This window comes from Salipiger sp. PrR003, from assembly GCF_010500785.1.
GTDB lineage: Bacteria > Pseudomonadota > Alphaproteobacteria > Rhodobacterales > Rhodobacteraceae > Salipiger > Salipiger pacificus_A.
The window spans coordinates 53,502-103,608 of record NZ_JAAGOV010000038.1; the positions used below are offsets into that span (position 1 = coordinate 53,502).

The window sequence follows — 50,107 nt, forward strand, 5'->3', positions numbered from 1 at the left end:
TGCCAAGAGCTCGTCGTCAGCGTCCGGGAACTTCCCCCGGAGGATAGCGACAACTTCCATCGGGTGCAGGACATAGGGAGCGCCACCGCGATCCGTCTGTCCATGGTGGGCTTCCACCGCGATGGTCAGCATCTTCGCAAGGTAGGGCTCGGATGGCATCGCGTAGTCGAGCTTTTTCAGGTAGAGCGCTGCGTCCTCGTCATTGAGGTCCGCCACGAAGTTCTGAAGCTCAAACCAGGTGACTTCATCGACCCCTGTGCCCTTGGAGGGCACAAGAGGACGCAGCCGTGCAATTTCAGAGTCTACCTCGGCGCGGGTCCAGGTCTCGAACGGCCGCTGCGTGCTTGACTTTGCTGGAGCGCCGTCGAACATCCTGTCCACCTGCTCAAGAAAGCGGTTTGCGAAGCTCTGTCTTTGCTCTTTCATCACCTTCGCCTCTTTCCATGCGTCTTTCAACTCAGCGAGCCGTCTCCCCTGTAGTCGTGTGAAGCGGCGGTCCCTCCAGTTGGATATCCTCACCCGAGCCACCTCGTAACCTTTTTCAGGGCTCACTGCGGCAAAAATATTCCGTCGACCGTCCTCGAGCCTGAAGAGGGTATATTCCCGGTCATTTGTAAACCGCATGGGCTCGTCAAGCTCAATCAGTTCTCCCTTTGCCAGACGGTTCTGCTCACGGCGCTCAATGCGGGCCCAGCAGTCAGCCCGCCAGTTTTGAGCATTCTCGTTATCTGTTGGGGTGAGCAGCTCTAGAATCTTGCGGGGCGCACGGCGAATGATCGGGCCGCTTGTCTCGTCGACGCACTTGTAGCCGAACTGCTCGTAGGAATCCCGAGTGAAGCGGAGTTGCATGGTGGAAGCACGGACCTCTCGCGCGCCGGTCACTTTATCAACGATCTCCACCGCGATATAGGCCTCAGTCAAGGCGATCACGGCCGTTTCGAGCGGCCGATAGAACTGGTCGTCCGTCTCCCAGGTATACAGCTGGCGCAGCCATTCCGTGATATTCCGCGGGCGCGGTCCTGTGGTCCAACCCATCCGATCTCCACTCCAGAGCCCAGCTTCGCCCCCCATCCGATTGAGGCGCAGGCCCCCAGGTGCACATGCTCTACGAGCTGGCTCAGCCGACCAATGCTGGCATAGTCGCCGAGCCAGCAGCAGTCGCCAATGAGCGCATCGTCAGCGACCCTGATGAAGTGACCATAGCGGATGTCGATACCAAACCGGGCTCTGGGGTGGAGCTCATCATAGATACTCCGCACGTCACGTTCGTTCTCATTGTCGGCGAGGCCTACGCAGATGTACGAATTCAACAGGTGGTGGAATGCTCTGGAAAGGGAAATCATGCCCCCGCTTAGCGCAGGATGCTTTCACAACGATTTAGGGAGGCCACAGACTCTGAAAATGCGCACGATGCCCAGTCGGCCTGGGCCCATGTTGTCGAGGGACATGTATACTCTCATCTTGGAGTTCACCACTATCTCATGTAGAAGCACCAAGGTTCTACAATTCCCAGGCATTTGGTCTGGCCGTCAACGCCGAGGACAAGTCTACCGATGAGTGATCCAGTAAAGAAATATCCTCTTGGCGGCGCCCTGGAGCGGCATTACGCGGCGATCGTCGAGGGCTCAAACGATGCGATCATCACCAAGGATCTGACCGGGCGCATTCTGAGCTGGAACGCTAGCGCCACCCGACTATTTGGCTATTCCGCCCACGAGGCAATCGGGCGTTCGATCACAATGCTCATCCCAGACGATCGGATGGATGAGGAGCCTGAGATCATCCGCCGCCTGAAACTCGGGGAACGCATCGAGCACTTCGAGACGGTGCGAAAGCGCAAGGATGGCAGTGAGGTGCCGATCTCACTGACGATCTCACCGGTTCGAGACGATGCTGGTGTCATCGTAGCTGCATCGAAGATCGCACGCGACATCACGCTCCAGAAAGAATTCGAACAGCAGAGAGACTTGATCCTCTCCGAGATGCGTCATCGAGTTGGCAACTGCTTTGCGGTTGCGGGCAGCCTGTTGAGCATGTGCGCGCGTGAGGTGGAAACCGCTCAGGAACTCGCCGATCTCATGAAGGATCGCTTCATTTCCCTTTCAGCCGCGCAGTCGATGATTGTCGGAGGGATTACTGGTCAAACTGATGCTGGAGTTCGGTTCTCGAAGTTGCTGGAAACCATCTGTCGGCCCTTCACCAGCATGTCCATACCGCTTGATGGGGATGACTTCATGCTTGCCCCGGGGGCTGTCACCACATTTGCTCTCGTTCTCAACGAGCTGTGCACGAACTCTGTAAAGTACGGAGCCATGAGCCAAAGTGATGGCGTGATTGTGTGCAAGTCCAGCCACAGTGAGGATCGCATCAGGATCATTTGGGAGGAAAGGGGCGTGTTCGAGGCGCCTCCTCCTGCCATGCTTGGAAATGGCTTTGGCACCAGCATGAGTGAAAGGATACTCCGCGGAACACTCTCGGGCACCTTCAAGCGCGTAGTGAGCAAAGGGAATTTGAGTGTTGAGATCGAAGTCGACCGCAGAGCCACGCTCGAGAACGAAACCTGAGGTTCTGATTTCTGAAGTGGGACAGCAGCAGTGCTGTCCCACGAAGTCACTTAGATCGAGAAGCCCGGCGCTGGGGCATCCGCTTGGATCTCGAGCTTGTGCTCCCGTAGATAGTCACCGTTGCCGTCCTGGAGGGTGAAGGCGACGATGTCCTCGCGGGTGATTTCTGAGGCCCGGTTCGCAAGCGCCCGCGCGTAGCTCATGTCTTCGCGAGAGAGTTCTTCGCCAGCGCGGTGGGCGATAGCCAAATCGAAGTCGCGTTCGGCCTCGACCATCTCGTCGCGATACTCGACCACATGATCGTGTTCATGCTCGTCTGTCGCGATGACAAATATCCCTGGGAGCGGCTCGCGATCGTCTTTTTCGGCCCGGTTCGGGTAGCTTCCTGGCTTCACTGTATCGACGGCAATACTGAGCGCGTTCGGCCGGGGCCGGATGAGGATATCGCACGCGCGGCGAATGTCATCGGGAACACCCGGTTTTGCTGCGCGCATGAGACTGTAGTTCCTCATGATAGACTTTGCGGCCTCTGCCATCTTGTCGGTGTCTCCATCTGCGATGAAGGTCACATGGTCCTCTTCCGCCTCTTCCAGTGTCGCGATCTCTTCCTGCCGTAGCTCGATCTCAGGATTGAGGCACTTGGCGATCGCCGGCGCGACACGAAGAAGAAGCCATTCGTCGTAAGACCGTTTGTGGTCGATCTCGAAAAGACCGCTGTCGATCAGAGTGCGCGTGAGCCGAAGAAGCTCTTCAGCCATCGCTTCCTTGGACTGTTCCTGAAAGGTAATCAGTACGTCGGATGTGTCGGCCATCTCCCTGTGTGTCTTTGGCGAAATCACCTTGCGGAGCGCCAGGTGAGCCCTTCGCGCTGGGCGGATAGCGTACAGGTCTCGCGCGACGCCCTTCATGTGCTGCGTCAGGTACACGTGCTCTCCGTGATGCCTGATGATCTCTCCATTCTTGACCATAGTGACCGGGTTCGTCCCGCGCTTGCCCGGAAGGGACTTCCTGCGGATCTCCAGGTCGAGGTCTTGAAAGTCCCGCCGGATGAGCATGCGCTCGTCCTCGAACTCTCTTTCGCCGTCGAGAATATCACGCGCAAGGGTAACAAACTTCTCGGGCTCCAGGTACTCTGTTGGAATGTCTTTCATGAAAACTCTCTGAAACTGAAACTCTGAAATCGTCAAGTGGGAGTGACCGAGCATCCGACCAGACCGCGGTCAGCCTTCTGGGAACCTCATCTTCTGGAGGCGAGTACCGCCGTTGTTATGCCCACAGCATTGGCATATATTGCCAATGCAAGTGTGAGGGAATTCTCATGACCACCCGGAATGTCGTTCTAACAGAAGAACAAGACGCCTTCCTGAAGAAGCTCGTCGCTTCGGGCCATTATCAGAACAGCAGTGAGGCGGTTCGCGCTGGGCTCCGACTTCTTGAGAGTGAAGAGGCCGAGCTCGAAGCCTTGCGCGAACGTCTGTCGCTGGGGCTTGAGCAGGCGATTAGAGGCGAGCGCGCTCCCGGCACTGGGCGGGAGGCTGTTCACAGTGCCTTCGCGGAGGCACGGCGGCGGCGCGGAATCGCGTGAGAGATTGGCATCTCACGCCTCTCGCACAAGCCAGTCTCGTCGATATCGCGCTCTGGACAATCGACACGTTCGGCGAGCATCAGGCCAATCTGTACGAGGCAGAGCTCATCGATCGATGTGAAGCGATCGGCGCTGGACGTGTCATGCTTAGGGACTGTTCGATCCTTTTACATTCCGCGAACGCAACCGGACATAGCTATGCACGCGCTGGAGAGCACTTTGTCATCGTTGTCGACGACCCCATGACCTTGCGATAGTCGATTTTCTGCATTCGCGAAGTGACTTGCCGAGGCACATTGCTTCGCTCGTCGCACTCACGCGTTCGCTTGAGTAGAGCGATTGTTACCCATCCGGGAACCTCATATCTTTCGGGATCGAGGCTCGCCCGAGGGCGATGTCGAGGGCGTCGAGCCGGGCACGGGAATGGCGTGCCACCTCATCGCGATCCGCGAGTAGCTCCCGCAGGTACACAGCCTCTTGGGGTGTAATTTGTCTGCGGCCAGCGGCGGCCTCGTTTAGGAGGTCGAACGCCTCTTTCATGGCCTTCTGCGTCATGCGATCTTTTCCTTCCGTTTTGGTTCGAGGCGACTTAGCTCGAGCATTCGCACGCGTTCTCTGAGGCGCTCGATCTCCCGAGCTGCCTCTCTCGCAGTCATCTCCGCGGTATACCTTTCGAACACACACATGGTGCGGCCAATGGGGATCATGCGTTTGAGCCGGATCACGATATCCGTCATTTTTCAGAGTCTTCGATTTGCACGAGGATTTTCAGAGTGGCCACGAACCACGCACGCGCATCGTCGTCCTCTGACCAGGACTCGGCAAACAGATTGCGGTCGCCTGACAGGCCGTCCGGCCAGCAGGTAACCCTGACCCGAAGGCATGTTGGGTCCGTCTCGATGCTGTACTGCTTGGCGCCAGGCAGGACCACTTGGTAGAAGGCCTTGGCCGCACCGAGCTTACCGTTGAAGGCGTGCCACGCGAGCACGAGGGTGGCATCGTCCGAGAAGCATTTCTTCACCAGAGTGGCGCCGGGCCACTCTCCGGCATCCGCGTGCGCGGCAATGAGATTCAGGGCCTGCTGGCGAGACATGTCGTCTGCTTTCTCGAAGGCCTTGTCGGGTGGGCCAGCCATGCCGACATCTTGGGCGCGGACCATGTCGACCCAGTGCTGCAGGTCGTCGGCCAGCTTTTCAGGATAGTCCCCAACCCATCCGCGGCTTTCCGGCAAAAGAAGCTCGTGAAGGGCACGGCCCGTTACGGCAGACAGACCCGCGAGCGCAAAGGCCAGGTGATCACCTTTGTCCCAGCCATCGAGGGGACGGGGAGTGAGCTTTGTGTAGTTACCCATGGGTCACCTTCGGCGCCACGGCAGCCTTGTTAGCGGCCTCGATGAGGTTGGAGATCTTCTGCGAGAACGGGCTGTGGCGATCCAGAAGTTCGGTGGCGGTATCGAGGCGAAGCTGCTCGCAGACGTGCGCCACGCAATGCTCACCGGAAGAGCGCGAGCGGTTCGAGCGGATGTCTCGCGTGACATGTTGGGAGAGCTCGGCCCAGACGTGGTCGCTGAAGGCTTCCTCGTCTTCGGCGTGCTCCGAGAAATGGTGGGTCTGTCAGGCGACACAGCAAACTGACCCCCTGTCGACATGAGGAACTGCCCCCTCCTGTGGATAGGAGGTTTCAAGATGACCGAGTTGAGGAATGGTCTTTCACCGACGGTGGTGTCGGGGAGGATCGAGATGCGGACGCCGGACGAAGTGTCGGCCATGCTTGCGTTGAAGGCGTGCGGTTGGGGGAGCAAGCGGATCGCGGCCGAGCTTGGGTGCTCCCGGAACACGGTGAAGCGATGGCTGGCGGAGGGCGGCTGGTGCGCCGCGAAGGCCCAGCGTCGGCCCCGGGCGCTCGATGGTCATGAGGCGTGGCTGGGCGAACGGTTCCGCCGCCATGCCGGCAATGCCGACGTGGTCCGTCAGGAACTCGCGGCGGAGCTCGGGATCGCGGTGAGCCTGCGCACGGTCGAGCGCGCGGTCGCCCACCTGCGACAGGAGTTGCGCGCCGAGGCTCGTGCGACGGTGCGCTTTGAGACGCGGCCCGGTCAGCAGTTGCAGATCGACTTCGGCGAGCGGCGTGTCGCGATCGGGGAACAGATGGAGAAGGTATTCTTTTTCGTCGCCACGCTCGGCTATTCCCGCAGGCTTCACGCCCGGGCTTACCGGGGTGAACGCCAGGAGCACTGGTTCGATGGCATGGAGAGCTGCTTCCGGGCCTTTGGCGGTGTGCCCGAGGAGGTGCTGCTCGACAATGCCCGGGCGCTGATCCAGCACCATGACCCGGTCTCACGCGAGGTGGTCGTGAATCCGAAGCTGCATGCTTTCGCCCGGCACTGGGGCTTCAAGGTGAAGGCCTGCGCGCCCTACCGAGCCCGGACGAAGGGCAAGGACGAGCGTGGCGTCGGCTACGTGAAGAAGAACGCAGTCGCCGGTCGGCAGTTCGAGAGCTTCGCCGCGCTCGAAGCGCACCTGGATGCCTGGACACGCGATGTGGCGGACGTCCGGATCCACGGCACGACCGGCGAGGCGCCACGGCTGCGGTTTGATCGGGACGAGGCGCGTGTCCTGCGGCCCATTGCGGGGATCCCACCCTTCCTGGCGAGCCGGGACCTGGTTCGGAAAGTGACCTCCGACTGCTCGGTCGAGGTCGACGGCAATGCCTATTCCGTGCCTTGGAGGCTGATCGGCGAGCGGGTGACTGTCATCGTGGCGGGCCCGGACCTGCGCGTCCAGCATGCCGGGCAGGATGTCGCGCGCCATGCGGTGCGCAGCGGTCGCCATGGACGCGTCGCCGATCCGGCCCATTTTGCCGATATCGGACGCCGCAGGGCAGTTTGTCCGACACCGGAGGCGCCAACGCTACTTCGGCCGCTGAGCGAGTATGACGCTGTCGCGGGAGGGGCTTGGTGATGCTGCCCGATCTGCCCGACCATCTGGACCGGATGCTGACGCGCCTGAAGCTGACAGCCATACGGGATCAGCTCGACAGCTTGCTCGACGAAGCCGGGCGCCGCGAGCTCACGATCCGCGAGGCGCTGACCATGCTGTGTGAACGCGAGATCGCGCGCAAGGACCAGCGCCGGATCGAGATGAGCTTCGGCCTGGCCCGCTTCCCGTTCCACCGCGATCTCACCGGGTTCGACTACGCCGCGCAGCCCTCCATCGACCGCGGCCAGATCCGGGACCTCGCCACGGGGCGCTTCATCGCCAATGGCGAGGCGGTGCTACTTCTCGGGCCGCCCGGTGTCGGCAAGACGCATCTGGCCGTTGCCATCGGCCGTGAGGCCATCGTCGCTGGCTACACCGTGCTGTTCGTGCCGGCGACGACGCTGGTCGCGACGCTGGCCAAGGCCCACACCGAGGGGCGGCTGGAAGAAAAGCTCACCCATTACGCCAAGCCGAAGCTGCTGATCGTCGATGAGCTCGGCTACCTCCCGTTCGAGCCAGATGCCGCCCACCTGTTCTTCCAGCTCGTCAGTCGCCGGTATGAACGTGGCGCCTTGCTGGTGACCTCGAACCGGGCGGTGGGAGAATGGGGCACCGTCTTCGGCGACCCCGTGGTTGCCACCGCGATCCTCGATCGGATGCTGCACCACAGCCATGTGGTCACCATCCGCGGCGAAAGCTACCGACTACGCGAAAAGCGGCGGAGCGGCCTTCTGCAGAAGGCCGCTCCGCCGCAAGACAACACCAATGTTCAGCCCAAAATGGAGGGGGGCAGTTCTTCGTGACGCCGAGGGGTCAGTTCCTGATGTCGCTTGACAGGGTCAGGGCGGTTGCAAGGTCGAGCCACTCTTGGTGAAGGGCTGCATTGTATTCCTCTGCCAAGCTCTTCATCTCGAGCATAATCTGCAGGGATGATTTCGGCTCGGAAGTCTCGGCGGGATTTTCTGCGGTAGTCGTATTGGCCAGGGCTCTCTTCTGCAAGTCTGTCCAGATAAGCGCACAGTGCCTCTCGACCGGGTTTTGTCGCGGTGTAGACCGAGCGATCCTGACCGCTTTGACCGGACTTCTTCCAATTCGGGGACAGCGACAGAGCGATGTCCTGCGGCGTATGGCGAACCACTTGGCAATAGTTCATCGACGCCCGCATTGGGTCAGCCGGCCGTCCAAGGGCAGAATGCAGGAGGTCCATTTCGGGGTCGGGAAGGGATTTTCCCTCAAAACTCTTGGGGCGTGCTTCCTGCAATCTAACGGAGGGCACCATGTTCGCCGGTCGCGCTTGCTGCCAACGGAGAATTGCTTGCTGCCTGCGAAGTTCAGGCGTGTTCCCCTCGACGAACACCTGATAGACGTGATTGCATCCCCGGCAGTTGAACCTCATCTCGTATCGATGGCGAGGAACCAAGCTATCACGCTTCCGGCGCCACGAGGTCGGACCGGCCACGTCGGCGCTTCCGCAAAGAGGGCACATATCGATCTCAGGCATCTGAAGCATTCGGTCCCTCTTTGGGCTCGAACTTGGCCTTCAGTTCTCGGAACTTGGCCAGCTCCTCAGCATGCTTGCGCTTCTCGAGTTCCTCGCGCTTGCGTTCCGCTGCGGCCTCTTCCTCCTTCTTGCGCTCTGCTTCAGCCTTACGGTGGGCCTCGAGCCGTTCTTGCATGTTGGCCTCGGCCATCGCTTCCACATTGCGCTCATGGTCTTCGACGCCATCGATGAGGAACGTCAGCTCGTAGCAGTCGACTTCCAGCTCCGTCTTCAGCTGGTCATGGAAAAGGAATTCTCCTGCGTATCGGGCTGCCTCTTCGGCGCTTTCGAAGGCTTCGAATTCAAAGTCACTGTCGGAGGTGCCCATCAGGCATCCCTTGCAGTAGTCAGCTCCATTCGGGCGGTAGGCGAGGACGGTGTAGGTGGTCATCAGGCATGTACCTCTCGAGCCTTTCGCCCGGTTTGCATACATTCCGCCAGGCTGCGGAAATGCGCGGCCTGCCTTTCGTAGTGCTTTTGCAGCTTACGAAGTGCCCGTGCCAAGGTGTGGTCCTCTTCGACGTGTTCCCACGGAGACTTGGTGCCGTGAGGCGCTGACTTCACGCTGTAAGAAATCTCGCCATCCCTCTCAGTCCTGATTACGGACAAGGTCGAGAGCCGGTTGAAGCCGCTCGATAGCGTTCCAGTTGCAGACTGGTAGCTCTCCGGACGGGACGTTTGGTGGACTGTCCACTGGTAACCAGGCATGACTTTTAGAAGCTCGCAGCGAAATCTGAGACTGTTCATGGTTCTCTCCGTAAGATCAGGGTTTGGGCGTTGCGGCGCTGGCAGCTAATCAACGGCCTGCTGGAAACAGGCCGCTCACTTGAATGGGTCGATAGCTGTGGTCGACCTATGCGCTGTCTCAGGCGGCGACTGCGGCCTTGGGCTTGTAGCGTGCGCGGCGCATGGCATTGTCGGCATTCTGGAGCTTTTCGCGATCAGCCCAGACAGCATCGAGGTCGACCACGCCGTCAATGTCGATGTACTGGGTCGCGAATTCGCGGCAAGCGCCCACTTGTGCAAGGCGCCCGATGTTCTCCGGGCGCACCGATGCGAGAACGCTTGCGATGACGGCTTCGTCAGCGGGAGTGAGGGCGAGATCTTCAACAGGGTGGGGCACTGGTCTATCCTTAGTAACTTAATGAATAGATACCACGGTGCCGCTCGGCGTGTCAACAATTTATCCTTTAGAAGTCGTCATCATCCGGGAGTTGGATTTTGAAGCCCATGTCGATCGCTGCAGCCGTGTGGAGCTTTCTTGAGTTGGCCTCAGACAAACCAATGGACTTGGCTATCTCATCGATCCTTGCGGGGGAGGCGTTCTTTTTGCCGCTGGTCAGAGAGGACACATATGCGCGCGACACCCCGAGCTGCGCGGCCAGGTGTGACTGGCTGATATTCTGTTCCTCGAGATGGCGGCGAAGAGACTCTGAAAATCGCTTCTTGATCTTGTCGCCCATTGGATCTTCCTCACATTCAGATTGAGGCCGCGGGTCTGGCCCTGTGTTCCTCAACCCGCGGCTCGGAAGTCACGCCGGTCACGCCGACGACTTTTCGGCGTCACTCAAGTAGGCGTCGCCGGCCGACAGTTTGGCTGCCACGCTGTAGTTCATCTCGGAGACGTCTCCACATGCAAAGGCGATCGTGGATCTTGCGGTCTCGGCGAATGCGGCACGAGTACCTTCCTTGCCGGAGTAAGACATCGTCTTCGAGGCACTGAGCCCCATTGAAGCGCCCTGCTGGTAGGCGTTGATGTCAGCGCCCAAGAAGACGATCTGCCAGCCTTGCGCCACCTTGGCGGCCAGCAGTTCCTTCAGGTAGCTCCACGTGTATTGCTTCGAGGTGTTCTCGTCCCCGTCGGTCTGCACGGCTAGGACGACTTTGACATCGCGGCCAGCGACTGCCTCCTCGATCGACTTGATCGTCGTGACGGTGGCATCGATAAGCGGCGTTCCACCGCGAGGCGTGAACTGTTCGTCAGTGATCAGGTCCACGTCCTTGATCTTCGCGGCCTCGATGATCGGCGCAATCTCCATTTTGTCAGCGTTCAAGGACCCAACACTGTCGAACTGCAGAAGCGTGAAACGGTACTTCCCCGGGGCCTGCTTGAGGCCTGCAATGTATGCGTTGACGCCCTCTACGGTGTCGGTTCGGCGATCCATCATGCTGTAGCTGCGGTCCAGCAGCAGGGTCACAAATGTCTTCTGATCGTCGGCTTTGGTCTTCGTCATCAAAATCTACTCCTGTTAACCAATTAGGTTAACATTGGGCAAGTCTGATTAGATTTCAAGCCCTGATGATTTCGGTCTCGTAAATCCCTAAAGGGCGACGGTTACCCGAGGGTCTTCCCAGGCAGCGTCGGATCAAGGTCCGGAGGGACCAACGGTATTCCGCTCAGCCATTTCAAGGACGTGCGGCCTGTGACGTTCCAGCCAGTCTCTGAATTCATCACTATTCGGAGTGACCCCGATTTCATCACTCAGATAGGTAACCACCTTCCAATGGTCCTGCAGCTTCATGGTGTCCATCGTCTGTGACTGGAGGAAGCGGCTCAGTTCCCTGGTCATGGGAAGCCTTGTCTCTGCATAAGCCGAAACGAGTTCTTCGTCGCTGGCGGCCTCGAGGTAGGGGCGCAGATCCAGCCGATCGTAGAAGGCAATGAAGCCGTCATCGTCGTCCTCGTAGTCGATATCCAGGGAAGCAGTCACCAAGTCGTCGGTCAGCCTGTTTTCGTGAACGAAGACGTCATATTCGGCATCATCGAGATGGCACATCAGCGAGGGGACTGACGTGATCCAGGTCTGTTGATCTCCCTGAGGCAATTTCAGAAAGTCTTGGTAGCTGATCCGCGTCTCCCGTGAATTGAACTGGGTGCCGTACACATAGAGGCCATCGTCGCCCAGCGCCCGCGTCAGGCGAAGGTACCCATATTCGGGTTTGACCTCGTGGATGGCCGCGGCAATCTGCTCGTCGGTCATGGCGTCGAGTGCAGCTTGCAACCGGGCGCGAACATCCTGAACGCTAGGCTTGTCGTCGTATTGCAGATTGAGGTGTGGGTTCACCACGTAGGTCGTTTTCTTCTTTGGCATGTTGCCTCCTGCTATCTGAACACCGGGCCCGTTGCTGGCATGATGTCGCGGAGCCCCTTGGTGGCCGCGATGTGTTCATCGAGGTCGGAAACGTGTGCGGGGTCATGCTCGTCGGCATAGGTGCGCACTTCTTCAGCAGCGGCTTCGCGCATCTCCTGACCCGCGCATTCGCGCCCACGATGCCACTGCACCTGATCGAGGTCGGTGGAGCCGCGGGCGTCGTAAGCAACTTCCTCATCGAAGTCGGCCACAAAAGCGTGGTGCAGTGCCCCGACCTCATCGTAGAGCCCCATGAGCGGCAATCCCGTGGCCTCGTGAAGGTGCAGGGCGAGCGCATAGCGGCCGCCCCGCATGAACCGTGATGTGTCTGGATCAGCCAATGCGCGGCGCCTCGGGATAAGGAATGGCGACATCGCTGCGGTTTTCAGAGATCCATTCAAGCACCGCGTCATCAGGCAAGTCCACAGTCATGCCTCGCCACACCGGATGGCGAGATTGGAGTAGCTTGGCATGTTCGCATTGCAGGTCACCCATGGCAGCACTGTCGCGCACTGCAATATCTAGGATCACTTGATCATCGAAGTCGGCATCCACCAGACCTACCAGGTCATCGGCCGCAGCGGCTGACAGCCAAGGCCGGATGTCAAACGCGAGATCGATACCCATCTCCTCCGAGTGGAGGTGCGAAATAAGAGGCGCGCCAGTTGCCCACTCGTCCTTGATGAAGACGTCGTTCAGAGCGGCGTCGCCATCTTCTGCCATCATGTGAAGGATGGCCCGGGCGTCCGCTCTCGTGTGAAGATAACGCTCCTGGTGTTCAGCAGGGAGCTGCCCATACACCTCGAGGTCCGTCGACGGCTCCAGCAGGTTCGTAGGGACAATCTCCTTGCCGGATGAGCAGTGCAAGAATGGGCTCTGAACCCTGACGTAGTATTGCAGGGACTGCGCGCCTTCAGCAATTTTCAGAATGTCTGCATCAGAGAGGCTGTTGAGACGGTTCAGCAGAGCTTCGCGAATTTCGGTTGGGTCCGCCGGAGCGTCCTTCGGGGGCTCTTCGATGATGAGGTCCAGGTGGGCTTTCATGTAGCTGGGCTCGGTCACAGTGCTTCTCCTCAGCGGGGGGCTTGATTGATCAGTGTCCAGCCAACGTCGGGACGGTTGGTTGTCGCCCACTCGCGAACCCGGTCTTCATCGACGATCTCGACCTCGAAGCCATTGGGATCCCGGGAGATCGGGATCACAGGGTTGGACGTTAGGTGAGCACTCATCGCTGTCGCACTGGGGTCGCCATACTTCTCCAGGAAGTGGTAGATTTCGTCACGCCTGTATGCGTCTGCGAAGTCATCTCGGATCATCTCGGCAAGCTGGGAGGCATCCACGCTCCGCAGCCAAGGGCGAATGTCCACGTAGGCAATGAATCCGGAGTCGTCACTTCGGATTTCGGCAACAACGGGGTGTTCTCCGATGTCCCCTTCAGCCACCCATAGGTCATTCGTGCGAAGAAGAGCAACGCTAAGCGTTGTGTCCGGAACGACAGCGAACTCGCTTTGGAGCTCCGGGGCCAGATTCATGAACTGCTCATACGTGAAACTCTCCACCCCATCGCTCACATGGGCAATCTTGGATTTATCGTCCGCGGAAAGCCCGACAATGAAATACGGGGCGACCTGTGCTGAGGAGGAAACCTTCTGTGCGATATCTTCGTCAAGCATGGCGTCGACCTGCTTCTTGAGTTCCTCCCTGATCGCGACAGGGTCGGTGATGTCGCTATCGACCTCGAGTGCCAAGTGAACAGTTCTCTTCATGACGGGGGCTCCGGTTTTCGTCTTGGCTCCTACCTATCCATAAACTAAGAATAGATAAAACCAAAGGATACCCTATGAGCCAGCCAAAGCAGATGCGTACACGCATTCTGGGAACGACCACTTCGGACACCAGCATTCAGGTGGAGATGATCTCCGATGATCTTGCTGTATTTCGGCGCATGACCCAGTTCGCAAAGAAGTCCTCGGCCACGCCGGACGTGAAAACCTGGGCCGAGACGCAGGAGGGCTTCGTCGACTCTGAAAACCTCGCGCTGATGATGGCGGGCGAGGACTTCGAGAAGGTGGACGGGCTCGCGATCATGCCCGATCACCTTTTTCAGGAACTTTCCGAGCGTCCTTTCCATCAGGTGATCATGAGCGGAGAACGGAATGCCCTAGAGGAGGTCATCTCGCCAGCCATGGCATGGGAGGCTTTGCACTCGGGAACGTTCACCTACGACAACATCGTACGTATTCGGACCTATGATCACACGGTCACACGACATGATGGCACCCCCATTCCGATCGCCCAACAAGGCTCGCGTCGAGGAACCCTTGGAGAGCACGTTGAGGACGAGGTTGACCTTCTGGAAGTGGCGGACCTCTACGCCCAGCGCGATGACGTCTTCTTCCGTCCCTACAGGTCGCGTGACGGAGCGCCAATGCTGCCTGCCAACCGCGATAGTTTAAAGGAGTTCGCTGAAAAGCTTCCCAGATACGAGATGGATGAGCACAATCCAGAGGCCTACTATAAGATGGTGCAGGTCGACGTTCTCTGGCAGCCGAGCGCGGAGGACTTCGCTGAGCTCTACGCGTTGGCGGAGTCGAAGGAGATGAAGAAGAAGATGGGTGGAATTAGTTCCCTATGGATGAAGCTCATCGAGTCCGGACCCAGAGATCCATCGCGATCAGTGGCGGAGCGGATCGAGGAGGTTCTCGCGCGCCAAGACGAAGAGATGGAGTCTCAGAGAGGCATGAAACTGTAGTCGGGGGCCGGCTAGTTGGACAGCCGCTCGTCGACGTCCCAGGACTGCATATCTTCGGCAACCAGTTCTCGCGCTCCCGAGCTCGTCCAGTCGAGATCGTTGGAGCCGAAGGGGTCTCCGAGCACTCGCAAGATGTCCACCGCGTAGTCTAGCGCGTCATGTTTGTGGAAACCCCCGCGGGTCACCGCGATGAGGCGCAGAGCCATAGCGGTGACAAACTGTCCAAGGGTGATGCCGTGCGCCTTAGCTATCGGCGCGTTGATGATTTCCTGCCGAGCCGGCACATCGCCACCTTCAATTCCGCCTGTGGTGATATAGCGGTGGGGCCGGTGAGGGAGCTTGGCGTAACACCTAGCGCACAGCCAGTAGCCGTTCACCATGTCTCCCTCCCAGTGCTTACAAACTGACATTCGGTCCTCTCTCATATTTGGGGATTCAGGTCTCAACTGCGGCGATGATCTCTTGTACCGCCTTCTTGTTCCAGCCTTGGCCAGCGCAATCTTGGCAGGGCCAAGAGTTGAAAGACATGTCGCCGGGAGCTGCGTCGTCGCGTTCTCCGGTGCCGTTGCAGGAGGAGCATTGCGCTCGTGAAAGAAGGCCAAGAACGACTTTGGGGTTACCTCCCACTATAAAGTCAAAAGCGTCCATGTCGTACTCCTCTGGGTTAGCTGGTCTTCAGATCGATGCTGAATTTCAGCGTGGTGATGTCGTATCCGCGCCGCTCGAGTTCCTCGCGCAGGGATCGTCCCTCAAAGACAGGTAGTTCCTCCAACGCCCTGGAGAGCAAGCGTCCTTCTGATCCCTCCGCGCCGCTTCCGCCCCAGGCGTAGCAAAGGTCAGAGGGGCAACCTGGTTCTGGGCGCGACCATCCTGCCCGAAGCTGTCCGGGCTTGGCAGTCAGAGGCCGAATGCGCTTAGGCATGATGGGTCTCCTGAATTTCCGGTACCGAAAACGGTGCGTAAAGTGCGAACACCCGTCTACAGTGCCGAAAACGGAACGCTGAAGTCGGGTGTGCGAGGACGTCCGGCGTCAGTGCATGCGGAAGTGGGAGACGATTTCAGAGTCTCCCATGATTGCCAGCATCCCAAAGGGGGTCTTCTGACGGGCATTGTACCAAGCACCGTCATTCAGACAGCAGACCTGTGCCAGGTGATCCGGGTCCATGTTGCCGTAGAGCTCCATGACTTCTGAGATGATCTCATTCACCACGGGGCAGCGATAGCCGAGCATCTCTACCTCGCCGAACTCGTCCTCGATCGGCTTCTTGATGGGCAAGTGACCGTATGAGGAGAGAGCCCGGTAGATTGTCAGGAAACCTGGCCCGCTCTCGAAGGAGATCGGCTTCTCGTCACACAGGCTCTTGCCGGTCACTGCCATGTATCGGCCGTAGGCAATATAGGAAAGCCTCTGGACACGTAGATGGGACATCTGCTCAATGCTCAGAAAGCGGTTGGCGATCGCTATGGCCGTCATCACACGGCCTCCGCGCCGGCGGTAAAGTCGGCATCTTTCAGAGCGAAGGTGCGCTGGGCGCCCTTGTCCCAGTCGTAGGCATCGAAGAGCCACTGGTGAGCCGGATGCCACTCAGTTGCCCCGAGGTAGAAGGGGCCCATAGGGGTTGCGGTCCGCATGGAGGTCTCGCCGCGCCAGTTGGTGTACTGAAAGCTGACGGCGTGCTCACGCGAGGGGACGGAGGCGTTCTCAGACATCAGCTTCCTCCTCGCGCACGACATCATCGATCAGGAAGTAGCCAATCAGTTGCCGCAGGACTTCGACCGCCTTGTCCATAGCGTCCTCGACGCCGCCACAGGCGATCGGCGCCACGAGGCTCGGTACCGGTGTGTCGAGATACGTGGTCTGATCAATGAAGCTGCGCCGAATGACGAACTCACCTACCGGCGTCCGGGAAACCAGGGTGCCGAAGCTTCTGGTATCATCCTGGTGCCACTCTAGAGGCCGGAACGTCAGTGCGGGGAGGATGGATGTCCCGACCGGTGCGAGATCGACAGTGCCAGAAGATGGAGTGAGTGCCTTGTCAGTCATGCGTCACCTCCGGGGAAGGGATGGATGCCCCACAGTTTGGGCAGCCACAGTTTGGGCAGCTCTTCGACGTTGAGGAATGCCCAGCACCCGGTTGTGGCCGGAACCGAATGGGTAGTGCTGCCATCCTTGAGCCGATAGGTCGGGTCCTTGATGAGGGCACAGGGGATGTTTTGACTGGAAAGGCGGTCCACGAGGAGTTCCAATGCCGAAATCTGATCAACTCCCTTGATCGTGATCTCGGCCGGGGTGCCTTCTTCAGCGGCCAGGGCCACTGTTTCAGCCCAGCGCTGGGCTTCCGACTGGACACCGATGTCGGACAGGTTGACTGAATTCAGAAGCTGCATGAATCGTATGGTGGCGATGGACGCCTGCTTGGCAGCCTGCTCGGGCTCCCTAAGCGAAGCGAGATCATCCCGAAAGAAAAGGACGAGTGTCTTGTCCATAAATGAAAGACTCCGAATAGAATGGGTGCTGGATACAAGGATAGATCGGAGGAAGTCAACCTTTTATTCTTGTAGCCGCCACAATGGTAGGTCGACCTTGTGAAAACCCACTCAGTCGTAGGCGGGACCTTCGCTGAGGGCGAAATGTCGCCGCCACGCTCTATCGGATAGGAGGCTCTCTGCACAGAGAGGGTGGGGGGCTTGTGTGGCAGCTATAATAAGAATAGAATTCTGGCACAATGAAAGGACACCCCATGGCGACGGCCAAAATCATCCCCGAACTCATCGTTCTCCTGCTGGAGCACGAGATCCCGGTCTCCCTGCACCTGAACAAGGAAGGAGACGTCGTCTTCCATGTCGACGGCTTCGGGAAGTGTGGTCGATTGACACTCTCGCTCGATCCGGAAGGCGACGAGGAAACAATGATTGCGACCGATAGGTATAAAGCCGAGGAAGGCGTCGCCTCTCTGACCGACATGGTTTACCTCAACATGCGGTGGGCCGAGATCACCGCCGAGAGGATGAACAGGAAGACCTCGGATTTCGGTGAATTCATGACCTCGGAGTGGAAGAAATTGGCGGTCACTTGCGGCCTGGCCAAGGAAGAGAACCGCACGGTTACCACCTTCGGCCGCACCTGAACGCAACTTGGGCTGCCCAGGCTCACCGCGGTCAGCTCATTTCTCCTTTCGTCGGGCGGCCCATATCTTTGAAATCAGTAGGGAGCCGACACATGACGAAGAACGTCTTCTTCGATTGCACAATTCAGAAGGACTGCGGAAGCGTAGAGGGTTACGTCTGTGGGCGGGATGACGAGAATTGGGGCAACTACCTTGCTGACGTTCATGTTGGCAACGATCTGATCGAGGTGATCGAAGCCGCTCCTATCGAGAGGGTGGCTATCCTCAAAGACCTCTATGTCGAGGGAACGGCGAGAGGCTTTGGCCTCGGAACCGGACTCGTCACGCAAATTCTTCAAGAATTCGAAGGGCATGGCGCCGAATTGACGCTCCTTGTGGCCGATATGTACGAGGCCAACGAATTCAGCCTTGTCGAGTGGTACCAAGACTGGGGGTTTGAGCGCGTGGATTGCAGCGACAGCGGCCCCTTGATGGTGATCGCGAGTGACGAGCTGGTGGCCCGTCTCCGAGAGAGCTCTGGATATGAGCCGCCGGCTGAAACCCCGGCTCCATAGAGCACAGAGCTGCCTTTCACGTTCCATGCATCTCTCCGACAAACTTTCACCGGGCGCGAGTGAAGGAGATGACTGTGTTTGACGACGCCGAGATGAAGCAAATGGGATTCAGCCGCGAGGCATCCGACGGTGACGCCCGGACCTACCTCCGTGAGGCCACCGATGGAGGGCCCTCCGCAATGGTCTGGTTTCGAGATCAAGACGGGGGCGGGGAAATGGCCTACTTCACACTCTGTGATCCTCAGGGGAACATAATCGCCCAGGGCTATGAAGACACCGCCGAGGGCGCCGAAAGCCAGATCAAGATGCTCAGCAAGGTCGTCGACAAGTATTCCTTCAAGGAAGGCTCGATCGAGCGCAAGCGTGACGACGCCTTGGTTCTGAATTCTGATCCGCGCTACTACATCCAGGTGACCCAGAAATCCTCGGGAGACATCTCTTCGGCCCGGTTCATCTCGCGTTCACAGGCCCTGAGAAAAGCAAATCCGGAAACACGAGGGCGCCTAGGGACCTGTGATGATGTGCTTGCGGCCGTCAGGATCATCGATGTGGACATTCAGGCAGCAAAGCCAGGGACAGCCATGCGCCGCCCCCTATTGAAATCTCCGAGAACTGCTGGAGCTCTCACTCTCCCTTGAAGTAGGCTCTCGGAGTCAGTCTTTCACAGAGTCAGGGCCTCATCAGAAGGCCATTCCCTCGTCATCAATGGCGTCGGTGTTTGCGGAGCCATGGGTCCTGGACGCGCGCCGCTTTGAGACAATTCGTTTGGGAAGGCGGCCCGCTTCTAGAACTAGCCCGGTATGATCCCGTGCCGGGTCGATCAGATCTCTTAGACGGTCGAGCTCGCCCAGCGCCAGTAGCGCGGTTGCAAACGTTTCGATACGAACCCCACCATCACCACGCTCAAGCTTTGCGAGGGTCTTGTCGGTCACCCCGATCCGCTCACAGAAGTCTGCCACCGACATACGGCGCTTCTTGCGCGCTGTGCGTAAGTCTTGCCCGAGCTGCTTCAGCGCGGCGTCTACCTGGAATGATGCCATCTTCTTCTCCAAGTCGGAGGAAACTCCGACCAAGCAGTTATACCACGGATTATACTCCTGCTAAGCGGTATCTTGTCAATAAGCTAAAATCTAACATAAACCGGAAAAAAGTCCGACTAATAGATATTATGCCGGAGAAAACTCCGACAATGGGTACGTCTTGCAAGCATGTTTCACTGACCGTGGCGGTGCAAACCTACTCCTCTGCCAACCGTCGGAACCGAGCTTTATCGGTGTTGCCAGAGTTGCAGCGGATATCTGCTTCACCTCCCTGTTTTATACCGCCCGCCTTGAACTGCATCCGGCCTCTCCGTGCGATGGCACATGGTCGCCACCCGCTTCCCTCGAGCCTCGAAGATGTGTAGTCCCGGAGGGGCCGCGGCAAGAACGAGCACGCTCGGCCTCTTCTCGTGTGGGTTCTTGCGGCTCCACTCTTCGTGAACCCAGACTTTCTCACCGATCCACTCATCAGGCGCCTTCCACCATCCTCGATTGAAGAGGATGGTGCCATCTTTCCTGACCCGACGCAGGCCCCCGAGCGTATACCCGTCAGGAGCCTTGATGTCGCTGTCACCGCCGCTCACGTCTCTGGTCCGTGGGATGCAGCAGCGGCGTCTTGGGGCGGCTTGGCCAGTGTCCCAAGCCACGCCTGCATGGCATCATAAATGCTGCCATCTTTGCCCCACACGGTCTTCTGCCAGGATTCCCAGGCGGGCTTGAAATCGACTTCCACATCGTTCGACGTGAAGGCCTTCAAAAGCGCAGCAGCAGCGTCCTGAGCTGAGAGCGTGTCAGCATCCTCAGGGGCCCCTTCGGTTTCTTTGACGGACCTGACGAAGTCGTCCGCCGCCAAGAGGAGCTGCGGACCGCTCAGATTGTGCGCGCCGTACTCTTTCGAGATCAGGCCAGTGGCTTCGATGACGCTCCTCAGCGCCTCCAAGAGCAGCCTCTCTCGTGTTGCATCGGGTTTCGCCGACATCTTTCGGGTGAGTTCTTCATTCTCGGCCCTGAGCTTGGTGACCTCAGCCTCGAGCTTCTTCTGGCCACCGATGTTGATGTCGAGGAGAGATCGAATGCTCTCGCGGTAGGCATCCTCCGCTGCTTTCTTTGCTCCCTCCAGGCTGCGGCCATACGCATTCGTTGATTGAAGGCCCTCGCTGGTTACGTAGCCCCCGCCGCCATATGCCTCGTAGGTCACACCGTCACCGCCAACAGCTTGCTCGAGCGTCATTTCCTTGTTGGGGACGTCCGCACGCGCCCACTTCAGCGGTTTGACCGCGATTGTGGCGCCGGACATGCCGATATCGAAAAGTTTGGAGACGCGGGATTTGTGGTCGGCCCAGGCCGCATCTTTTGCCTTTTCCTGGGCATCGTCGCCACAGTAGAGCACGCCTTCGTATTCCCAACCATCCTCACGGCGCTTAATATGGTAGCTCGAAAAATAGAACGGCGCGGTGAGTGCGCCCTTTCTGCGGCCATCGTATGGGGTGAGTTCCCATCTCAGAGGCTTCAGACACGACAGGAAGGAGTCGTGCTTGAGCGGCACGTAGGGAAGGGTCTCGAGGTTCGGATTGTCGGTCGCGTCGGCAGAGAGCGAGGCCTCGTTCCAGTTCGCATCGGGCCAAATCTTGCTCACGTACAGGATTTGAGGGATTTCTGCAGTCATCATCATGCTTTCGAATGTCTAGAATAGAGTATACGTCACCTTGTGGCTGAGGTGGGAAGCTTCCCCAGTTTGAATGGAGGGGAGCCTTTCCTGACAGTGGCTCTATTTGACCACTGTCAGAGTAGGAGTGGCCCGGGGAACATCGATCATGAATTCAACGCCGAAGCTCTCACCATTCTGAGGATGACCTGTGAAGCTCACCCCCTTACTCAGATGATCCACGAGCGACTCGTACGTCATCAGAGCGTGTTTGATGACCTCGGTGATCGAGCTGGCATCCGTCTTCTCTTTCAAAGATTCCAGACGCTCTACCGAGCGTTCGGGCAAAATAACATTGATCCGCTTGGACATATTCTACTACGAGCTGAAACCGCTCGCTCCCTGCTGTGATGCCTATTCTTATATATTCGAGGGCTTGAGCGGTCAACACTGAATACTCAAATCATGAGTATAAAACACGTCGATTGGAAGGATAGTTCTCATACGTTTCGAGCCGCTCCCTGAATTTCTGAGCTCCAGGGAGCCTCATGTTGGAAAGGGGGCGCCTGTCGAGCAGGGGGTGCCGCTTTGTGCACGAGCAAGACCAAGGAGTTCCACAGGCGAACACAACGTAGCCATTGCCACCACAAGCTTGGCACAAGGGATCGGCTGCGGACCTGCGATCAAGCTGCCACTGCACGTTCATTGCACGGGCTCCTCCGTCTTTTTACTGTCGGTGATCTCCTGAATATCTCGCAGACGAACGACGTCCTCACCGTTCACGGTCGGATAAGTCCTGAGATCTCCGTTTTCGAGGTTCTTCGCGATCAACGAGCGGAAGTCGCCAGCCGCAACCTTTTCCGGAGCCGGCTTCACCTTCTCCATGTGTTCCAGCATTGCCGCTCCGACAGCATCCGGGCAGCCCCAGTCCTTCGCAATGAAGGCGCACTGATGAAATGCGTCTCGCACGTCTTGTGCCCGACCATCCGCCATCGCGCAGAGATCGTTCCAGACGCGACCGAAACTTGTCCACCGCGAGTAGCCGCGTTCCTCCTTGGCATTCTCGATCCAGGTATTGCGGGTCTTCAGCTGCTGCCTGAGTTCCGCGTTCTCACGCTCGGCCGCCCCGGCGCGGCGATCTGCCTCGTCGAGCACGTCCTGACTTGCCGCTCCGATGGCTGCAATGCGCTCCTTGAGAACGTCCTCTCCGGAGAGCGGAGCCTCGTTGAGGAACGCTTCGATGTCTTCGCGGTGGACCTCGCCAACGTGGAGAACCTTGCGCAGATGCCAAAGCGCCTGCACTCGGTGGCCGTCGAACTGCAATGCCAGCCGCCGCCATTCCGCTCCGACATCGATGTCGTCTTCCTCGTTGTCCAGCTCCGCCTCTTTCTCAGCAGCTGTACTCTCTGCCGCGGCGAGGGCGGCCTTCGCTTCTGAAAGCTCACCCTGTTGCCGCTGAATGCGGTCTGTTAGCCTGACGATCTCATCTCGAAGGTCCGCGACTGTTGATTGTGCCTTGGAGAGCTGCAGATCCCAGGCGGCCGAGAAGCCAATCCATGCGTTTTGGGTTTCGAGGTCTTGGTGCACAGGACCCTCGTCCTCGATGACCTGGTTCATGTTCCAGCCTGCAGGATGATCCTGGGCCCATTCTTTGAAGGCACGGAATTTGGCCTTCCTCAGAACGGAGGTTTTCTCAGGAGTAGTCATTTGGTGTCCTTCTTGAGAGCCGTGATACGCTCGCGGGTGAGATGGTCTTCAGGGGCGGTGAAAAATTTCAGAGCCTCGTCCAAAGCGGCGTTCCAAGAGCGGCAGTCACGATCTTCTAGGGCGGCCTGCGCACGGGCGGGGATGCTCTCCCTGCAGAACTTCTCAGCGAGCAGGAACAGTCTCTCGTCGTCATGGTCGCCCACAGCACGTTCAGCCGCCGCCATTCCTCGCAACCTGTTGCCAACGCCCGTTAGCGCCACTGCCACCCTAGCGTTGGCAACGTCCGAACGGACGTATTCGCGGTAGTTGCTGCAGGGCCGGAATTCTAGTGCCCGCTGGGTCGGAGGCTCATAGTCGACGCGCTCTACGTCTCTGCTTGAGATGACACAGCAGTCGTCATCGAAGGTGTCCTGTCGATGCGTATAAATCCAGGCCCTTTCCGTGGATTGGTCAGGGGAGCCGGACAGTTCTCGGCGGCCCAAGTTTTGCAAAACTTCCCAGGCGGCGAAGGGGTCCTCGGCCTCCCCAAGGTCGGATGCGATCCTCAGCATTTCTGCCGCCAAGGCAGCGATCTTCTCGGAGCTGGTGCTTCCGGTCCCGTTGCACACCCTGCAGATCATCGAAGGGTAGCCGATCGGGCAGCTTTCGTCCTGCTCGATCAGGGTGCAGGGACAAGGGGCATGCTCCCTTCCGAGCTCGGCGGCCGCGTCCCTGGCTGGATTGGTGGACGGACCCGGCATGGCATCGGCATCCACGTCGGAGATGGGGGACAGCTCAACCTTATCCATTTTCAGAGTCTTTCGTTTTCAGAGTTTTCCGATTGGCACACGCACCAGGGCACGTACACACCGTGTTCGTCTCCCGGCAAATTCGGTGAATTGAAGTCATCCTAACCTGCACAGGGAGGTCGGCGCTCCGCCGCATGGCATCGATCAGTTCACCCACCTTGATTGGTCTCCTGCCCTGAGATGGCCGAGAACGCATGACGCACAGCATTGATTGCGGAGATGTGGCAGAGTCCTTTGTCACGCTGCGCCTCGAGTACTTCCAGAACCGCGGCTTCACAGGCTGCACGAGCTGTTTCCCAGATTTTCTGATCGCGGGCCGCGAGAGCCTTTACGGCGTCGTCGTCAATCAGACTGCGGATCTTGGTCGCGCACTCGGACTTGCACTGGCGATCGAGGCGGTCATCGTCCTGATGGGGCGTACAAGCCTGGGCAGCCGTCTCGAATGCGATCCCTACGAGGGCATGGGGATCGAAAGTCAGGGTGTCGAAGACCTTCGCCTGAAAATCAGCTTGCGCGACCGCCTGCATCTTTTCCTGGGGGAGGGCCTCCTTGCTGTGGAAGGGCGAGGTCATTTCGAACTGATCGGGCTTACCTTCACCCATGGAGTAGTAGATGCCGAGCCCTTTGGCGTCGCATCCATGCTCGGAGTGCCATGCAAGCGGCTTTACACCGATTTCAAGCTTGGACATCAGCTGGCCACCTCTTTCGATCGGTATTCGTCACAGACAGAGGCACAGAACACCATCTGATTCATGAGCGTACACCAGTTGGTGCGAGCGTCGCGGCCGCCGGTGGCATGCGAGCAATTGACGCACCGGCTGGGAGTGTGCACGCCGTCTTGCACGGCGACAGGACTGGCATCTCCAGAGGTCGCGTATTGCGCCCCCCACGGTGCAATGGCGAAGAGGACGCCGTCCTCGATGGTGATGGTCCAGGAGGCGGCGGCCTTTTCAGTTGCCCACCGAACTTGATTGGGGAAGTCCGTGCGGATTTGCTCCCAGAGAGCTTCGACGTCTCGCTTCCGAGCTTCATCCCCATAGTGCGCGATGGGCTCCATTTCTTGAAGTCGAGTGTGGTACTCCTCCTTCTGGCGCCGCAGGGCTTCCACACTGCGCTCAAGCTCGGCGATCCGTTTCGGGCCTTGGATAGCAGCGTCGTCCGCCAGAGCAGAGCGAATGTCCGCTTGCCAGTCGGTTTCTGCAGCTTCGATGGCTTCTTCGAGGGTGTCGAACACACCTCGAACAGGCGATGCTGGGAACCAATCGGGGGTGAAGTTCTGGCACCAGACGTACTTGTCTTCGTCCCTGTTCTTCACGACCCAATGGGTCTGGTCGGAGTCGAAGGACCAGACGCGCTGCCCTTCAAGAAATCCTGGAGCTTCCTCCCATTCAAGTGGGGCGATCGGTACTTCGTTGCGCACGTAGTCTTCTGCCGATTCGCCACCGAAGCTGTCGGTCAGGTTAGCGAGATCGAGATCGCCTTGGAGGATTTGTTCGGCGAGGGCGCGCCATTGGCCCTCGGTCTTCGGAATAGTCGTCATTTTTCATGTCCTTTGAGGGCATCTTTGGCCCGGTCAGTTGAATTGTGGAAATCGGCCAGCCACGTCGCGCCCTCTGGCAACGGCGTTTCGGCGAGTGCTGCATTGGCAGCCTTCATGTGCGCGTGTGCATCCTGCAGTGCGCTTCTCAGGTGCTCGATTTCAGCCTCGAGCGGGGCACGAATTTCGGTTTTCAGGGTCTCAAGCGCTTTCGCGCCATCGTGAGGGATGAGTTGCTCCACCTCGCGATCGCGACACTCGGTGGGCGTATCGCAGGCGAGAACGGCGCCGTGCTCATGTCCGAGATCCCAAGCGGCCTTCAGTGGGCCACGCATCATGGCAGCCCGGACAGCTTCTGGGTAGATCAGCGCATGGTCGAAAGCCTCTGAAATGCGCGCTCTTTCGATCTCGTTGGCGGCGCTCTTGGCAGCTTCCTCAGTATCGAAGGCTTGAACGGCCTCCCCATCGTCGAGTGTCCAGGTGCCAACACCATTAAGGTAGATGACGTAGACGCCTGCGGTACCTTCTGCCTTCCAGTCATAGGAATTCAAAGCTGCCTGGTGCCACTCCAGCCTTTTAGGGGTGGGGACCGCTGCGACCGCTCTAACTTCGCGGGCCGGCATCACCGTGTCCACACGACGTTCGACATCGTCGTTCACAGCCTGCTGGGCATCGGACAGAGTGGGGAAGAGGATGGGCCCATCAGCGTCGGCAAAGACATCACCATTGCATACGACCTGGAACCCTTTTCCGGCAGGCTGAAGGCGATAGAGCAATCCCAATGCGGACGCGTAGTAGACGTCCTGCGCCGGTCCGGTCGCTTGCCACTCGAGAGGTGTCAGGTTGAAGTTCGAGGTCCACTTGGAGACTCCAGGGAACTCCATCTCCAGATCGAATGTCGCAGTCATCAAGTCAAAGCCTTCTTTTAAGGAATGATACCGAGCTTTGGCTTTGAATACAAGGATAAATAGGGCAGTGGCTCGCCTACCAGACCCCGGATTGAAAGGAATAATGCAAGCTCACGTGTCAATGGCGTGCCGAGACACGCATTCATTGTTTTCGGCAAGAGCAATGCGCGCAGGAATGAAAGAAGCCGTCCACATGGGGCGGCATGCCCGGCTCATTCGCCCTCATGCAAGCTGGTCAGGTGACCTGTGGTCGGCCGAAAGCGAGGCTGTACATGGTATATCCTTGGACTATCTCGAGAGGACAGGCTCCTCGATCGAGGATGTGCTCGCATGGTACGACACCGTGAATATCGGTGTAGCGGTCAGTGACAAGCCAGAGTTCGATGCACGGTGGCTTGGTTGCTTGGCGCGTCTCACGAGAACGCCTCCACGCGTGCGACTGGTAGACTTCGATACCTATGTACTCATGACACTTAAAGACACTGGCGCGGTCAACGACGTGTTCCGACATCTTGAGCAGAGCTCAGTGCCTCATAGGGCGGGTGAAGATGCTCGCCGTATGGCCGAGGCATGGCTCGTAGGAGCGGCCTCGGGTTCCTAGGCGGCGTTCAGCATCGAGGGCAGAAGAAGCGACCTCAAAGCGCGTTCGAGCTCGCTTGTCGGGAGCGGTTTGTTGCAGAACTCGGCTTCTGGAAACCTTTCTAGTACCTCATCGCGCATGGCGTGGCCGGACTGAAACAGTAGACCGACCCCCATGGCGGCTAGCTCGTCCGCCAACGGGAAGACCTCTCCCTCGCGAAGTCGCACGTCGAGAATTGCTGCATCCGGGCATTCACTTCGCATGGCTTCTAGGCCGGCCGCCACGGTGGCGACAGGTCCGATGACTCGATACCCCATGTCTTCAACCTGGTATTGCAGGTCGAGTGCGATGATGGCCTCGTCTTCACAGATGAGCACCGAGGGCGCTCCGAGGGGTTCCGTGTTCTGGTACAGCATGCGTCGTCTCCTTGGTTGCCTCCAGGTGAGGGCTCTCTAACGATCGTCAGTCACGAAGGTTCCCCTGCCGCAGTGCGACATTTTGGCCTTCGACCGGCCAGACTGGCATCTGCCCGTTTCGTCTCTTATGCTACCAAGAGTGCATGTAGACTTCTAAACTATCTTTTAATAATCTTTGTTTAGGAAGGCGCTATTCATGACAAGGATAGCTTAATGAATCTTCTAATTTTGATGATCGTGCTGGTTTTCGCAGCTCTGGTCGCGCGGCAGTTCATGCCCAAGAGCTTTATGTTCAGAAACCTGCTCTGGAGGACGACGTTGGTGATCGGCTTGGTTGCTGGTGGCCTCGGCGGCTTCTCCTGGAACGATGCCGGCTACTGCCAGCACATTCGAACGCTGTTCGGCACCGAGAGCATGACCTGTAAATCGGGACCTTACTTCTCGGGCTGGGGGCGCCACACGGGGTATCCGTTCACGATCACCATCGCCCACACGGATGAAGCGACTGCGAATGGTTCTTCGGTGAGTGCGCCGTATCCGATCAAGATGGCTGACAACTGGACCGGTGACGCGCACCAGGTGACCCGTTTCAACATTCCCAAGGATGCTGAACAGTTCATCGCAATGGCAAACGAATACCGCTCGCCTGAATCTCTGGTGAACAACAATCTGCGCCCGTCGGTGACTGCGGCTCTGGATTCTGTGGCGAACATGTTCACGATGGAGGCCTACTACACCTCTGGCGCCCGCGACACGTTCAAGACGGAATTCCCCGACTCTATCACCAAGGGACGTCCCCGAGTGCGTCAGGTCGTGAAGGAAAACATTCTGGCAACTCAAAACGAGGACGTTGCACCGAACGACTCTGAAAACGCTCGCGATACCAGCGAAAGCAATGACGCTCAGTCTCAGACCATCGTGATGGAGAAGATGCTCGACAAGGACGGCAATCCCATCCGAATTGAAAATGCCTTCAATCGCTACGGAATTACGGTGTCGTCAGCGATCCTCGAAAAGATCGACCCCGACACGACCTACGAAGAGCAAATCAAGAAGCGCAAAGAGGCGTCCTCGCGCCGTTCGGTTGCACGTGAGCAGCGCCTGGAGCAGGAAGAGCAGCGCCTTCTGGCCATCACCCAAGGTGAAACCGACAAGGCACGTCGCCAGGCTGAGATGATGGTCGAACAGATCGAGCAGACCACTCAGGCCGAAACCAAAAAACAGCTCGCTCTGATCAACGCTGAGCGCCAACGCGAAGAGGCCAACATCCAACGCGATACGGCGACGATCCAACTGGAGAAGGCGAAGATCGATGCTGAGGCCAAGCAGGTCGCTGCCGACGCTGAAGCCTATCAGAAGCGCGTGGTCCTCGAGGCCGACGGTGCTCTGAGCCAGAAGCTGGATGCCTTCGTCGCAACCCAGAAGGTCTGGGCGGATGCAGCATCGAAGATCAAGGTTCCTTCGACCGTGATTGCGGGCGGTGGTGCCGGCGACAACAGCGGGAATGCTCTGGGCACCGTGTCGGACTTCATGCAGATCATGACCATGAACGCTGCCAAGCAGCTGCAGTTCGACCCGGCCGTCCAGAAGGTCGACAAGAAGTAACCTGCGGGTCTTGCACATCTGCACATCGGAAAACATGAAAGCCGCCCTTCGGGGCGGCTTTTGTATTCTAAAGAATACCAGATACTCAGCAGAGCTATGTGTGGGACCCGTCATCGTCGTACCAGTCCCAGTCAACATCATCCACACCGACCATCTCGACATCATCGGGCGTTGGCGGGAACGATAGCCGAGTTGCTACATTCGGGGGAACAGCGACCAACCGCATGCCGAGCGCTTCGATCAGGAGGATAGCGGTGGAGAGCTTCGGATCACCCTTGCCGGACTCTGCGTCGATGACGGTGGAGCGGTTCAGCCTGAACAAATCCGCGATGTCGCTCTGGCGGATACCGCGCGCCTTGCGTTCACTCTTGAGAACATTGGCAAGCTCTTGGGCGTTCGTAATGAGTGCAGGGGTTTCCATGTGAGCATCCCTATGTTGGTTGCAGTCAACATTTAGACGAGATTTGGAATTTGCGCAACGAATGTTGGCTTTAGCCAACAAAGAAGCAGGGGCACTTCCGTGCCCCTGCTATCAAGATCAGGCCGCTGCAGCGAGACTGCGTTCGCGGTTGATCCGGGCTGCCACCTTGCTGATCCGCCGCAGGCGAATGAGCCGGGTGATCGCATGCTTGTTTGCTTGCCTGCGATACCAGTTGCCTTCGGCGACGAGGCGGCGTTGCTCGATCGTGGTCGCATTCACGATGCGCTTGTATTCGGCAACCCAAGCCAGGTAGCCATCGCGATCGCCGGCCCCATTCTCCGTGAAGACATCTGCGGCGAGGTCCTCCGGGGGGACTTCTGCGGTGTCCCAGGCAGCGAGCAGAGCCGTGTAGGCTGCGGTGAATTCGCGTGCTTCTGAGATCGGGTTGGCGGTCGAAGTTTTGGTCGTAGTCATCTGATGATCCTCATATTTGCTGTGACTGTGGTCTTTCTGTTTGGGGAAGGGGCGTGCGTCAGGTCATGGCGCACCTCCTTCCGCAAGACGCGCGAGAACTCGCGGGCCAGGCCACAGGGGAAGCTTTTTGAGGAATGACGGGGCGCCGCGTTTCGAGATCGGTCCGACGCCCAGCGCCGTGACGATTTCAGAGCCATCGAAATCCGGTGGCTCAACGTGGTCCTTGTCGATTACCAGGAACGCGGGGATCCCGCGATCGATCAGCCGGTCGTACATGCTGAGCAGACTATCGAGAGAGCCGCCATCGAGACACAGCTTGGTTTCCACGTCGACAGACGTATAGGCCGCGTGCAACTCGGGAGACATACGCTTGGCAACGGCGAGCGCGCCTTGGTATGCGTGGCCTCCTTGGGCGATACTCTTTCCCCACGACATCTGAATGTCAGACCGAAGAATGGCATAGAGCCTCAGGTCTTCGGTGTGGGGTAGGGGTGGGGCAAGTTCCGTTTATTTCATGGCACGTTTCTCCTCAATCCATGTTGTCGTGATGGCGCGGCCACCGGGCTCCGCCCCCGGGCCTGCGGTTTTAAAGACCGCTGATCTTCTCACGAGCTCTGGCCGCATCACGTAAGCACACTTCTATTCTTTACAAGAGGTGGCGTCAATCCAAATCGTCAATCTATTCTATTTAATCGGCCGGCGTTTCTGTTCCCGTCCGTCCACCGTTGATCGGACACAATGCCACGGATCTCAGTGACGCGCCCGAAGATGGACTCAAGAAGGTTTGCGACCTTAGCCAGGGTGGGTTATCGTCCTCCTGTGGCATCAGCCAGGTCCGACATCGCGGACTGCAGGCCTTTGAAGTCGATCTCCCGGGTCGCGATGCCGCGCTCAAGGTCGTCAGCGAGCAAGAGTGCCTGCTCATGAGTGAGCGTCAGCTCCACATTTTGGTGCGCCATCGCATAAACGCGGAGCCTCTGAGGAAGGTCAGGAACTCCCCGTTCATAAGCCTCAACGTCCATTTCAGACTTCCTTCGCGCCATCAAGCGCTCTCCTCACGAAGCTTGCGCCACCATTCGGGTTCCGGAAAGCGATCCGTGAAGGTGATCTGTTTTTCGCCGAGATCATCGATCTCTTCCGCGTCTGGCCAGTGCGCATCATTGGTAAGGGTTTCCAGATCAGGTGCATAGGCGACCACAACGAACTTGTCCCCCACAAAGCCGGAGTTCCAGTAGGGCCCGCTCGGCGGCCAGGCCATAGGCCGGTAGTCGTCGTCCGAGATCAGAAACCAAAACCGGTGCATCCTCGGATGCTCGGCAGATGTGGGCGCCTAATCGGGCTTCTCAGCAGCTGTCGCCTGGAGAGCGGCGACTGCTGTGCGAGCTTTGCGTTCAAGTTGTCTGATGCCTTTGTAGTTTTCGGTCTCTTCGCCCTCGGAGTACCTGACGCTACTTTCGATCACGAGGCCATACTGGTGCAGGCCGGTGACGATCTCTGCGAGCTCGTCATATGTGGGCTTCGTCATACCAAGCTTTCCTCTCTCGCTCGTCTGTTCATGTCACGCCAGCGCTTAACGGCGCGCGTCTTGTACCAGGACCGGCAGAACCGCAGCCTTGGCAGCTTGTTGCGTGGATCGATGTCGTCTTCCGAATGCCCACAATAGCACTTGATGATGAAGGGACCTTCTCCAGGCTTCCCGTCTTTGTAGCAGGTCATCACCACTGGCCGGCGGCCGCAGATGCAGCGCGCAATGTGGTCCATCCGGATGCCATCCACCATCATGTGCCGCGGGTCTCCTCGAGGCTGGGGGCAGGGACCACGCAGTGCATGATGATCAGTGCTTCACCGTCTTCGAGGTCTTCTGCGTAGATCTCGCGAAAGCTCTGGCCTAGCGTCGGGTAAAAGTTGCTCTCGTAGCCTTGCGGCCATTTCCCGTGTGCGTCCAATAGGCGTCCTCATAGCTCGGGAAGCCGACGCATTCGGAACCGCCCGGGTTCCACACGAGGTAGGTCATTTGAGTTCTTGCTTCAGGCATTTTCAGAGACTTTTTTCTTTGCGGGCGTGGGTTTGAGAGCGACCACGATCCCCTTCTTGAATGTGTGACCGCGGCCGCAGCTGCAGGTGTGGCTCAGCTCGATATCCCAGTGCGCGAGGACATAGCCATCGAACAGGTGGGTTTCCCCGCACCGACACATGAAGTGCTCGGTGGCGCCAAATTGGACGCCGAGCCGGGCTTCGCGTACAGCATCAGCCATCAGTCGAGCTTCTCTACGGTCAGTCGATCGATGCCCGAGATGCTGTCTTCCGAGACCTCGTAGTGCTCTTCCGCGGTCTCAGTGAGCCTCGCGGACATCATGATCTCACTGTCGAACTTCTCGCGCGCCGCGGCTTCATCCGCAGCGTCGATTTCCATCTCCACGTCGACAGTGATCGCGGCTTTGAACATGAAACGGGGCATTTGTGTATCCTTCAATACTGTTGCTGTGAGCGTGCACTTATAAAGAATAGATGTCAACACTGACTGCGCCAGAATACATTTAATCCTTCCTAAATTCTGAGTTGGTAGGGCTGTGAGACATTTCATAAAGTGAGAGCAATGAAGCTTCTGTTCTGGACGCCGCCCTGGGCATCCCAAGGCAACCCGATGTTTTTCAGGAACTGCACCGAAAAGTTTCTGATTCCGCAGGCCAACATGCTGGCCGAGCATGGTCACCAGGTTGACTTCGTGCTTCCGGCCGCTCTGGGATCGCTCTCGCCCCTTCTGTCTGGAAAGGTCCGCAAGATCGATCTTCCGCTGGACCTCTACCGGGTGCACGAAGACTGCGAGGAAGAAGTCTACACGGAGCTCTACAGGGGGAAGAATACCGATCTCGTCCTGCGCATCGCCGAGCTTCTTAAGCCTGCGCTAGGGCAGGGGTATGACGCCGTGCTGCTTTGGGAAAACCCTGTACCGTTCCTTCAATACCTGTTCCCGCATACGGTGGTCCTGCACCAGATGCCAGGAACGTTCACCCGAGCACCGTACCCCGAGACCGTGACCATCGACCCTCAGGGTCTCTATCGCCAAGGCCTTCTGTTCACCGATGCTGCAGCGATCCAGGCGCCTGCGATAGGAGAGAGGGGGCTGCGTTCTGTCGGACAGCGCTTTGGTGCCGCCGTGCGGACTCACCTATCGGCAGGATCGAACCCGGCTGTCCCGGAGATCCTCAATGCGGCGAACGAAGCATCCAGCCGCGCTCTGCTGCCGCTGCAGGTGTCCTCGCACTATGCCTTCAGCTGCGACGCCGGCTACCGCAACCAATACGATTTCTTGCTCGATGCCCTCGACAAGAGCGATCCGGAGACCTCCGTCGTGGTGACGCAGTATGTGCACCGCCTGGCCAGTGAGAAGGTGCTCTCGGCTGAGCTTTGTGACGCGCTCAGAAAGGCACACCCCAACCTGGTGTTCGACGAGGCTTTCGACGGGATCGACAGCGTTTCGCAGCACCTTCTTCCGCACGTTGATCAAGTCTGGACTGCCTCGAGCTCGCTTGGGCTTCAGGCGATGGCTTGGGGCCACGGTCTCAAAGTCTTTGGCGAGACGTTCCTTGCGCCCTACGACCAAGACGTGCCGTCGGCCGTGAGCTGGGTCGAGCGCTGCGAGCACACCGTCGGGTTCCTGGTGTCCAAGTACCAGCCTTTGGCCAGCAAGGTCCGCAGAGATGCCGACTTCATGACGCGCTATATCGAGGCGCTGATCGCATGGAAGAAGGACGAAGACCGCTCGGCCGAAACGCTGTCGTATCTGGCTGATGTACAGCCCGGCACCGGCTACATCGATGAGCTGCTGGCTTCATTCCGTCCCTCGGGCTCTTCGAAAGCCGACAGCAGGGCACTCAAGGAATTTTCAGAGAAATTGCAGTCCTGCAATGTCGTGTCGTTCGACATCTTCGACACGCTTGTCCGGCGGCCATGCGAGAAGCCCGGAGACCTCTACCGCTTCATCCAGCCGCATGTCTCCGCTCTGACCGGTGGGGAGATCCGGAACTTCGCGCAAATCCGATCCAACTGTGAGCACATGGCCCGGATCGCCAACAAGGGTTTGGAGGCAGATGAGATCACGCTTGACCAGATCTACGAGATCATGGGCGCGACCTACGGCTACTCCGACGAGCTGCTGCGCGTGATCAAACACCTTGAGGTGGGTATCGAAGTACAGGTTTGCTCCGTCCGCCCCTTCGGGCAGCAACTCTTCAATCTCGCGAAGTCCATGGGCAAGTCGATTGTCCTGACCTCGGACATGTACCTCAGCGAGCCGGTCATCGAAGCGATCGTACGGACGAATGGATATGATGGCTACTCAAGTCTGTTCCTTTCATCGACGTCGGGCGCGCGCAAACACACCGGCATCCTGTTCGAGCACCTGTTGGACTCGATGAACCTGGAGCCGGAAGAGCTTCTGCACGTTGGTGACAACCTCACCACCGATGTTGCTAAGCCTAAGGAGATGGGCATCGAAACTTTCCACTGGCCACAGGCGATCGACAGGATGCGCCAGAACGGCCGATACAAGGAGATCTACGATCCCCGCAACGGGGCGGGGAAGAGGTCCCGTAGCATCCTCGCAGGGCTTACTGCGCACCGGCTCTTTGACAGAGAACTGGGCAAGGATCAGAAGGGCACCCTGTTCAACGGGCGTGCATTCAACCTTGGTTTCTCAGCCGTGGGCCCGATCCTGCTGGGGTACGTGAAGTGGATCGGCGACCAGGCGAAGGCCCGTGGGATTTCGGACCTGTATTTCTTCTCTCGGGAGGGCTTCATCCTTCACGAAGTCTACAAGGCTCTCTTCGGGTCTGACCCAGATGCTCCGAAATCCAGCTATTTCTACATCTCACGCCGGTGCGCTCGTGTCGCCGCACTCGAAAGTGTCAGCGAGGTAATTGCACTGGCGTCCGAACCCTTCTCGCCAAACGTCTCGCTCGCCAAGCTGCTCACAGGTCGCTTCGGCCTGCCATTGCAAGGTGACAATGTGCATGCGGCGCTGGAAACGGCTGGCTTCGCATCGCCGGAGCAGGTTCTGAAAAATGACGTCGAAACCAGGGGGAGGTTCGTGCACCTGGCGCGCTTGCTCGCTGAGGACATCCTGAAAAATGCCGAGATTGAGCGTGCCGCCTATCTGGACTACGTGCGTTTTACCGGGCTGAACGACGCACATCACCCCGGCGTGGTCGACGTGGGCTGGAAAGGAAACCTGCAGGCATCGCTGATGAAGTTGACTGGCAAGCAGGTCGAGGGCTTCTACTATGCGACGACCACGGATGCAGTCACGTTCGCCCGGGATGGCCATGTTCACCATGGTTACCTGGGAACCGAGGTAAATGAAGCTCGTACGCCCAGCGCTGTTCTGAAAAACCGCCACCTCTTCGAATACCTGACCTGCCACACCGACCCGACGCTCATCAATTTCGGGTACAGTGACGGGCAGGCGGTGCCGATCTTCCATCTCGAGGCGGGGCGCCACACACGTGCTGCCTTCATTGCCGAGGTGCACGCCGGGGCTCTTGCGTTCGCGCACGACTATCAGCGGGAGTTCGGAAACCTCTCCTCGGATGTGTCGTTCGACCCATTCCTGTGCGAAGGGGCCTTCAAGTCGTTTGTGGAGAGTCCGGCCAAGGCGGATGCCGAGCTTCTTCGCGGAAAGGAATTCGAGGACATTGTGGGCGGTGTCGAGCGCAAAGGGCTGTCCTTGCAGAAGCCTCCCGCCTCAACGTCGCGACCTCGTGTCGAGAGTAAAGCTGCCGGCACGGATGGAGAGTGCAGGGCTTCCAATGGGGGTCTTGATGCTCCCGGCAGACGGCGGCTTGAGGCGACCATCGTGGCTCTTTTCGCGTCGGATCGAAAGCGCCTGAAGTACGGCCGCAATCGCAGACGCTTCTTCGAGGACAGCAAGTCCAGGATCGCTCGTGCCTGGTATCTGAACGCGGGAGGTGCGTGATGGAGCAAAAGCTTTCCGGGCTGAAGAGGCACACCGCGCGGGCCTACAGTTGGGCTCCCTGAAGCAGATCGTTCGTTCGGTCTGCTTCGAGGGCGCTGTCCGCATCGGGGACACCGGATGTCTAGGGGACGAGAGGATTGGCCTCTTCAGCTACCTGGGGAAGGGTTCTGAGATGAAGAACTCGGACATCGGTCGCTTCTGCTCAATCGCCGCCAACGTCGCGATCGGCCCGCCGGAGCATCCTACGGATTGGGTCAGCTCGCATCCGATCCAGTATGATGGTCTTCGCTGGTTCGATGATTGCGAGCACTGGCGACAGTACGAGGATCACGGCACAGTCTTCCGCGGAAACCGGAAGCGGACTGTCATAGGACACGATGTCTGGATCGGGCGCAATGCCATCATCCGGCAAGGGGTGACTGTCGGCACCGGTGCGATCATCGGCGCAAACGCATTTGTCGGGAAAGACGTGGCGCCCTACTCGATCGTCGGTGGAGTGCCGGCAAACCCAATCCGCAGGCGGTTCTCCGACGAGCTCTGCGAGCGCCTGCTGGAATCGGAATGGTGGGACTACCAGATGCCCTTGAACGTCCGAGAACACTACAGGTCCCCTGAACGGTTTCTCGAAGAATTGGAGGCCGCAATAGTTAACGGTGATGCAGTGCGGTCATCGATCCCAACACGAACTGTGCGGCGCACAGCCGGAGGCTACACCCTTGAGGGGGAGGCTCTGCCGGATCCTAGGGTGGCCGATCACCCCTGATGGTAGACCGCCCGGCATCCCCTGTCGGGCGGTCGCGCGCAGACTGCCCCATGGTGTTGAGCAACGCCGCTGGAGCTCATTCTATCCCCCAGAGGTGACCCCAAGAAATGCCTCCAACAGATCCGCCTCAACTCTGAAATTCAGGCGGCCGGTCGGCATGACCACGGTGACCTCCGAGGGCAAGGCGCCGACCAATAGTGCCACGCGAATAGCGTGCGTCAGGTCCTTGGGAATGAAGCCTACTCGAGCTTTCATCTGGGCTCCATCATCCACAAACCAGACTTCGATCGCCCGCGGATCATGAGGATTGTCATCGACAGGTTTGAGCTGAAGCAAGCCACCATCTCTGATCCGGTCGGCGACCTGGTCATAGTCCGCATAGGGAAGCCCAACGACTGGGATCATGTAGTGCGTGCTCCCATCGGGCTCCGTGAGTAGGTGGATACTGATCGCCATCGGGTAGGGCTCCTGCTTATTTTGAGTTGGTCGTCGCAGCGATAGGCGCAAGGGCAACAAAAAGGTCCAGGCAGTGCCCGGGCTCAACGTCTCTTCCGCTCATGGCGATGGTCAGCAGCAACTCGCGGCTGGAAACAGAAGTCCCCGAAAACCAGTGGTCCTCGGGGACTAGCTCATCGTCAGGCTAGTCGCGGCTCGTGAAGTAGATCAGTGCCCCTTAAACGATGAAAAGTCCGACCCCGATCCAGATTGGACTGAGCCCGGCTGCCCTGATCCAGGTGAGGACGTAATCAGAAAGTCAGGAGCTAGCAGGCTCACTTTTCATCTTCCTGCTCCGTGGGCCCGGACTTCACCGCATCCATCAACATTGACCACGGAGTACGCGGCATGATCATGACATTCGACTTGTCGACCTCGATTTTTCCCTTCTTCGCGAGTTCCTTGGCGAGAGAGCAGGCTTCGGCAACCTTGGAGAGTTCAGGGACGTCAACGGCGTTCACAGCGTTGCCTTGCGGAAGTGGGGTGACCAAGAGCGGATCACCGTCTTTCCCCATGATGCAGTTCACCATCATAACTGAATGTGCGCCCTCTCGCCCCTTCATCCAGTCATAGCTCTTGGGAATGAGCCCGAAGACCTCAGATGATTTCGCTGTCGCGCTCAGAGCGACAAGGTTGACAGCTTGGACATGTGGCGGTGTATCGACCAGGCTCTCAAGAGCCGGCTCGAGGACCAAGTTTGCCAGGATCTCCAAATCCGGATGGAACGGAAACGGCGTATCGGTGACGTAAACCATCTGTGCATTGCCTTGCGCGACCTGATCGTAGAACAGGCTTGCGGCCTCTTCGGCGACTGCTTTGTCTGAGAGGAGTTCTTCCCCGAAAAGAACTTTCTGAAATTTTTCATCCTGCAGCTCGGCGAAGGCAAGAGGCACAGCCAGGGTGGCGGCCACCCACATAACGAGCGGGATGATGATCGCTGGTCCGAAGGATTTCTTGAACCTCCTGGTCCGGTGCGCTGCCCATGAAGCGTCCCATACCAGCCAGGCCAGCAACGAAGTCAGGACTTGCAGGGTAGAGGCCGCGAACAACAGGATAGCGACGTAGCCTGCGACATTGAGTAGCTTGGCCCAGCGCGGCATACTGGCCCAGTATTCATCGGCAGCTTTCTTGAGTGCGAGGCGCCTTTGGTCCCCATTCTCGATGAAGCGTTGTAAGGTGGTAACGATACTCACGATCTATCCTTTTAGATGTGCGATCGTGAGTATGACGGGGTCGAATTTATCCAAAATGAAAAGAAGCTTTCCGGCGGCAAGCTCTGTGGTCTGCCGCCGATAATTTTCAGAATCTCAGGTTCACACCGGCGATGGTGACCGCTTCTCCGTAGAGGTTGTTGCGGTCCGCCCGGTAGCTCTCGCCGGAGCTTTGGACATGGCGAAGTTCGAGACCGAGATGGTCATTGTAGTCGTAGCCAAGCTGGAGTTCGGTGTGGCCTCCGTCGGGGGCGAAGGAGTGCTCAGCCTGGAATGAGACGTGATCCCACTTTCGGCCGGCCGTCATCGTGTACTCATGGTGCCCTTCGCCAACGACAGGGAGCTCAACCCCGGCGCCAAACACATAGCCGTCGACTTCAACATAGGCGATCGGAGCGAGGGTCATGTTTTCCGCATTGAGGTAGGTGGGAACGTCCCAGGTGAAGCGAGCTCCCCCGGCGTCAAAGAACGGGTCTGCCATCGTCAGGTTTCCGGTCGTGATGTACTCCCCCATGCTGGAAACCACGTTCCACGTCGCGGGGGACGCGAGTAGGGCGAGGCCACTGTAGAGGCGGATGTCATCGAGATCAGCATCGATGCCCATCACGTCGCGATAGTAGTGTGCCATGTACTCGACATCTCCCTCAAGGCTCCCCGGGTCGCCGCCGTCGTCCGCCATTGCGTAGCCAAACATTTTGGTGCGGTTGTAGAGGTATCCGGGGAATGAGAAGAGGGGATTGCCACCGCTGCGAAGGTTGCGGCGAACCCAGTCCTCCGAGTAGTTCATCTGCCAGTTCAGGCCGGCCGACTTCACCAGGATTTCCTTTTCAGGATCTTTGCCATTTCCCGGGCCGACATTGAAGGCAGTGCCACCGACATGCCCCGTGAACAAGGCACTCAGATATCCTTCACCCTTGTCGACCTCTTCACCGTCATCGGAGAGATAATAGTGATCCGGGTAGCCAAAGTAGTCGCGATACTGGAAGTGCAGGTACTCATGGCCAAACACGATCGCGTTGGCTTGCTGGAACTGCCAGTTGGCAAGCCCGGCAGCGGCGAGAAAGAGGCCGCGGCTTTCAGGTGTGGCCCCCCCTATGCCCAGCTTGTTGTGCAGGGCCTCCGCAGCCCTTGAGCCTAGGTATTCGCCGCTCTCGACGATCGTCTCAGCACGCTGCCCCTGATGCGTCCAGAAATCAGGATCGATGTCGTGGAACTCGTAGGTGTCCAGCAGGCTATTGAGGTAGATGCCCTCCGAACTGGCCGGGGCTGCAGCCATAGTTGCGGCCGTGCATAGCAGAGCCGCCAGAATATTCTTCTTCATGAGTCCTTCCCTTTCTGGGGAAGGACTTTGTTTTCCGGCCTCGCGAGAGGGTTCTGATCAGGTTAAACCGGCGATTTCCCTAACTTTCGGGTAAGGATTTCGCACGGTCAATCAGCTCCTCCTTGCTCCTAGGCCTCAGACCTGACCTCCGGGGCTAGCTCATCTTCGTTGGGGGCTTCGTCATGAAGATCGGCCTCGAACTTGTCCAGTGCTTCTATCACCGAATGACTTGCTTCCGAGTTCGTGAAATTCTCGCTTCCAAGAAACCGCTCTGCGTTGGCGCGGAGCTTGCCACGCTCTTCCAGGGTCTTACTTGGAATTCCGGCGATGATCTTCTCTACATCCATGCTCGAGCACTCCTTTTTCTCCGTGCAGAATTCAGGATTGGCGAGTGATGTCAACCTTTGCCCCGTTCGTAAACTTTCCTGGAAAACTCTTCGGCTAGGCTCCGCCCAGAATTTACCTAGGAGACCTCCGTGAGGCGAGGATATATCACTGCAGTGACGCTTGGCATGGCAGCACTAACACTTTCTGGCTGTGCCCAGGACAAGCAAATGCACTTCGCGGCCGGAGCTGCCTCCAGCGGGGTGGTCCGCTACTTCACGGACAGCGCTCTGGCATCGTGCGGGGCGGCAATGGGGCTGGGCATTGCCAAAGAGGTCTACGACAGCATGGGTCACGGAAATGTCGAGGCCATGGATGCCTTGGCCACTGCTGCGGGTTGCCTGACCTGGGAAATCAAGTTCTGAGGTCAGGCAAAGCCGACATCAGGCTTGCAAGCCGGGACTGCAGCCGCCGCACATACAGTCCATCTCCTCCATTTCCGCTTGGCAGCAGTCTTGGCAGCAGTCGCACTCAAGGTCTCTGAGGTCTAGCGGGTGGAGGATCATAGCTGGAACCTCGTCAGCTCCTCCCGATGGATGCCTGGCGCCCTTCTTCTGTGCGTCCTCCAGCGGGGTCAGGGCGTTCAGAACGTCTTCGGCCACCGTCATGTCCCAGAACGCAAGCATCTGCTCGCGCCAGGCCCCCGGCAGGAATACCGTACCATTATCCAGTAGGTAGTCAGAGCAAAGTCTGAAGGTCTGATCGGGGTCCTCATCCGAAACGCAGAGGAAGTAGAGGAGATCTTCACCAACCCTGTGCTCGAAATCGTAGACTCTGAAAATCTCCAGGGAGGGTTCACTGCTGTCTAGAGGCTTGCGAATGACCGGGACCACAGAGTGGATGCCGAGAAAGTGGCCGCGCATGTGCTCGAGCATGGCGCAGGGGCGATAGGGGACCTGGAATGGGCTGACATTCAGGCGATCTTCCACATCTTCAAGCCTCTTGAGGCTTTCCTCAAGTTGCTGCTTGAGAGCTTTGCGCTTCCGCGAAGTGAGCCACACTCGTGCGTGGGCCTTCATCAGCGCATCCGACTGGGCACTCAAGATTTGAAACCGGGATCTGACACAGTTCAGGACAGCTTTTGCGGCACTCTCCCTGGTATAGCTCCACCCCTTCACGGGTCAGAACCTGCTCTACCTGCATGGTCTTGGTCCATGCTCGATATCCGATCTTAAGCTTGCTTCCCTTCAGAAGACCTTGGGTGAGCCAAAAGGTATTTTCCCCCGACGGCCGGCGTGGGATAAATTGCTCGAACATGCTGCTGCCTCTATTCTTAACAAAGTGCTACGCTAGTAGAGAATAGGACTCAAGGATAAATCGGACGTGTCAGTATTCCTGCCCACCTCTTTTATGCAATCTGATGGTTTGTTGGACCGCTTTGGCCAGCTGGGGCAGGTCGACAACCGACTGGCGATACCCGGTTTCGGGGCCGAAGTGGTTGGAAATCTGCTCGAGGGTCCAGGCAGGATCGCGCTCTGCTTCTGGCCGGAGGAAGAGAAGTGTGCTGAGCGACACAACATCGCTTTCATCGGCAATCAGGTCAGGACAAGCGCGCCCGATGGCTTCGTGCAAGAGGGCAGGCCCTTCGGACCAGACTTCGGCAAACCTCACGGCAATTCTCCTGTTCTGCGCAGGAGAGGTTAGTGGAGGGCGATTTGTGGAAGATTAAGATTTCGACGATTGCGAGGATCGCCGAGTTCTCGGGGCCGACCGTTGCGGGTGCTTGCGCTTCCGAGAAGGGGGTGGTTGGCGCCACATGACCAAGGCGCCAACCAGCAGGATCAGGCGTTCACGCTGTCCTTGATAGCCTTGGCCACGGTGAACTTCACCTGGCGGTCGGCTTCTTTCTGCATCATCTCGCCGGTGGCGGGATTGCGGACCTCGCGGGCCGCGCGATCGCGGGTCGAGACCTTGCCCAGGCCCGGGAGGGTCACTGCGCCGCCGGCGGTCACTTCCTTGGTCACCACGGCAGTCAGGGCATCGAGGATCGCAGCGGTGGTTTTCTTCTCGGCACCGGCCTCTTCGGCAACGGCAGCCACGAGCTCCGCTTTGGTCATCGGCTTGGTCGTCATTGGGGTAGTTCTCCATGTGTTGAGCCCTGACTATAGACCAAGGACAGGAGGATGTCCAACTATTCTTGCATAATTTCGCCCCCAGTAATAGCACACCCAGCAATCATCCGCGCACGGGGTCCCTTGCGACGGGGTCTCTATCTTTCAAGACAAGCACCCATTACAAGGAAGTGAGAAGACATGTTTTTCCCAGAGAACGACGGCGGTCGTTACAGAGCCAAAAGCCGCCCTATGCCGCATGAGAAGACCCTGAAACAATTCACCAACGGTGGCCCGGTGGTTCCTCATGATCGTCTTCCAGACTTCGCGAAAGAGCAGCTGGTCAAGGTCCCGAAAGTGCTGCGTCAGCTCGCCGTTGAACTCAAGAAGGCCCTGGATTCAGGTGAGGATGCTATGTCCTTCAGGGGTGATGACGACGCCAGGATTCAAACCTTGGAGCCAGAACATCCGGATCTGCGCGCCTTCGTAGTTTCAAGCTGGCTGGTACTGTTATCAGATGATCTCAGCGAGTTCATCGGTGGTATTGGCGGCGGGATGACCTGGATCGAAGAAAGCCACCGTGGGAAGGGCTACGGCACTGAGATGTTGCTGACCGTCGAAAGAGCGGACAGGAATCTTCATATCCTCGCCCCGGGGTTCTTTTCAGAAGGCGGGTACGCAACCCGGAAGGCGGCCCACAGGCAGGCATGCCAAGAAGCTCACGATGCCGGCCAGACGCTTCATCCCGAAAACTATGGCGCCTATGGGATCGAAGTCGTGCGCGGGGTCGATAACCAGCGCGTGACGGCCGCTTTGGTGAAACACTTCGCCGACCTTCTTCGGGATGATGAGAGCACACGCATGGAAGTGGCCGAAGAGCGCTTTGCAAAGCTCAACGCTATCGAGATCATCGAGGTCGCTCGGGAGACCCTTGGGGCAGACGCGCTCGAGGACCTGGGCTTCGAGGATGTCCGTGACCTTGCACCGCAGTTTCCCGCTGCTGGCTGAGCATCTATAAAAAGGAGGCATCGCCAACACTGGGTGATGCCCTTATTCACATGATGAGCGCTGGGGTTACCTCGTTCTCCTGCTCGTAGTCCCAGTCGATGTCAGCCGTAGATGGCTCCCAGCCCTCAGGGATGTAGACGTGCTCGATCTCGCAGAGCCCGCCCGGGCAATCGACCAACTCCTTTGGCCAGTTGACGCATGTAGAATAGAAGGTGTGATCGCCCATGCTCGTGTCCTTGGTGGTATCGAGGAGGTGAGCAGGGCGATGACTGGCACAAAATCCGGGCCTACCGCCTTCTCGCGTCGTCGAGGAACCGGATTGTGTGCGTCAGGCCGCTCTCAATGTCCGCCATTGCTGTCCGGAAGACGGCGGAGTTCTCAACCTGGTTTACGGCGACTTGAGCGGCGATCGGGCCACCGAAGGCACCTACCGCGGCGAAGATGATTGCGTGGAATGCTCTCATGGAATGCAAAGAGCCCCGCCATCGAACGGGGCCCCATCTCTCAGTCTACAGGCCGTGCGTTCAACACGTCGCCGAGCATGGTCCAGTCACCGAACAGCAGTGGGACGACAGACTGCAGCAGCATAGGGGCGTCGGGCTCGAGGTGAAGCGATGCCGTGTTGCCGGCACCTTTGGCACTCGCGATCCAGTCGACCACCAGTTTCCTCTGATCCTCTGGAAGCATCGCGAGCTGGCTATCAGCCAATTCATCGATTTCAGTACCGGTCATGTCCAGTAGAACATCATTGAGGCCAGTTTCATCCAAGATGATCTGGAACTCTTTCAGCTTCAGAGGCAGCCTCATCGCGATGACTTCCGGGGACGCATTTTCAGGAACTTTGGACGCTTCGCCCATCTCAAGAACGACGTCGGTCTTCAGGTCCAAAAACGATGGCATCTCATGACCGAGGCTCACATGGATGATCCCATCCTCGATACTGCTCCGAGTGTTCAGTGACAGTCCGATGGGGGCCCTGAGAGGGGAGGTTTCCGGAAGCGCTTCAAACGTACTGAGATCGATCCCGAGCCCTTCGATGGCGATACTCCCCTGGCTGGAGGCCTCTCGCGACGCGTTCCATAGGGCAGCGATGTCAAAATCAGGAGGTGTCGGCATCGCATCATGTCCAATGGCAACGAGCGCTGCCGGGCTCATGGCAAATTCCACTAGCTCGTTCATGCCGGCCGTGGCCAAGCCGATCGCGCTGTCCGCATCGTATTCGCCGTGCGTGGCGAAGCTCTCGAGAGTGATCGGTGCTGGAAGCTGCGGCGTCAGGACAGAGACGTCAGAGATGCTCACGTTGCTCTCGAACTTGATGCCGGTGGGCTGAGTGTAAAGACCGTTTGCCAGAAGCTGCAGAGCTTCCAAATTGGCAGACCCGACCTCGACAGCGAGGTCGCTGTCATCGAAGTGCAAGCCCGAGAGACCAGCCTTGATCAGGCCGACACAACTTCCAGCAACCGTTTTTGCCGACAAGCCCAGATAGACATCATCTGTCTCGACCTTGAGACCCGTATTCGACGCCTCCAGTGCGACATCTTCCAAAGAGACCTCAAGCCCCGTCTTGGAGAGCGAGCACATGACATCCATCGGATCCACATCTGGCCCGGCGGAGCTCAATTCGCGGAAGGCCGCGAGCTTTTCAGGATTGAGCCCAACGTGAAACTCTCGCGCTGTAAGGACTCCAGCATCATCCGCTGACCTTACCCCCTTGGCGACGACATCGAGCCAGGAGTTCTCTCGATCTTCCCGAATACTTAGCTCTTTGAAGAAGATCGCTGGATCGGGACCTTGGAGGGTCAGCCCTTCATAGATCACGGTTCCATCCGCGGCGGTGCGCTTGCCTTGCCAAGTTGCCGAAAGGTCCTGCAAGGCATCATCGGGAGCGTCGACAATGCCGAGAACCCTTTCAATGGCAGGAGAGAGCTCTGTCACTGGACTTCTTGAAGGCGTCATGGCGTCCACTACGCCTGCAGTAGAAATCAGCGCGAAGGCGGTCGCGCAGCCGGTAAGGTGATGCCTCATTCTTTTCCTCGTAAAACCGACTAGGAAGTAGAAAGCCGGAGTTTACAAAGCAAGAATTGGAGTTGCGTTTCCCTACAAGCTGATGATCGCGCCCTGCCTTAGGTCGACAACTCCGGAAGATGTCTCCAAGGTCGCCTCAACACCAGCCTCTGACTCAAAGACTTGCTGTGCGAGATTGGGGGACAGGGCATCTATCAGGTTATCGATGCTGTAGATCATCTGCCAAGTCAGGTTTCTGAAGGGGGCATCCTCATAGAACCGGGAGTGGATCGATACTTGATCGTGTCCAAGAGAGGTCTTGCGAATGACCAGCATTGGGCGCGTGGACATAGTCTGAATTTGGGAGACCAGCTTTTCGAGCGAGGCCACCTTCAGCTTCACTCCCTCAATTGAAACCTTACGCGCGACCGAGCCAAGATACCGAATTCTGTACCCTTTGGTTCCGCAGGCACAAACATCTGCGTCGGAAGTTCGCTCAACAAGCACGCCTGTTCGAACCCGAATAAGGGCCGGATACTCTCTGACAAGATTTGTGGTAACCAACTCACCGCGGTCTGAATTTTGACCCGCGGCAATGATTTCCGTGTAATGGTGCTCGGCGCCAATGTGGAATTCATCGTCTCGGCAATGATGACACTGATATCCAACGAGCCCCATTCCGGCATTGAATAGAAGTCGGTTTATGCGGATTTGATGCCCTAGCGCTTGGATGACACTCTTTCGCGCAGCTTCAGAAATTCTTCCCATTGCAATAATGGTTCGCAACGCTGGAAGTTTGACGTTGTTGTCTGCAATGTGCTTAGTGTATGCGAGTATCTCGTTTTCATGAGCCAGCCATACAGTCACTCCGCACTCTCGCATTGCCTGAACACTGTTCTCTACACCGTGTTCTGACGCAAGGGGGACGACGTCGCAATTAACTGCATCTGACAGGCAAACAATTCCATAGCTTAGAATTGCGGATGTTCTCGAGTAGGCCAAGGCATCGAGACCGCCTACGCCCAGGGCTTTGAGGTCGCTGGCTATGGCTTCCGCCTCTTTGCGTACATCGCGCGTAGCCGCCTTCATTGTGAAGGGGTAAGTTCCTAGCCAAGTTTTCGAAATCATCGTGGCGCTATTGAGGCGTATATGCGAATCTCTTGGCTGCCTTACGTAGCGAGGTAAAATACCTATTAGCGCTGACATCGGGTCCGCGCCAATTTCCTCTTGAGAAAGATGGCACTTGTAAAATCTCTTTGTCGTCGGATCGCTTAAAACTTTAGTGAGGAATTCGGGTAGAGTATAAGTCACACAAAAGACCTTTGCAGTTTGGGATAATCCAATACTTTGGAAGATGTTGCACACCACCCTTCTTTTAAACTGACCATACTCTACCATCTCATCTTTTGGTTGTCGCGACGCTAAGCCGCGACAGATTGTTCCCGATCGTGGTCCAACTCGTACTCGTCAGTGAGCTGGTTGACCACCTCCTGACTGACCTTAAAGAGGCCACATGTGGTTTTTAGGCCCTTATCGTACTGTACGACGGGACCCAAGCGCTCGAAAGTACAGCCAGCTCTCTTAAGGATACGTTCCACGTAGATGTCGTATACCGACACAACATTGTGCATGCCAGAAGCGTAGGCTTTCTCGAAGAGTCCCCTAAGAAGTTCACGGGTTACATGGTTGATGCCGCTAGCTGCGTAGCTCTTGGCAGCCTCGGTATCGACACAGAAGCGGCTGCTTTCCCATACGAGAGGATTTCGGATCGGCTGATCGTCGCCCATGACCTCGGGGAATACGTCCGCAAGCATGTGCGGCCCCATCGTAGGCAAGAGCCTCAGAGAGGCCAGGAGCTTGCCGTTCCCGTCGGAGACGACGACATAGAGCGGGTTGAGGGTGTCAAAGTGATCGTGCTCACGGCCATCTTCGACGACCACGCGCCATCCTCGGCGGTCCTTGAAAGAACGAGCGCGCAATTGGAACATCTGGTCCAAGAGCTCGGTATTCTCTGCGCGGTTAGTGTCATCTATGTAGTGAAGCATGAAGGCCTCCATTTGTTGTGTTTCGGGTGAGTTTGAGAGGCATCGAACCAAACTCACCCGAGAGGCATCTATATCGTAATGATGCCCATTCGCATCGCTTTCGCGACGGCGTTAGTTTTGTTCGATGCCTCAAGTTTGGCGGTGGCGTTGAGCAGATAGAATTTGATCGTGCTCTCTTTGAGGTCGCAAATGATTGCGGTCTCTCGGGCAGTTTTTCCGAGCGCAGCCCACCGAAGTACCATGCGCTCCTGCCTGGAAAGGCTTTTGGCCGGCATCAGGAGGTCGTCCTCCCGGCAAGCATGTTCGTGAAACAGATATGCGAGATACTGTATGTCGGATGCCGTCTCACGGGTGTAGAGGTCAAACTCTGATTTTTTCATCCCCGAATTTATCGAGAACAGAGCCCGCCGGCCGAACTGGTCCCTGATGGGGACAGTGAGACCGTTGGGGTTCACGCCGAATTCCCCGGCTTCCCCGAAGAACGTGCGTATCAAGGGGTCATCCCTCTTGATGGTTGACCAATCGAGTGGAAGAAAGCTCTTGAAACCCTGCTGGACGACGGGATCGATGAACTGGTACTCCATCTCGGCATAGCGGCGATGCCAGTCCTCAGAATAGGTCGTGAGAACAGTGCCGCCGTCCTCTTCGTCATCATCTTCCAAACGCAGGTATGTGAAGTTCTCGATCCCCACCATGTCCCGCAATTCTCTCAAAACGGCCTGTGGAGATGCATTCCCATTGGTCTTGCACCTATCTCTCACCGCTTCGAAAACCCTCGATATGTCTAGCATCCGTCTCCCTGACCGTCACCATTAGTTTCGGTGTATCCAGGTATCTGTGCATGATGTAGAAAACGAAAACAAACGCTTACCAGAGGAAGCTTACGCTACCGTTGCACAAAAGTGTCTATCCGACTGCGTGACGAAGGATCACCAGACGGGTGTCTGACCCATCTCGTGAGAAGAGGCCAGTGCTGGCTCGAAAGGACGCGCGACAAGGGCGTCCTCCAATCGAGCGCTTGAGTTACGTTGGTCATGATCGGCTCTTGCCTAGACCATTTGGCTGATTATCAAAGAGCGGACGCTAACGACCTGCTGGGATTAGCGTGTTCCGGTCGTCTATCCATGATCGCTGACGATCGCAAGGATAAAATCCGTTCATCATGTTTTTTTTCTTTTTGTCGTAGGGTTGCGCCAGATCAAAAGGATAGATCATGAAACGATATGCTTTCCTCGCTCTCGGCCTTGCTGTTGCTCTGGCCGGCTGTAGCGCCTCAACGTTCACGTCACTTCCCATGTCGGCGGCCGAAGTGACCTTTGACAGCAAACAGCCGCCCCGCGGCAAGCTCAGCTACATCGAAAGCGGTACCGTGCTGCTCTCGGACGGCGAGATCCACGAGGCAGCCGTGGTAGCGCGGGCAGGGCGCCAGGCTCTGCGCAAGGCTGGATTCGAAATCTCGCAGGATGTGACCATCGGCGAGAACGGCCACGTGATCGGGAAGAAGCCAGTTGGTCCTCTCGATGATGACACGACCATGGGCGTCTACTTTAATAAGGTCGAGGGCGGCTACGAGGTCAAGGCACTCATGGCGCGGGAGCCGAATGCGATCCTGGCCCACGAAACCAACCTCACTGTCATGCGACAGATGGAGGAGTTCTGACGCTTCTGGGGTACTCAGGACATGATCGTCGAAGACTGAGAGTGACTACACTCTGAAAACAAGAAAGGCTCCGGCAGAGTGATCCACCGGGGCCTTGCGACCGAATGCTATAGCCATTCCCTGATTTGGCTGAAGTCGGTGTCATCCTAGAGGAGGCATTCCCCCCGGGCGATCTTCGATTTCAAAATTGCAGTGTGGGTTGCATCTATGGGGTGTTTTATCACCCGTCATGCCATGAGCCGTCAGAACCGAGGTATAGTCCATCCCCAACGTAAGCTAGCCCGCCGTCACCTCCAAGAGCGGAATAAAGCATCGCCTCGAAGTTCTCTTGTCCAGAAGACTTTCCTGTCCGCCCCAAAAGCTCAGATGTCGTCCTTTTTCTCGAACCCACCTCTTGGAAAAACCTATCGTAGTCTCCTGTGGCAGACATGAATGCTTCAGCAAATCGCGCTACACCCTCGTAGAGATTGAAGGTCGTCTGTGATAGAGCGTGTCGGACTGTGCGCCCTTCGTTGACGCTAGAACTACAATCGACAGGGCTGTATGGTCGTGGGAGATCGCGGGAGTAGTCAGCTAAGATTTGGAGGTCGACACCTCTCCTTCGCAACCAAATGTTGGCGCGATCTCGGCCGTTGAAATATGTGTAGATTACGCGATGAGTCTTCGATGCGGGCTTTAACGGGCGCCAGCCTAGCTCTTTCAAGTGATACGCCATCGTCTCAATATTTACCAGGCCAACGACACGCGGAGAATCAGGCGGTGGCGCCATGCCCTGAGGAGTCTGCACAGCCTCCGAGCGCTTGCACTCAATTCTTCCGCCGCAGTCCCAATCGAGGTACTCAATTCGCCGGACCTTGCCTGGTCTTAGCTTGCCGTTCTTAAGCCGAACTAGCACCCTGTCGCCTGGGCTGATATCTGTGCGCAAACAATTCATGTTGTAGTCGACCCGTCCGCCGGGAAAGTCGACAAATGCCACGAGATAGGTCATGCGGCCTCCACAACTGAACCGCCGACTTCCATCCCGAAATGAACGGTCTGACTGATTACCATGCTCCGGACCCTGAGCTACTAACTGTATCGAATACTCTAGGTCATTGCAGACCATCTTTCTGACGAGCGGTCAATGTCCAGCTCGTACTATCTCAATGGGGCTCGAGCTTCCGACGTATCTCATGCTCGAGCAGTTGCCCCTCGTTCAGCAGCCTCATCGCCTGAGAAACCAGAGACGGTGTCACGAAGAACCACTCGGATGGCTTGGACGCATGTTTGCGCTCGTCCTCGACCCTGACGTCGGCGCGGCCGGCCTCGAAGAATTTGTGCATGAGGCCTTCAACATCCTTGGGCACGTATCCGTGGATCTCGAACTCGGCTACGACCTCGACCGGTGCGTTGAGGTATGTGGTCTCACGTGTCGACCTCGCGATCCGATCCTTCACGTGTCCTCGGGTGGTGCCGATCTTGAACAGGATGCCTTCGTGCTCCTGAACAACCGGACGCTTCGAAAGGCTCTTCACCACGTAGACTACGCCCGTACGGGTGGAGTGATCGAAGAGGGGGCCCGGGCTGGAGTTCTTGAAGATGACCCTGCGACCGTTCTCGTCGTCTCCTAGGGACCTTTCCAGAGACCGCAGAAGCCCTCAGGACTCCGTGCCGTTTAAGAAGATCAGGCGCGCCCGGGCGTCGGCCTGGCAGTGCCAGTTGCTGAACCAGTTCCCGATCTCGGCAACATAGGTGAGCTGGCCGCTCAAGACGAAAAAGTCACGATAGTGCCCCGCGGCGTGGTGTAGGAAGCCGCGAGCGTCGCTGATCGCGAGGCTGGCGGTCATCGTCGATCTTCG

At 57.9% G+C, this 50,107-nt stretch carries 66 protein-coding genes and 2 pseudogenes (1 of these 68 running past the window's edge); 15 read left to right on the forward strand and 53 right to left on the reverse strand.

Annotation, left to right across the window (positions count from 1 at the left end):
- Nucleotides 1-1,035, reverse strand: the 5' portion of a protein-coding gene (locus tag G0D83_RS12215) for a bifunctional (p)ppGpp synthetase/guanosine-3',5'-bis(diphosphate) 3'-pyrophosphohydrolase (protein WP_164194100.1). The gene continues 324 nt to the left of window position 1, outside the view; only the first 1,035 of its 1,359 coding nucleotides appear in the window; the start codon lies at nucleotides 1,033-1,035; the stop codon falls past the left edge of the window.
- A gap of 65 nt (nucleotides 1,036-1,100) precedes the next feature.
- Here G0D83_RS12215 and G0D83_RS32180 point away from each other — a divergent pair, with 65 nt between their 5' ends.
- Nucleotides 1,101-1,355, forward strand: coding sequence for a hypothetical protein (locus G0D83_RS32180; protein ID WP_235958056.1), 255 nt, complete (start codon nucleotides 1,101-1,103; stop codon nucleotides 1,353-1,355).
- Between the two features lie 198 nt (nucleotides 1,356-1,553).
- Nucleotides 1,554-2,564 (forward strand): PAS domain S-box protein, encoded by a 1,011-nt coding sequence (locus G0D83_RS12225; protein ID WP_164194107.1) that lies wholly within the window; start codon nucleotides 1,554-1,556, stop codon nucleotides 2,562-2,564.
- 50 nt (nucleotides 2,565-2,614) lie between these two features.
- Here the strand turns inward: G0D83_RS12225 and G0D83_RS12230 are convergent, their stop codons facing one another.
- Nucleotides 2,615-3,715 carry a hypothetical protein gene (locus tag G0D83_RS12230; RefSeq protein ID WP_164194110.1) on the reverse strand — a complete coding sequence of 367 codons (1,101 nt, stop codon included), beginning with the start codon at nucleotides 3,713-3,715 and terminating at the stop codon, nucleotides 2,615-2,617.
- A gap of 167 nt (nucleotides 3,716-3,882) precedes the next feature.
- Between G0D83_RS12230 and G0D83_RS12235 the strand changes: the two genes are divergently transcribed.
- Nucleotides 3,883-4,149, forward strand: coding sequence for a type II toxin-antitoxin system ParD family antitoxin (locus G0D83_RS12235; protein ID WP_164194115.1), 267 nt, complete (start codon nucleotides 3,883-3,885; stop codon nucleotides 4,147-4,149).
- Between the two features lie 342 nt (nucleotides 4,150-4,491).
- On the opposite strand, the gene G0D83_RS12240 is transcribed toward G0D83_RS12235, so the two are convergent.
- From G0D83_RS12240 to G0D83_RS12255, 4 genes are read right to left on the reverse strand one after another with little or no spacing between them, the layout of a single operon-like run.
- Nucleotides 4,492-4,704, reverse strand: a complete 213-nt coding sequence (locus G0D83_RS12240; protein WP_164194118.1) for a hypothetical protein — start codon at nucleotides 4,702-4,704, stop codon at nucleotides 4,492-4,494.
- The gene (locus G0D83_RS12245) at nucleotides 4,701-4,886 is read right to left on the reverse strand and encodes a hypothetical protein (RefSeq protein ID WP_164194122.1); all 186 of its coding nucleotides are present in this window, start codon (nucleotides 4,884-4,886) and stop codon (nucleotides 4,701-4,703) included. Before G0D83_RS12245 ends, G0D83_RS12240 begins: the two co-directional genes overlap by 4 nt.
- The gene (locus G0D83_RS12250) at nucleotides 4,883-5,500 is read right to left on the reverse strand and encodes a hypothetical protein (protein WP_164194125.1); all 618 of its coding nucleotides are present in this window, start codon (nucleotides 5,498-5,500) and stop codon (nucleotides 4,883-4,885) included. The genes G0D83_RS12245 and G0D83_RS12250 overlap by 4 nt, the downstream gene beginning before the upstream one ends.
- On the reverse strand, nucleotides 5,493-5,633 hold the full coding sequence (locus tag G0D83_RS12255) for a hypothetical protein (protein WP_164194128.1): 141 nt from the start codon (nucleotides 5,631-5,633) through the stop codon (nucleotides 5,493-5,495). The genes G0D83_RS12250 and G0D83_RS12255 overlap by 8 nt, the downstream gene beginning before the upstream one ends.
- Before the next feature lie 201 nt (nucleotides 5,634-5,834).
- On the opposite strand from G0D83_RS12255, the gene istA reads away from it, so the two are divergent.
- Both istA and istB read left to right on the forward strand, forming a co-directional pair.
- Nucleotides 5,835-7,109 carry an IS21 family transposase gene (gene istA, locus G0D83_RS12260; protein ID WP_370457234.1) on the forward strand — a complete coding sequence of 425 codons (1,275 nt, stop codon included), beginning with the start codon at nucleotides 5,835-5,837 and terminating at the stop codon, nucleotides 7,107-7,109.
- Nucleotides 7,109-7,930, forward strand: a complete 822-nt coding sequence (gene istB / locus G0D83_RS12265; protein ID WP_164194349.1) for an IS21-like element helper ATPase IstB — start codon at nucleotides 7,109-7,111, stop codon at nucleotides 7,928-7,930. The genes istA and istB overlap by 1 nt, the downstream gene beginning before the upstream one ends.
- Before the next feature lie 690 nt (nucleotides 7,931-8,620).
- Here istB and G0D83_RS12270 read toward each other — a convergent pair.
- The 8 genes from G0D83_RS12270 to G0D83_RS12305 form a co-directional block, all read right to left on the reverse strand.
- Nucleotides 8,621-9,058: a hypothetical protein gene (locus G0D83_RS12270; RefSeq protein ID WP_164194130.1), complete on the reverse strand. Its 438-nt coding sequence runs from the start codon at nucleotides 9,056-9,058 to the stop codon at nucleotides 8,621-8,623.
- Between the two features lie 474 nt (nucleotides 9,059-9,532).
- Nucleotides 9,533-9,790: a hypothetical protein gene (locus G0D83_RS12275; protein WP_164194134.1), complete on the reverse strand. Its 258-nt coding sequence runs from the start codon at nucleotides 9,788-9,790 to the stop codon at nucleotides 9,533-9,535.
- A 67-nt stretch (nucleotides 9,791-9,857) separates the two neighbouring features.
- Nucleotides 9,858-10,130 carry a helix-turn-helix transcriptional regulator gene (locus tag G0D83_RS12280; RefSeq protein ID WP_164194138.1) on the reverse strand — a complete coding sequence of 91 codons (273 nt, stop codon included), beginning with the start codon at nucleotides 10,128-10,130 and terminating at the stop codon, nucleotides 9,858-9,860.
- 78 nt (nucleotides 10,131-10,208) lie between these two features.
- Nucleotides 10,209-10,901, reverse strand: a complete 693-nt coding sequence (locus G0D83_RS12285) for a vWA domain-containing protein (protein ID WP_164194142.1) — start codon at nucleotides 10,899-10,901, stop codon at nucleotides 10,209-10,211.
- A 132-nt stretch (nucleotides 10,902-11,033) separates the two neighbouring features.
- Nucleotides 11,034-11,759, reverse strand: a complete 726-nt coding sequence (locus G0D83_RS12290) for a hypothetical protein (RefSeq protein WP_164194146.1) — start codon at nucleotides 11,757-11,759, stop codon at nucleotides 11,034-11,036.
- Nucleotides 11,760-11,770: 11 nt separating this feature from the next.
- Nucleotides 11,771-12,139, reverse strand: a complete 369-nt coding sequence (locus G0D83_RS12295) for a hypothetical protein (RefSeq protein WP_164194149.1) — start codon at nucleotides 12,137-12,139, stop codon at nucleotides 11,771-11,773.
- Complete coding sequence (locus tag G0D83_RS12300) at nucleotides 12,132-12,860, reverse strand: hypothetical protein (protein WP_164194152.1); 729 nt, start codon at nucleotides 12,858-12,860, stop codon at nucleotides 12,132-12,134. The genes G0D83_RS12295 and G0D83_RS12300 overlap by 8 nt, the downstream gene beginning before the upstream one ends.
- Nucleotides 12,861-12,871: 11 nt before the next feature.
- Nucleotides 12,872-13,564, reverse strand: coding sequence for a hypothetical protein (locus G0D83_RS12305; protein ID WP_164194155.1), 693 nt, complete (start codon nucleotides 13,562-13,564; stop codon nucleotides 12,872-12,874).
- A 74-nt stretch (nucleotides 13,565-13,638) separates the two neighbouring features.
- On the opposite strand from G0D83_RS12305, the gene G0D83_RS12310 reads away from it, so the two are divergent.
- A complete protein-coding gene (locus G0D83_RS12310; protein WP_164194159.1) occupies nucleotides 13,639-14,550 on the forward strand; it encodes a hypothetical protein in 912 nt (303 codons plus the stop codon).
- A gap of 11 nt (nucleotides 14,551-14,561) precedes the next feature.
- Here the strand turns inward: G0D83_RS12310 and G0D83_RS12315 are convergent, their stop codons facing one another.
- The 6 genes from G0D83_RS12315 to G0D83_RS12340 all read right to left on the reverse strand — a co-directional run bounded on the left by G0D83_RS12315 (nucleotide 14,562) and on the right by G0D83_RS12340 (nucleotide 17,037).
- The gene (locus G0D83_RS12315; RefSeq protein ID WP_164194162.1) at nucleotides 14,562-14,930 is read right to left on the reverse strand and encodes a hypothetical protein; all 369 of its coding nucleotides are present in this window, start codon (nucleotides 14,928-14,930) and stop codon (nucleotides 14,562-14,564) included.
- 55 nt (nucleotides 14,931-14,985) lie between these two features.
- Complete coding sequence (locus G0D83_RS12320) at nucleotides 14,986-15,198, reverse strand: hypothetical protein (RefSeq protein ID WP_164194165.1); 213 nt, start codon at nucleotides 15,196-15,198, stop codon at nucleotides 14,986-14,988.
- Between the two features lie 382 nt (nucleotides 15,199-15,580).
- A complete protein-coding gene (locus tag G0D83_RS12325; protein WP_164194169.1) occupies nucleotides 15,581-16,024 on the reverse strand; it encodes a type II toxin-antitoxin system antitoxin SocA domain-containing protein in 444 nt (147 codons plus the stop codon).
- The gene (locus G0D83_RS12330; RefSeq protein ID WP_164194172.1) at nucleotides 16,024-16,260 is read right to left on the reverse strand and encodes a WYL domain-containing protein; all 237 of its coding nucleotides are present in this window, start codon (nucleotides 16,258-16,260) and stop codon (nucleotides 16,024-16,026) included. The genes G0D83_RS12325 and G0D83_RS12330 overlap by 1 nt, the downstream gene beginning before the upstream one ends.
- A complete protein-coding gene (locus tag G0D83_RS12335) occupies nucleotides 16,253-16,594 on the reverse strand; it encodes a hypothetical protein (RefSeq protein WP_164194177.1) in 342 nt (113 codons plus the stop codon). Before G0D83_RS12335 ends, G0D83_RS12330 begins: the two co-directional genes overlap by 8 nt.
- A complete protein-coding gene (locus G0D83_RS12340; protein ID WP_164194180.1) occupies nucleotides 16,591-17,037 on the reverse strand; it encodes a hypothetical protein in 447 nt (148 codons plus the stop codon). Before G0D83_RS12340 ends, G0D83_RS12335 begins: the two co-directional genes overlap by 4 nt.
- A 254-nt stretch (nucleotides 17,038-17,291) precedes the next feature.
- Here G0D83_RS12340 and G0D83_RS12345 point away from each other — a divergent pair, with 254 nt between their 5' ends.
- The 3 genes from G0D83_RS12345 (at nucleotide 17,292) to G0D83_RS12355 (ending at nucleotide 18,870) form a co-directional block, all read left to right on the forward strand.
- Nucleotides 17,292-17,678: a hypothetical protein gene (locus tag G0D83_RS12345; protein ID WP_164194184.1), complete on the forward strand. Its 387-nt coding sequence runs from the start codon at nucleotides 17,292-17,294 to the stop codon at nucleotides 17,676-17,678.
- Between the two features lie 92 nt (nucleotides 17,679-17,770).
- Entirely contained in the window at nucleotides 17,771-18,232 is a 462-nt protein-coding gene (locus G0D83_RS12350) for a GNAT family N-acetyltransferase (protein WP_164194187.1), read from the forward strand.
- 74 nt (nucleotides 18,233-18,306) lie between these two features.
- Nucleotides 18,307-18,870: a hypothetical protein gene (locus tag G0D83_RS12355; RefSeq protein WP_164194190.1), complete on the forward strand. Its 564-nt coding sequence runs from the start codon at nucleotides 18,307-18,309 to the stop codon at nucleotides 18,868-18,870.
- Nucleotides 18,871-18,912: 42 nt separating this feature from the next.
- On the opposite strand, the gene G0D83_RS12360 is transcribed toward G0D83_RS12355, so the two are convergent.
- The 9 genes from G0D83_RS12360 to G0D83_RS12400 all read right to left on the reverse strand — a co-directional run bounded on the left by G0D83_RS12360 (nucleotide 18,913) and on the right by G0D83_RS12400 (nucleotide 26,853).
- Nucleotides 18,913-19,284 carry a helix-turn-helix transcriptional regulator gene (locus G0D83_RS12360; RefSeq protein ID WP_235958058.1) on the reverse strand — a complete coding sequence of 124 codons (372 nt, stop codon included), beginning with the start codon at nucleotides 19,282-19,284 and terminating at the stop codon, nucleotides 18,913-18,915.
- A gap of 568 nt (nucleotides 19,285-19,852) precedes the next feature.
- Nucleotides 19,853-20,944 (reverse strand): hypothetical protein, encoded by a 1,092-nt coding sequence (locus tag G0D83_RS12365; protein ID WP_164194193.1) that lies wholly within the window; start codon nucleotides 20,942-20,944, stop codon nucleotides 19,853-19,855.
- 96 nt (nucleotides 20,945-21,040) lie between these two features.
- Nucleotides 21,041-21,289 (reverse strand): ribbon-helix-helix protein, CopG family, encoded by a 249-nt coding sequence (locus G0D83_RS12370; RefSeq protein WP_164194214.1) that lies wholly within the window; start codon nucleotides 21,287-21,289, stop codon nucleotides 21,041-21,043.
- A 330-nt stretch (nucleotides 21,290-21,619) separates the two neighbouring features.
- Nucleotides 21,620-22,624, reverse strand: a complete 1,005-nt coding sequence (locus tag G0D83_RS12375; protein WP_164194218.1) for a hypothetical protein — start codon at nucleotides 22,622-22,624, stop codon at nucleotides 21,620-21,622.
- A complete protein-coding gene (locus G0D83_RS12380) occupies nucleotides 22,621-23,412 on the reverse strand; it encodes a hypothetical protein (RefSeq protein ID WP_164194221.1) in 792 nt (263 codons plus the stop codon). Before G0D83_RS12380 ends, G0D83_RS12375 begins: the two co-directional genes overlap by 4 nt.
- A gap of 149 nt (nucleotides 23,413-23,561) precedes the next feature.
- The gene (locus G0D83_RS12385; protein WP_164194224.1) at nucleotides 23,562-24,101 is read right to left on the reverse strand and encodes a hypothetical protein; all 540 of its coding nucleotides are present in this window, start codon (nucleotides 24,099-24,101) and stop codon (nucleotides 23,562-23,564) included.
- Nucleotides 24,101-24,952 carry a hypothetical protein gene (locus G0D83_RS12390; RefSeq protein ID WP_164194228.1) on the reverse strand — a complete coding sequence of 284 codons (852 nt, stop codon included), beginning with the start codon at nucleotides 24,950-24,952 and terminating at the stop codon, nucleotides 24,101-24,103. Before G0D83_RS12390 ends, G0D83_RS12385 begins: the two co-directional genes overlap by 1 nt.
- Nucleotides 24,949-25,857, reverse strand: coding sequence for a hypothetical protein (locus tag G0D83_RS12395; protein ID WP_164194232.1), 909 nt, complete (start codon nucleotides 25,855-25,857; stop codon nucleotides 24,949-24,951). Before G0D83_RS12395 ends, G0D83_RS12390 begins: the two co-directional genes overlap by 4 nt.
- 597 nt (nucleotides 25,858-26,454) lie before the next feature.
- The gene (locus G0D83_RS12400) at nucleotides 26,455-26,853 is read right to left on the reverse strand and encodes a response regulator (protein WP_164194237.1); all 399 of its coding nucleotides are present in this window, start codon (nucleotides 26,851-26,853) and stop codon (nucleotides 26,455-26,457) included.
- A gap of 213 nt (nucleotides 26,854-27,066) precedes the next feature.
- On the opposite strand from G0D83_RS12400, the gene G0D83_RS12405 reads away from it, so the two are divergent.
- The gene (locus G0D83_RS12405) at nucleotides 27,067-28,458 is read left to right on the forward strand and encodes an SPFH domain-containing protein (RefSeq protein ID WP_164194241.1); all 1,392 of its coding nucleotides are present in this window, start codon (nucleotides 27,067-27,069) and stop codon (nucleotides 28,456-28,458) included.
- 94 nt (nucleotides 28,459-28,552) lie between these two features.
- Here the strand turns inward: G0D83_RS12405 and G0D83_RS12410 are convergent, their stop codons facing one another.
- The 10 genes from G0D83_RS12410 to G0D83_RS12455 form a co-directional block, all read right to left on the reverse strand.
- Entirely contained in the window at nucleotides 28,553-28,879 is a 327-nt protein-coding gene (locus G0D83_RS12410; RefSeq protein WP_164194244.1) for a helix-turn-helix transcriptional regulator, read from the reverse strand.
- A gap of 117 nt (nucleotides 28,880-28,996) precedes the next feature.
- Nucleotides 28,997-29,353 carry a hypothetical protein gene (locus G0D83_RS12415; RefSeq protein ID WP_164194248.1) on the reverse strand — a complete coding sequence of 119 codons (357 nt, stop codon included), beginning with the start codon at nucleotides 29,351-29,353 and terminating at the stop codon, nucleotides 28,997-28,999.
- A 63-nt stretch (nucleotides 29,354-29,416) separates the two neighbouring features.
- Nucleotides 29,417-29,824 (reverse strand): peptidyl-tRNA hydrolase, encoded by a 408-nt coding sequence (locus G0D83_RS12420; protein WP_255455839.1) that lies wholly within the window; start codon nucleotides 29,822-29,824, stop codon nucleotides 29,417-29,419.
- Nucleotides 29,825-30,159: 335 nt separating this feature from the next.
- Nucleotides 30,160-30,375 (reverse strand): hypothetical protein, encoded by a 216-nt coding sequence (locus G0D83_RS12425; RefSeq protein WP_164194254.1) that lies wholly within the window; start codon nucleotides 30,373-30,375, stop codon nucleotides 30,160-30,162.
- A gap of 20 nt (nucleotides 30,376-30,395) precedes the next feature.
- Nucleotides 30,396-30,656 carry a hypothetical protein gene (locus G0D83_RS12430; protein WP_164194258.1) on the reverse strand — a complete coding sequence of 87 codons (261 nt, stop codon included), beginning with the start codon at nucleotides 30,654-30,656 and terminating at the stop codon, nucleotides 30,396-30,398.
- Nucleotides 30,657-30,683: 27 nt separating this feature from the next.
- Nucleotides 30,684-30,878, reverse strand: coding sequence for a hypothetical protein (locus G0D83_RS12435; protein ID WP_164194261.1), 195 nt, complete (start codon nucleotides 30,876-30,878; stop codon nucleotides 30,684-30,686).
- Nucleotides 30,875-31,135, reverse strand: a complete 261-nt coding sequence (locus tag G0D83_RS12440; protein ID WP_164194265.1) for a hypothetical protein — start codon at nucleotides 31,133-31,135, stop codon at nucleotides 30,875-30,877. The genes G0D83_RS12435 and G0D83_RS12440 overlap by 4 nt, the downstream gene beginning before the upstream one ends.
- Nucleotides 31,132-31,299: a hypothetical protein gene (locus G0D83_RS12445; RefSeq protein WP_164194268.1), complete on the reverse strand. Its 168-nt coding sequence runs from the start codon at nucleotides 31,297-31,299 to the stop codon at nucleotides 31,132-31,134. The genes G0D83_RS12440 and G0D83_RS12445 overlap by 4 nt, the downstream gene beginning before the upstream one ends.
- Before the next feature lie 81 nt (nucleotides 31,300-31,380).
- Complete coding sequence (locus G0D83_RS12450; RefSeq protein ID WP_164194271.1) at nucleotides 31,381-31,608, reverse strand: hypothetical protein; 228 nt, start codon at nucleotides 31,606-31,608, stop codon at nucleotides 31,381-31,383.
- Complete coding sequence (locus tag G0D83_RS12455) at nucleotides 31,608-31,811, reverse strand: hypothetical protein (protein ID WP_164194276.1); 204 nt, start codon at nucleotides 31,809-31,811, stop codon at nucleotides 31,608-31,610. Before G0D83_RS12455 ends, G0D83_RS12450 begins: the two co-directional genes overlap by 1 nt.
- 138 nt (nucleotides 31,812-31,949) lie before the next feature.
- On the opposite strand from G0D83_RS12455, the gene G0D83_RS12460 reads away from it, so the two are divergent.
- Together G0D83_RS12460 and G0D83_RS32755 are read left to right on the forward strand one after the other, a co-directional pair.
- Nucleotides 31,950-35,327 carry a hypothetical protein gene (locus G0D83_RS12460; protein WP_164194279.1) on the forward strand — a complete coding sequence of 1,126 codons (3,378 nt, stop codon included), beginning with the start codon at nucleotides 31,950-31,952 and terminating at the stop codon, nucleotides 35,325-35,327.
- Between the two features lie 361 nt (nucleotides 35,328-35,688).
- Nucleotides 35,689-35,901 (forward strand): annotated as a pseudogene (locus G0D83_RS32755) (CatB-related O-acetyltransferase); the annotation flags it as partial.
- A 270-nt stretch (nucleotides 35,902-36,171) separates the two neighbouring features.
- Here G0D83_RS32755 and G0D83_RS12470 read toward each other — a convergent pair.
- From G0D83_RS12470 to G0D83_RS12485, 4 genes are all read right to left on the reverse strand, one after another.
- Nucleotides 36,172-36,546: an HIRAN domain-containing protein gene (locus G0D83_RS12470; RefSeq protein WP_164194286.1), complete on the reverse strand. Its 375-nt coding sequence runs from the start codon at nucleotides 36,544-36,546 to the stop codon at nucleotides 36,172-36,174.
- A gap of 314 nt (nucleotides 36,547-36,860) precedes the next feature.
- The gene (locus tag G0D83_RS12475) at nucleotides 36,861-37,778 is read right to left on the reverse strand and encodes a hypothetical protein (protein WP_164194289.1); all 918 of its coding nucleotides are present in this window, start codon (nucleotides 37,776-37,778) and stop codon (nucleotides 36,861-36,863) included.
- A gap of 106 nt (nucleotides 37,779-37,884) precedes the next feature.
- Nucleotides 37,885-39,117 (reverse strand): hypothetical protein, encoded by a 1,233-nt coding sequence (locus tag G0D83_RS12480; protein ID WP_164194292.1) that lies wholly within the window; start codon nucleotides 39,115-39,117, stop codon nucleotides 37,885-37,887.
- Nucleotides 39,118-39,245: 128 nt separating this feature from the next.
- Nucleotides 39,246-39,464, reverse strand: a complete 219-nt coding sequence (locus G0D83_RS12485; protein ID WP_164194296.1) for a hypothetical protein — start codon at nucleotides 39,462-39,464, stop codon at nucleotides 39,246-39,248.
- Nucleotides 39,465-39,593: 129 nt separating this feature from the next.
- On the opposite strand from G0D83_RS12485, the gene G0D83_RS12490 reads away from it, so the two are divergent.
- Nucleotides 39,594-39,866, forward strand: coding sequence for a hypothetical protein (locus G0D83_RS12490; RefSeq protein WP_164194299.1), 273 nt, complete (start codon nucleotides 39,594-39,596; stop codon nucleotides 39,864-39,866).
- Nucleotides 39,867-39,884: 18 nt separating this feature from the next.
- Here G0D83_RS12490 and G0D83_RS12495 read toward each other — a convergent pair whose 3' ends face one another.
- The 3 genes from G0D83_RS12495 to G0D83_RS12505 form a co-directional block, all read right to left on the reverse strand.
- The gene (locus G0D83_RS12495; RefSeq protein ID WP_164194302.1) at nucleotides 39,885-40,520 is read right to left on the reverse strand and encodes a hypothetical protein; all 636 of its coding nucleotides are present in this window, start codon (nucleotides 40,518-40,520) and stop codon (nucleotides 39,885-39,887) included.
- A 307-nt stretch (nucleotides 40,521-40,827) separates the two neighbouring features.
- Nucleotides 40,828-41,112 carry a hypothetical protein gene (locus G0D83_RS12500; RefSeq protein WP_164194305.1) on the reverse strand — a complete coding sequence of 95 codons (285 nt, stop codon included), beginning with the start codon at nucleotides 41,110-41,112 and terminating at the stop codon, nucleotides 40,828-40,830.
- Between the two features lie 170 nt (nucleotides 41,113-41,282).
- Nucleotides 41,283-41,573: an HU family DNA-binding protein gene (locus tag G0D83_RS12505; RefSeq protein ID WP_164194308.1), complete on the reverse strand. Its 291-nt coding sequence runs from the start codon at nucleotides 41,571-41,573 to the stop codon at nucleotides 41,283-41,285.
- A gap of 180 nt (nucleotides 41,574-41,753) precedes the next feature.
- On the opposite strand from G0D83_RS12505, the gene G0D83_RS12510 reads away from it, so the two are divergent.
- A complete protein-coding gene (locus tag G0D83_RS12510; protein WP_164194311.1) occupies nucleotides 41,754-42,560 on the forward strand; it encodes a hypothetical protein in 807 nt (268 codons plus the stop codon).
- A 46-nt stretch (nucleotides 42,561-42,606) separates the two neighbouring features.
- Here G0D83_RS12510 and G0D83_RS12515 read toward each other — a convergent pair whose 3' ends face one another.
- From G0D83_RS12515 to G0D83_RS12535, 5 genes are all read right to left on the reverse strand, one after another.
- Nucleotides 42,607-42,786: a hypothetical protein gene (locus tag G0D83_RS12515; protein ID WP_164194314.1), complete on the reverse strand. Its 180-nt coding sequence runs from the start codon at nucleotides 42,784-42,786 to the stop codon at nucleotides 42,607-42,609.
- Nucleotides 42,787-43,064: 278 nt separating this feature from the next.
- Entirely contained in the window at nucleotides 43,065-44,585 is a 1,521-nt protein-coding gene (locus G0D83_RS12520) for a hypothetical protein (RefSeq protein ID WP_164194317.1), read from the reverse strand.
- A 72-nt stretch (nucleotides 44,586-44,657) separates the two neighbouring features.
- Nucleotides 44,658-45,962 carry a phenylacetate--CoA ligase gene (locus tag G0D83_RS12525; RefSeq protein ID WP_164194319.1) on the reverse strand — a complete coding sequence of 435 codons (1,305 nt, stop codon included), beginning with the start codon at nucleotides 45,960-45,962 and terminating at the stop codon, nucleotides 44,658-44,660.
- Between the two features lie 23 nt (nucleotides 45,963-45,985).
- Nucleotides 45,986-46,609 carry an acyl-homoserine-lactone synthase gene (locus G0D83_RS12530; RefSeq protein WP_164194322.1) on the reverse strand — a complete coding sequence of 208 codons (624 nt, stop codon included), beginning with the start codon at nucleotides 46,607-46,609 and terminating at the stop codon, nucleotides 45,986-45,988.
- Between the two features lie 68 nt (nucleotides 46,610-46,677).
- A complete protein-coding gene (locus G0D83_RS12535; protein WP_164194324.1) occupies nucleotides 46,678-47,400 on the reverse strand; it encodes a LuxR family transcriptional regulator in 723 nt (240 codons plus the stop codon).
- A 422-nt stretch (nucleotides 47,401-47,822) separates the two neighbouring features.
- Here G0D83_RS12535 and G0D83_RS12540 point away from each other — a divergent pair, with 422 nt between their 5' ends.
- Nucleotides 47,823-48,269, forward strand: a complete 447-nt coding sequence (locus G0D83_RS12540; protein ID WP_164194327.1) for a lipoprotein — start codon at nucleotides 47,823-47,825, stop codon at nucleotides 48,267-48,269.
- A gap of 1,142 nt (nucleotides 48,270-49,411) precedes the next feature.
- Here G0D83_RS12540 and G0D83_RS12545 read toward each other — a convergent pair.
- Together G0D83_RS12545 and G0D83_RS12550 are read right to left on the reverse strand one after the other, a co-directional pair.
- Entirely contained in the window at nucleotides 49,412-49,786 is a 375-nt protein-coding gene (locus tag G0D83_RS12545; RefSeq protein WP_164194330.1) for a GIY-YIG nuclease family protein, read from the reverse strand.
- Nucleotides 49,787-49,906: 120 nt separating this feature from the next.
- Nucleotides 49,907-50,107: pseudogene (locus G0D83_RS12550) on the reverse strand (hypothetical protein); the annotation flags it as partial.

Coding starts and splice junctions, on each gene's coding strand:
- G0D83_RS12540 (WP_164194327.1), top strand. CDS start 47,823: ATGAAACGATATGCTTTCCTCGCTCTCGGCCTTGCTGTTGCTCTGGCC.
- G0D83_RS12340 (WP_164194180.1), bottom strand. CDS start 17,037: ATGGACAAGACACTCGTCCTTTTCTTTCGGGATGATCTCGCTTCGCTT.
- G0D83_RS12310 (WP_164194159.1), top strand. CDS start 13,639: ATGAGCCAGCCAAAGCAGATGCGTACACGCATTCTGGGAACGACCACT.
- G0D83_RS12345 (WP_164194184.1), top strand. CDS start 17,292: ATGGCGACGGCCAAAATCATCCCCGAACTCATCGTTCTCCTGCTGGAG.
- G0D83_RS12280 (WP_164194138.1), bottom strand. CDS start 10,130: ATGGGCGACAAGATCAAGAAGCGATTTTCAGAGTCTCTTCGCCGCCAT.
- G0D83_RS12395 (WP_164194232.1), bottom strand. CDS start 25,857: ATGACTGCGACATTCGATCTGGAGATGGAGTTCCCTGGAGTCTCCAAG.
- G0D83_RS12325 (WP_164194169.1), bottom strand. CDS start 16,024: ATGACGGCCATAGCGATCGCCAACCGCTTTCTGAGCATTGAGCAGATG.
- G0D83_RS12315 (WP_164194162.1), bottom strand. CDS start 14,930: ATGGTGAACGGCTACTGGCTGTGCGCTAGGTGTTACGCCAAGCTCCCT.
- istB (WP_164194349.1), top strand. CDS start 7,109: ATGCTGCCCGATCTGCCCGACCATCTGGACCGGATGCTGACGCGCCTG.
- G0D83_RS12450 (WP_164194271.1), bottom strand. CDS start 31,608: ATGGCTGATGCTGTACGCGAAGCCCGGCTCGGCGTCCAATTTGGCGCC.
- G0D83_RS12225 (WP_164194107.1), top strand. CDS start 1,554: ATGAGTGATCCAGTAAAGAAATATCCTCTTGGCGGCGCCCTGGAGCGG.
- G0D83_RS12470 (WP_164194286.1), bottom strand. CDS start 36,546: ATGGCGATCAGTATCCACCTACTCACGGAGCCCGATGGGAGCACGCAC.
- G0D83_RS12515 (WP_164194314.1), bottom strand. CDS start 42,786: ATGGGCGATCACACCTTCTATTCTACATGCGTCAACTGGCCAAAGGAG.
- G0D83_RS12390 (WP_164194228.1), bottom strand. CDS start 24,952: ATGACGACTATTCCGAAGACCGAGGGCCAATGGCGCGCCCTCGCCGAA.
- G0D83_RS12480 (WP_164194292.1), bottom strand. CDS start 39,117: ATGAAGAAGAATATTCTGGCGGCTCTGCTATGCACGGCCGCAACTATG.
- G0D83_RS32180 (WP_235958056.1), top strand. CDS start 1,101: ATGCTCTACGAGCTGGCTCAGCCGACCAATGCTGGCATAGTCGCCGAG.
- G0D83_RS12230 (WP_164194110.1), bottom strand. CDS start 3,715: ATGAAAGACATTCCAACAGAGTACCTGGAGCCCGAGAAGTTTGTTACC.
- G0D83_RS12335 (WP_164194177.1), bottom strand. CDS start 16,594: ATGACTGACAAGGCACTCACTCCATCTTCTGGCACTGTCGATCTCGCA.
- G0D83_RS12250 (WP_164194125.1), bottom strand. CDS start 5,500: ATGGGTAACTACACAAAGCTCACTCCCCGTCCCCTCGATGGCTGGGAC.
- G0D83_RS12270 (WP_164194130.1), bottom strand. CDS start 9,058: ATGACCACCTACACCGTCCTCGCCTACCGCCCGAATGGAGCTGACTAC.
- G0D83_RS12385 (WP_164194224.1), bottom strand. CDS start 24,101: ATGTCCAAGCTTGAAATCGGTGTAAAGCCGCTTGCATGGCACTCCGAG.
- G0D83_RS12245 (WP_164194122.1), bottom strand. CDS start 4,886: ATGACGGATATCGTGATCCGGCTCAAACGCATGATCCCCATTGGCCGC.
- G0D83_RS12240 (WP_164194118.1), bottom strand. CDS start 4,704: ATGACGCAGAAGGCCATGAAAGAGGCGTTCGACCTCCTAAACGAGGCC.
- G0D83_RS12520 (WP_164194317.1), bottom strand. CDS start 44,585: ATGAGGCATCACCTTACCGGCTGCGCGACCGCCTTCGCGCTGATTTCT.
- G0D83_RS12320 (WP_164194165.1), bottom strand. CDS start 15,198: ATGGACGCTTTTGACTTTATAGTGGGAGGTAACCCCAAAGTCGTTCTT.
- G0D83_RS12505 (WP_164194308.1), bottom strand. CDS start 41,573: ATGACGACCAAGCCGATGACCAAAGCGGAGCTCGTGGCTGCCGTTGCC.
- G0D83_RS12375 (WP_164194218.1), bottom strand. CDS start 22,624: ATGACTACTCCTGAGAAAACCTCCGTTCTGAGGAAGGCCAAATTCCGT.
- G0D83_RS12405 (WP_164194241.1), top strand. CDS start 27,067: ATGAATCTTCTAATTTTGATGATCGTGCTGGTTTTCGCAGCTCTGGTC.
- G0D83_RS12400 (WP_164194237.1), bottom strand. CDS start 26,853: ATGCTGTACCAGAACACGGAACCCCTCGGAGCGCCCTCGGTGCTCATC.
- G0D83_RS12330 (WP_164194172.1), bottom strand. CDS start 16,260: ATGTCTGAGAACGCCTCCGTCCCCTCGCGTGAGCACGCCGTCAGCTTT.
- G0D83_RS12430 (WP_164194258.1), bottom strand. CDS start 30,656: ATGCACCGGTTTTGGTTTCTGATCTCGGACGACGACTACCGGCCTATG.
- G0D83_RS12410 (WP_164194244.1), bottom strand. CDS start 28,879: ATGGAAACCCCTGCACTCATTACGAACGCCCAAGAGCTTGCCAATGTT.
- G0D83_RS12285 (WP_164194142.1), bottom strand. CDS start 10,901: ATGACGAAGACCAAAGCCGACGATCAGAAGACATTTGTGACCCTGCTG.
- G0D83_RS12495 (WP_164194302.1), bottom strand. CDS start 40,520: ATGAAGGCCCACGCACGAGTGTGGCTCACTTCGCGGAAGCGCAAAGCT.
- G0D83_RS12440 (WP_164194265.1), bottom strand. CDS start 31,135: ATGATGGTGGATGGCATCCGGATGGACCACATTGCGCGCTGCATCTGC.
- G0D83_RS12460 (WP_164194279.1), top strand. CDS start 31,950: ATGAAGCTTCTGTTCTGGACGCCGCCCTGGGCATCCCAAGGCAACCCG.
- G0D83_RS12370 (WP_164194214.1), bottom strand. CDS start 21,289: ATGTCCAAGCGGATCAATGTTATTTTGCCCGAACGCTCGGTAGAGCGT.
- G0D83_RS12235 (WP_164194115.1), top strand. CDS start 3,883: ATGACCACCCGGAATGTCGTTCTAACAGAAGAACAAGACGCCTTCCTG.
- G0D83_RS12415 (WP_164194248.1), bottom strand. CDS start 29,353: ATGACTACGACCAAAACTTCGACCGCCAACCCGATCTCAGAAGCACGC.
- G0D83_RS12535 (WP_164194324.1), bottom strand. CDS start 47,400: ATGCTAGACATATCGAGGGTTTTCGAAGCGGTGAGAGATAGGTGCAAG.
- G0D83_RS12350 (WP_164194187.1), top strand. CDS start 17,771: ATGACGAAGAACGTCTTCTTCGATTGCACAATTCAGAAGGACTGCGGA.
- G0D83_RS12455 (WP_164194276.1), bottom strand. CDS start 31,811: ATGCCCCGTTTCATGTTCAAAGCCGCGATCACTGTCGACGTGGAGATG.
- G0D83_RS12425 (WP_164194254.1), bottom strand. CDS start 30,375: ATGGACGTTGAGGCTTATGAACGGGGAGTTCCTGACCTTCCTCAGAGG.
- G0D83_RS12530 (WP_164194322.1), bottom strand. CDS start 46,609: ATGCTTCACTACATAGATGACACTAACCGCGCAGAGAATACCGAGCTC.
- G0D83_RS12380 (WP_164194221.1), bottom strand. CDS start 23,412: ATGGATAAGGTTGAGCTGTCCCCCATCTCCGACGTGGATGCCGATGCC.
- G0D83_RS12305 (WP_164194155.1), bottom strand. CDS start 13,564: ATGAAGAGAACTGTTCACTTGGCACTCGAGGTCGATAGCGACATCACC.
- G0D83_RS12525 (WP_164194319.1), bottom strand. CDS start 45,962: ATGGTAGAGTATGGTCAGTTTAAAAGAAGGGTGGTGTGCAACATCTTC.
- G0D83_RS12510 (WP_164194311.1), top strand. CDS start 41,754: ATGTTTTTCCCAGAGAACGACGGCGGTCGTTACAGAGCCAAAAGCCGC.
- G0D83_RS12365 (WP_164194193.1), bottom strand. CDS start 20,944: ATGATGATGACTGCAGAAATCCCTCAAATCCTGTACGTGAGCAAGATT.
- G0D83_RS12435 (WP_164194261.1), bottom strand. CDS start 30,878: ATGACGAAGCCCACATATGACGAGCTCGCAGAGATCGTCACCGGCCTG.
- G0D83_RS12485 (WP_164194296.1), bottom strand. CDS start 39,464: ATGGATGTAGAGAAGATCATCGCCGGAATTCCAAGTAAGACCCTGGAA.
- G0D83_RS12290 (WP_164194146.1), bottom strand. CDS start 11,759: ATGCCAAAGAAGAAAACGACCTACGTGGTGAACCCACACCTCAATCTG.
- istA (WP_370457234.1), top strand. CDS start 5,835: ATGACCGAGTTGAGGAATGGTCTTTCACCGACGGTGGTGTCGGGGAGG.